This is a genomic window from Streptomyces sp. NPDC048275 (genome assembly GCF_040652275.1).
Classification (GTDB): Bacteria; Actinomycetota; Actinomycetes; order Streptomycetales; family Streptomycetaceae; genus Streptomyces.
In genome coordinates this window covers 57,672-106,520 of sequence record NZ_JBEZLR010000024.1, presented here as the reverse complement: position 1 = coordinate 106,520, position 48,849 = coordinate 57,672, and the positions used below count along the sequence as shown (strand labels likewise).

The 48,849-nt window shown below is 71.2% G+C and carries 41 protein-coding genes and 1 pseudogene (1 of these 42 cut by a window edge); 19 read left to right on the top strand and 23 right to left on the bottom strand.

What is annotated here, in order from left to right; translation table 11 throughout:
* The first annotated feature begins 246 nt into the window (after positions 1–246).
* Positions 247–708, top strand: coding sequence for a helix-turn-helix domain-containing protein (locus AB0D57_RS17225; RefSeq protein WP_362072594.1), 462 nt, complete (start codon positions 247–249; stop codon positions 706–708).
* Between the two features lie 86 nt (positions 709–794).
* Positions 795–1,262, top strand: coding sequence for a PIN domain-containing protein (locus AB0D57_RS17220; RefSeq protein ID WP_362072591.1), 468 nt, complete (start codon positions 795–797; stop codon positions 1,260–1,262).
* 9 nt (positions 1,263–1,271) lie between these two features.
* Here the strand turns inward: AB0D57_RS17220 and AB0D57_RS17215 are convergent, their stop codons facing one another.
* Positions 1,272–2,876, bottom strand: a complete 1,605-nt coding sequence (locus AB0D57_RS17215; RefSeq protein ID WP_362072588.1) for a FadD3 family acyl-CoA ligase — start codon at positions 2,874–2,876, stop codon at positions 1,272–1,274.
* 99 nt (positions 2,877–2,975) lie between these two features.
* Here AB0D57_RS17215 and AB0D57_RS17210 point away from each other — a divergent pair, with 99 nt between their 5' ends.
* The 3 genes from AB0D57_RS17210 to AB0D57_RS17200 are packed head-to-tail and all read left to right on the top strand — an operon-like array spanning position 2,976 to position 5,347.
* The gene (locus AB0D57_RS17210; protein WP_362072585.1) at positions 2,976–4,124 is read left to right on the top strand and encodes a lipid-transfer protein; all 1,149 of its coding nucleotides are present in this window, start codon (positions 2,976–2,978) and stop codon (positions 4,122–4,124) included.
* A 9-nt stretch (positions 4,125–4,133) separates the two neighbouring features.
* Entirely contained in the window at positions 4,134–4,571 is a 438-nt protein-coding gene (locus tag AB0D57_RS17205) for an OB-fold domain-containing protein (protein WP_362072582.1), read from the top strand.
* Positions 4,568–5,347 carry an enoyl-CoA hydratase/isomerase family protein gene (locus AB0D57_RS17200; RefSeq protein ID WP_362072579.1) on the top strand — a complete coding sequence of 260 codons (780 nt, stop codon included), beginning with the start codon at positions 4,568–4,570 and terminating at the stop codon, positions 5,345–5,347. Before AB0D57_RS17205 ends, AB0D57_RS17200 begins: the two co-directional genes overlap by 4 nt.
* Positions 5,348–5,627: 280 nt before the next feature.
* On the opposite strand, the gene AB0D57_RS17195 is transcribed toward AB0D57_RS17200, so the two are convergent.
* Both AB0D57_RS17195 and AB0D57_RS17190 read right to left on the bottom strand, forming a co-directional pair.
* The gene (locus AB0D57_RS17195; protein WP_362072576.1) at positions 5,628–7,970 is read right to left on the bottom strand and encodes a serine/threonine-protein kinase; all 2,343 of its coding nucleotides are present in this window, start codon (positions 7,968–7,970) and stop codon (positions 5,628–5,630) included.
* A gap of 234 nt (positions 7,971–8,204) precedes the next feature.
* Positions 8,205–8,951, bottom strand: coding sequence for a VOC family protein (locus tag AB0D57_RS17190; protein WP_362072573.1), 747 nt, complete (start codon positions 8,949–8,951; stop codon positions 8,205–8,207).
* 198 nt (positions 8,952–9,149) lie between these two features.
* Here AB0D57_RS17190 and AB0D57_RS17185 point away from each other — a divergent pair, with 198 nt between their 5' ends.
* The gene (locus AB0D57_RS17185; RefSeq protein WP_362072570.1) at positions 9,150–9,797 is read left to right on the top strand and encodes a TetR family transcriptional regulator; all 648 of its coding nucleotides are present in this window, start codon (positions 9,150–9,152) and stop codon (positions 9,795–9,797) included.
* A gap of 296 nt (positions 9,798–10,093) precedes the next feature.
* Here AB0D57_RS17185 and AB0D57_RS17180 read toward each other — a convergent pair whose 3' ends face one another.
* Entirely contained in the window at positions 10,094–10,612 is a 519-nt protein-coding gene (locus AB0D57_RS17180; protein ID WP_362072567.1) for a nitroreductase family deazaflavin-dependent oxidoreductase, read from the bottom strand.
* Entirely contained in the window at positions 10,612–11,805 is a 1,194-nt protein-coding gene (locus tag AB0D57_RS17175; RefSeq protein ID WP_362072564.1) for an acyl-CoA dehydrogenase family protein, read from the bottom strand. Before AB0D57_RS17175 ends, AB0D57_RS17180 begins: the two co-directional genes overlap by 1 nt.
* Before the next feature lie 122 nt (positions 11,806–11,927).
* Here AB0D57_RS17175 and AB0D57_RS17170 point away from each other — a divergent pair, with 122 nt between their 5' ends.
* The 3 genes from AB0D57_RS17170 (at position 11,928) to AB0D57_RS17160 (ending at position 16,786) form a co-directional block, all read left to right on the top strand.
* Positions 11,928–13,097 carry an acetyl-CoA acetyltransferase gene (locus tag AB0D57_RS17170; protein WP_362072561.1) on the top strand — a complete coding sequence of 390 codons (1,170 nt, stop codon included), beginning with the start codon at positions 11,928–11,930 and terminating at the stop codon, positions 13,095–13,097.
* A 178-nt stretch (positions 13,098–13,275) separates the two neighbouring features.
* Positions 13,276–16,077 (top strand): ABC transporter substrate-binding protein, encoded by a 2,802-nt coding sequence (locus tag AB0D57_RS17165; protein WP_362072558.1) that lies wholly within the window; start codon positions 13,276–13,278, stop codon positions 16,075–16,077.
* A gap of 43 nt (positions 16,078–16,120) precedes the next feature.
* Positions 16,121–16,786, top strand: a complete 666-nt coding sequence (locus AB0D57_RS17160) for a pyridoxal 5'-phosphate synthase (RefSeq protein ID WP_362072555.1) — start codon at positions 16,121–16,123, stop codon at positions 16,784–16,786.
* 68 nt (positions 16,787–16,854) lie between these two features.
* On the opposite strand, the gene AB0D57_RS17155 is transcribed toward AB0D57_RS17160, so the two are convergent.
* The 3 genes from AB0D57_RS17155 to AB0D57_RS17145 form a co-directional block, all read right to left on the bottom strand.
* Complete coding sequence (locus AB0D57_RS17155; protein WP_362072552.1) at positions 16,855–17,493, bottom strand: GNAT family N-acetyltransferase; 639 nt, start codon at positions 17,491–17,493, stop codon at positions 16,855–16,857.
* A gap of 70 nt (positions 17,494–17,563) precedes the next feature.
* A complete protein-coding gene (locus AB0D57_RS17150) occupies positions 17,564–18,007 on the bottom strand; it encodes a Zn-ribbon domain-containing OB-fold protein (RefSeq protein ID WP_362072549.1) in 444 nt (147 codons plus the stop codon).
* A 49-nt stretch (positions 18,008–18,056) separates the two neighbouring features.
* Positions 18,057–18,509 carry a DoxX family protein gene (locus AB0D57_RS17145; RefSeq protein ID WP_362072609.1) on the bottom strand — a complete coding sequence of 151 codons (453 nt, stop codon included), beginning with the start codon at positions 18,507–18,509 and terminating at the stop codon, positions 18,057–18,059.
* A 222-nt stretch (positions 18,510–18,731) separates the two neighbouring features.
* On the opposite strand from AB0D57_RS17145, the gene AB0D57_RS17140 reads away from it, so the two are divergent.
* From AB0D57_RS17140 to AB0D57_RS17125, 4 genes are all read left to right on the top strand, one after another.
* Positions 18,732–19,937 (top strand): NAD(P)/FAD-dependent oxidoreductase, encoded by a 1,206-nt coding sequence (locus tag AB0D57_RS17140; RefSeq protein ID WP_362072546.1) that lies wholly within the window; start codon positions 18,732–18,734, stop codon positions 19,935–19,937.
* A gap of 389 nt (positions 19,938–20,326) precedes the next feature.
* On the top strand, positions 20,327–22,552 hold the full coding sequence (locus AB0D57_RS17135; RefSeq protein WP_362072543.1) for an acetate--CoA ligase family protein: 2,226 nt from the start codon (positions 20,327–20,329) through the stop codon (positions 22,550–22,552).
* 58 nt (positions 22,553–22,610) lie between these two features.
* A complete protein-coding gene (locus tag AB0D57_RS17130) occupies positions 22,611–23,444 on the top strand; it encodes an enoyl-CoA hydratase-related protein (RefSeq protein WP_362072540.1) in 834 nt (277 codons plus the stop codon).
* Positions 23,445–23,546: 102 nt separating this feature from the next.
* Entirely contained in the window at positions 23,547–24,167 is a 621-nt protein-coding gene (locus AB0D57_RS17125) for a flavin reductase family protein (RefSeq protein WP_362072537.1), read from the top strand.
* Between the two features lie 118 nt (positions 24,168–24,285).
* On the opposite strand, the gene AB0D57_RS17120 is transcribed toward AB0D57_RS17125, so the two are convergent.
* Positions 24,286–25,614, bottom strand: coding sequence for an MFS transporter (locus tag AB0D57_RS17120; protein WP_362072534.1), 1,329 nt, complete (start codon positions 25,612–25,614; stop codon positions 24,286–24,288).
* Between the two features lie 71 nt (positions 25,615–25,685).
* Between AB0D57_RS17120 and AB0D57_RS17115 the strand changes: the two genes are divergently transcribed.
* Positions 25,686–26,867, top strand: a complete 1,182-nt coding sequence (locus tag AB0D57_RS17115) for a helix-turn-helix domain-containing protein (RefSeq protein ID WP_362072531.1) — start codon at positions 25,686–25,688, stop codon at positions 26,865–26,867.
* A 33-nt stretch (positions 26,868–26,900) separates the two neighbouring features.
* On the opposite strand, the pseudogene AB0D57_RS17110 reads toward AB0D57_RS17115, so the two are convergent.
* The 4 genes and pseudogenes from AB0D57_RS17110 to AB0D57_RS17095 all read right to left on the bottom strand — a co-directional run.
* Positions 26,901–28,046: pseudogene (locus AB0D57_RS17110) on the bottom strand (MFS transporter); the annotation flags it as partial.
* A gap of 376 nt (positions 28,047–28,422) precedes the next feature.
* Entirely contained in the window at positions 28,423–29,472 is a 1,050-nt protein-coding gene (locus AB0D57_RS17105; RefSeq protein WP_362072606.1) for a Zn-dependent alcohol dehydrogenase, read from the bottom strand.
* 44 nt (positions 29,473–29,516) lie between these two features.
* Positions 29,517–30,662 (bottom strand): acyl-CoA dehydrogenase family protein, encoded by a 1,146-nt coding sequence (locus AB0D57_RS17100; RefSeq protein ID WP_362072528.1) that lies wholly within the window; start codon positions 30,660–30,662, stop codon positions 29,517–29,519.
* 37 nt (positions 30,663–30,699) lie between these two features.
* The gene (locus AB0D57_RS17095) at positions 30,700–31,611 is read right to left on the bottom strand and encodes an SDR family oxidoreductase (protein WP_362072525.1); all 912 of its coding nucleotides are present in this window, start codon (positions 31,609–31,611) and stop codon (positions 30,700–30,702) included.
* A 100-nt stretch (positions 31,612–31,711) separates the two neighbouring features.
* Between AB0D57_RS17095 and AB0D57_RS17090 the strand changes: the two genes are divergently transcribed.
* A complete protein-coding gene (locus AB0D57_RS17090; RefSeq protein WP_362072522.1) occupies positions 31,712–32,647 on the top strand; it encodes a cyclase family protein in 936 nt (311 codons plus the stop codon).
* A gap of 410 nt (positions 32,648–33,057) precedes the next feature.
* Here AB0D57_RS17090 and AB0D57_RS17085 read toward each other — a convergent pair whose 3' ends face one another.
* From AB0D57_RS17085 to AB0D57_RS17070, 4 genes are all read right to left on the bottom strand, one after another.
* Complete coding sequence (locus tag AB0D57_RS17085; RefSeq protein ID WP_362072519.1) at positions 33,058–33,540, bottom strand: ATP-binding protein; 483 nt, start codon at positions 33,538–33,540, stop codon at positions 33,058–33,060.
* 476 nt (positions 33,541–34,016) lie between these two features.
* Complete coding sequence (locus tag AB0D57_RS17080; protein ID WP_362072516.1) at positions 34,017–35,018, bottom strand: acyl-CoA dehydrogenase family protein; 1,002 nt, start codon at positions 35,016–35,018, stop codon at positions 34,017–34,019.
* Positions 35,019–35,028: 10 nt separating this feature from the next.
* Entirely contained in the window at positions 35,029–36,183 is a 1,155-nt protein-coding gene (locus tag AB0D57_RS17075) for an acyl-CoA dehydrogenase (protein ID WP_362072513.1), read from the bottom strand.
* Positions 36,183–37,382, bottom strand: a complete 1,200-nt coding sequence (locus AB0D57_RS17070; protein ID WP_362072511.1) for an amidohydrolase family protein — start codon at positions 37,380–37,382, stop codon at positions 36,183–36,185. The genes AB0D57_RS17075 and AB0D57_RS17070 overlap by 1 nt, the downstream gene beginning before the upstream one ends.
* A 178-nt stretch (positions 37,383–37,560) precedes the next feature.
* Here AB0D57_RS17070 and AB0D57_RS17065 point away from each other — a divergent pair, with 178 nt between their 5' ends.
* Positions 37,561–39,105 (top strand): AMP-binding protein, encoded by a 1,545-nt coding sequence (locus AB0D57_RS17065; RefSeq protein WP_362072509.1) that lies wholly within the window; start codon positions 37,561–37,563, stop codon positions 39,103–39,105.
* A gap of 363 nt (positions 39,106–39,468) precedes the next feature.
* On the opposite strand, the gene AB0D57_RS17060 is transcribed toward AB0D57_RS17065, so the two are convergent.
* Both AB0D57_RS17060 and AB0D57_RS17055 read right to left on the bottom strand, forming a co-directional pair.
* Positions 39,469–39,981 carry an EF-hand domain-containing protein gene (locus tag AB0D57_RS17060; protein WP_362072507.1) on the bottom strand — a complete coding sequence of 171 codons (513 nt, stop codon included), beginning with the start codon at positions 39,979–39,981 and terminating at the stop codon, positions 39,469–39,471.
* Between the two features lie 166 nt (positions 39,982–40,147).
* Positions 40,148–40,528, bottom strand: a complete 381-nt coding sequence (locus AB0D57_RS17055) for an STAS domain-containing protein (RefSeq protein WP_362072504.1) — start codon at positions 40,526–40,528, stop codon at positions 40,148–40,150.
* 380 nt (positions 40,529–40,908) lie between these two features.
* On the opposite strand from AB0D57_RS17055, the gene AB0D57_RS17050 reads away from it, so the two are divergent.
* Entirely contained in the window at positions 40,909–41,490 is a 582-nt protein-coding gene (locus AB0D57_RS17050; RefSeq protein WP_362072501.1) for a sigma-70 family RNA polymerase sigma factor, read from the top strand.
* Complete coding sequence (locus AB0D57_RS17045) at positions 41,487–42,935, top strand: maleylpyruvate isomerase N-terminal domain-containing protein (protein ID WP_362072498.1); 1,449 nt, start codon at positions 41,487–41,489, stop codon at positions 42,933–42,935. Before AB0D57_RS17050 ends, AB0D57_RS17045 begins: the two co-directional genes overlap by 4 nt.
* A 96-nt stretch (positions 42,936–43,031) precedes the next feature.
* Here AB0D57_RS17045 and purU read toward each other — a convergent pair whose 3' ends face one another.
* Entirely contained in the window at positions 43,032–43,913 is an 882-nt protein-coding gene (purU, locus tag AB0D57_RS17040) for a formyltetrahydrofolate deformylase (RefSeq protein WP_362072495.1), read from the bottom strand.
* Positions 43,914–44,063: 150 nt separating this feature from the next.
* Positions 44,064–44,597, bottom strand: coding sequence for a hypothetical protein (locus AB0D57_RS17035; RefSeq protein ID WP_362072492.1), 534 nt, complete (start codon positions 44,595–44,597; stop codon positions 44,064–44,066).
* Between the two features lie 85 nt (positions 44,598–44,682).
* On the opposite strand from AB0D57_RS17035, the gene AB0D57_RS17030 reads away from it, so the two are divergent.
* A complete protein-coding gene (locus AB0D57_RS17030; RefSeq protein WP_362072489.1) occupies positions 44,683–45,981 on the top strand; it encodes an ABC transporter substrate-binding protein in 1,299 nt (432 codons plus the stop codon).
* A 43-nt stretch (positions 45,982–46,024) separates the two neighbouring features.
* On the opposite strand, the gene AB0D57_RS17025 is transcribed toward AB0D57_RS17030, so the two are convergent.
* Both AB0D57_RS17025 and AB0D57_RS17020 read right to left on the bottom strand, forming a co-directional pair.
* Positions 46,025–47,995, bottom strand: coding sequence for a hypothetical protein (locus AB0D57_RS17025; RefSeq protein WP_362072487.1), 1,971 nt, complete (start codon positions 47,993–47,995; stop codon positions 46,025–46,027).
* 254 nt (positions 47,996–48,249) lie between these two features.
* Positions 48,250–48,849: the 3' end of a transcriptional regulator gene (locus tag AB0D57_RS17020; protein WP_362072485.1), read on the bottom strand. Its footprint extends 786 nt past the window's final position; only the last 600 of its 1,386 coding nucleotides appear in the window; the start codon falls outside the window, past its right edge — the gene reads right to left on this strand; it ends in the stop codon at positions 48,250–48,252.

Below are 48,849 nucleotides of genomic sequence, written 5' to 3'. Positions count from 1 at the left end.
GGAGCAGGGGCCCCGCACGCTGACGCCGTACCCGGTGTCCCAGGTCGCACGATCACGTTAGCCCGATCAGCCCAGGGCACCGCAAGCCCGCAAGCCCGCAAGCCCGCAAGCGGACGATCACACGATCGAGCTAATTCGACCTTGTGCGCACTCCATGGTGAGCAGTTCCAGCCCTCATCCTGTTGCGTTCGCTTCGCTTGTTTCGGATACTTCGATTATGGGGTCAGCTGTCAAGGAGGTGCCCGCATGTCAACGCCCACCGTTCACCGGCACGGGCCGGACGGCCTCGAAGAGGCGGAAGCCGCTGCCCGCGCACTGCGCCATGTGAAGAAGTACCTCGCCGAGCACGAAGGCGAAGACATGATCACTGCGACGGCCGAGGGCGGAGAGAAGGAAGAGCTGCTCCTGCCCCGCGGTGCCGTCGAGCTCCTCGCCACCGTGCTCGCGCACATGGCGGCAGGTCGCGCCGTGTCCGTGGTCCCGGCGCACGCGGAACTCACCACCCAGCAGGCAGCCGACCTGCTGAACGTGTCGCGCCCCTTCCTGATCGGCCTTCTGAACTCGGGAGAGATCGAGTACCGGACCGTCGGGACACATCGACGGGTCCGGGCCGAGTCTCTCCTGGACTACCGCCGCCGTGACGATCAGGCACGGCGGGAAGCCGCTGACGAACTCACGGCGCTCAACCAGGAGATGGGGCTGATCTGACACATGGCCTTCGTGGTGGTCTACGACGCGTGTGTTCTGTATCCGAGCACTCTGCGCGACCTGTTGATCCGCATAGCCAGAGCGGAATGGTGCAGGCCAAGTGGACCGACCAGATCCTTGATGAGGTCTTCGTCAATCTGAAGACCAATCGCCCCGACCTCGACTCGGCGCGTCTCGACAGGACGCGCCAGCTAATGAAGCGAGCCATCAGGGACGGCCTGGTGGTCGGCCACGAACCACTCATTGAGGCCGTCAGCCTCCCCGACCCCGACGACCGCCACATCCTGGCCGCGGCCATCAAGTCCCGCGCGCAGGTCGTGGTCACCAGAAACCTCACGGACTTTCCGGCCGAGGCTCTTGAGCCGTGGTGCATCGCGGCCAAACACCCCGACGACTTCGTGATGGACCAGATCGGACTGGACCGCCAGACCGTCTTCGCCGCGGTCCAGCAGATCGCCGACTCATGGCGCAACCCACCGGGTTCCCCGGAGGACGTCCTGGCCCGCCTTGAGAAGGACGGCCTGGTGGAGTCGGCGGCGGCGCTGCGCTCGTAAAAGCTCAGTTCAGGAAGCCTGCGACCGCAACTCCCCCTTCACCACCTTCCCACTCGCGTTCCGAGGCAGCTCGCCCACGAACTCCACCACCCTGGGCACCTTGTAGTTCGCCATCTCGCGACGCGACCAGGCGATCAGGTCGTCGCCGGTGACCACGGACCCCGGCCGGCGGACCACGTACGCCTTGCCGACCTCGCCGAGGCGTCCGTCCGGTACGCCGATCACCGCGACGTCGGCCACATCCGGATGCAGGCCGAGCAGCTGCTCGATCTCGGCGGGGTAGGCGTTGAAGCCCCCGACGATGAACATGTCCTTGATGCGGTCGGTGATACGGAGGTTCCCGGCCGCGTCCAGCACCCCCACATCTCCCGTCCGCAGCCAGCCGTCCGCTCCCAGGACGGCGGCCGTCGCCTCCGCGTCCTCGAAATAGCCCTGCATGACGTTGTAGCCGCGGACCAGGATCTCCCCGGGGGAGCCGGCCTCGACCGGGACTCCCGAGGGCCCCACCACCCGTACCTCCGTGTCCGGGATCGCCCGCCCCGACGTCGAGGCGATCACCGTCGGGGCGTCTCCCCGGCGGCACATCGTGACGATGCCGCTCGCCTCCGACAGCCCGTACGCCGTCAGGACCGTTTCGATCTTCAGCTCCGACTTCAGGCGTTCCACGAGGCGGAGGGGGACCACGGCCGCGCCCGTCACGACGAGCCGCAGCGCGGAGAGGTCGTGCGCGTCCCGGGAGGGGTGGTCCAGCAGGGACTGGTGGAGGGTGGGCGGGCCCGGGAGGACCGATATCCGTTCCGAGGCCACGTTCGCGAGGACCGTGTCGACGTTGAACACCGGTTGCGGGACCATCGTCGCGCCGCGCATCAGGCAGGCCACGATGCCCGCCTTGTAGCCGAAGGTGTGGAAGAAGGGGTTCACGATCAGGTAGCGGTCGCCCTCGCGCAGGCCCGCGAGCTCGCTCCAGATCGCGTAGCCGCGCAGGGTCTGCGCGTGGGTGATCACCGCGCCCTTGGGGCGGCCCGTCGTCCCGGACGTGAAGACGATGTCGGAGGGGGAGGCCCCGGAGAGGGCGGCCTCCCGCTCCCGTACCTCGGCCGCTCCCACCCCCTCCCCGCCCGCCAGGAAGTCCTTCCAGGTACGGAAGTCGGCGGGGGCGTCGTCCGAGAGCACGACCACCTGGTCGAGGTGCGGGAGGCCGGGGAGAGGGCCCGCGCCGCCCCCCTCCCCCGCGGCCCGCCGCAGCGACGCCACGTACGACGTGCCCAGGAAGGTGCCCGTCACGAACAGCAGCCGAGCCCGGCTGCGGGCCAGTACGTACGCCGCTTCCGTCCCCTTGAAGCGCGTGTTCAGCGGGACCAGGACCGCCCCCGCCGACACCGCGCCCAGGGCGGAGACGATCCAGTCCAGCGTGTTCGGGGCCCAGATGGCGACCCGGTCGCCCAGCCGTACCCCGCTGGCGATGGTGGCCGCCGCCGCGCGTTCCACTCGGGCACCCAACTCGCCGTACGAGATGCGCGTACGGCCCTCGACGACCGCCTCGTGGTCCGCGAAGCGCGTCGCTGCCGCCCGTACCAGTCCCGGGATGCTGCCCCATTCCAGGTCTCCGCGCATCGCCCGCCTCCCGCCGAAGGACGCCTACCTGACTGACCGTCAGATTAGCTGTAGCCTGACGACCTGTCAGCAGTAGGGGACTTGTGCGGAGGTGGACCCATGCCGGGGATCAAGGACGCGACCGCCATCGTCGGCATCGGACAGACCCCCTTCGCCAAGCAACTCCCCGAGCCCGAGAAGACCTTGGCCTGTCGGGCGATCCTCGCCGCCCTCGACGACGCCGGAATAGCGCCCGCGGAGGTCGACGGGCTCGCCTCCTTCACCATGGAGGAGACGGACGAGGTGGAGGTGGCGAAGGCCGTCGGGTTCGGCGACCTCAGCTTCTTCAGCAAAGTGGGGTACGGAGGGGGCGGTTCGTGCGCCACCGTCGCGCACCTCGCCGCGGCCATCGCCGCCGGACAGGCGACGGTGGGCGTGGCCTGGCGGTCACGGAAAAGGGGGTCCGGGCCACGGCCGTGGAAGAACACCGCCGCCCAACTCCCCACCCCGGCCCAGTGGACCCGCCCGTTCGGACTCCTCAGACCGGCCGACGAGATCGGCATGCTGGCCCGCCGCTACATGCACGAGTACGGCGCGACACGGGATCACCTCTTCAACGTCGCCCTCGCCTGCCGGAACAGGGCCAACCAGAACCCCGCCGCGATGATGTACGAGCGGCCGCTGACCCGCGAGATGTACATGACCTCCCGCTGGATCAGCGAACCTCTCTGCCTCTTCGACAACTGCCTCGAGACGGACGGGGCGTTGGCGTGCGTCGTCGTGTCGGCCGAGCGGGCGCGGGACTGCCGGCGGCGGCCCGTGTACGTCCACTCCGCCGCCCAGGGTCTGCCCGCCCAGCACCACGGCATGGTCAACTACTGGAACGACGACCCCCTCACCGGCCCCGCGTGGGCCGCCGCCCGACACCTCTGGAAGCACGCCGACTTCACGCCGGAGGACGTGGACGTGGCGCAGATCTACGACGCGTTCACGCCCCTCATACCGCTCTCGCTGGAGGGGTACGGCTTCTGCGGGCGCGGGGAAGGTGCCGCCTTCACGGAGGGCGGCACACTGGAGATCGGGGGGCGGCTGCCCCTCAATACGGGGGGCGGCGGGCTCAGCGAGGCGTACGTGCACGGCTTCAACCTCATCACCGAGGGCGTGAAGCAGTTGCGGGGCACGAGTACCGCCCAGGTCCCGGGGGCCGCCACCTGCCTGGTCACGGCGGGGGAGGGAGTCCCCACCTCCGCGATCCTGCTCAGGAGTTGAGGAACTGACATGCCGCAATCCCCGGAAACCCTTCTCTCCCCGCTCGTCGACGACGACGGCGCACCCTTCTGGGGGTACGCCGCCCAGGGCGAGCTCAGAATCCAGGCGTGCGCCGACTGCGGCGAACTCCGCTTCCCGCCCCGCCCCTGCTGTCCCCACTGCCAGTCCTTCAGCTGCGAATGGCGGCTGATGAGCGGCCAGGGCCGCGTCTGGTCGTACGTCGTCCCGCACCCGCCGCTCCTGCCGGCCTACGCGGCGCTGGCGCCGTACAACGCGGTCGTCGTCGAACTGGCCGAGGCCCCGCACATCCGTCTCGTCGGCAACCTGGTCACCGGGCCGGACGCGCCGCTGAACTCGCTTCCGGTGGACCGGATTCGCATCGGCGGTCGGGTGCGGGTCGTGTTCAGCGCCGAGGGGCTGCCGCAGTGGGTCCTGGAGCGATCATGAGCGAGGGTTTGCGGATCGCCTCCGACAAGGACACCGGTGTCGCCGTCCTCACCCTCGACCGGCCCGAAAAGCTCAACGCGATCGATGTCGGACTGGCGGCTGAACTCGCCGCTGCCTGGCGGGCGTTCAGGTTTGACGACTCCGTACGGGCCGTGGTCGTCACCGGGGCGGGCGAGCGGGCCTTCTGCACCGGGCTCGACCGCGGCGTCGAGGTTGCGCAGCCCGCCTCCCCCTACATGGTGGACGATCCGCTCCTCGGCATCGGCCCGAAGGCCAACGACCTCTGGAAGCCCGTCATCGCCGCCGTGCACGGGATGGCCTGCGGAGGCGCCTTCTATCTGCTGGGAGAGGCGGAGTTCATCGTCGCCGACGAGACCGCCACCTTCTTCGATCCGCACACGACGTACGGCATGGTCAGCGCGTACGAGTCCGTCTACACGGCGCACCGGATGCCGTACGGGGAGGCGGCGCGGATGGCTCTCATGGGGACCGCCGAGCGGATCTCCGCGCGGCGTGCCTACGACATCGGGCTGGTGTCCGAACTCACGCCGCGTGGGGGTGCGTTGGATGCGGCCGTGCGGTCTGCCACCGTGATCGCGGCTTGTCCGCCGGAGGGTGTGCAGGGGACCGTGCGAGCGCTGTGGACGGCGCACGAGGGGGCGCGGGCGCATGCCTTCGCGCAGGCGGCGCAGCTCATCTCGCTCGGCAATCTGCCGTTGGAACGGCAGGCGGAACTGTTCGCGACGCGGCGGTCGAACGGGTTTCGAGTGCGGTGAGCCCACCCGGGCCGGCAGGTGTTCTCGCCCCCGCCGCCCCTACCCATTCCCGTCCCCTGGGGGCTGCCGCCCCCAGACCCCCGCTTCGGCCTGAACGGCCTCGTCCTCAAACGCCGGACGGGCTGAGATACCCAGGGGCGCGGGGCTGTGACATTGTGCGGCTCCGCCGCGTGGGCGCGCCCAGCCCCCACCGCCCGGCAGCAAAACAACAACCTGCCGGGGGTCCGGGGGCGGAGCCCCCGGGGACGGGACGGGTAGGGGCGGCGGGGGCGAGAAACCCTTACGTCGTCCGGGCCGTCCCCGTTCCCTTCTCCGCGTCCAGCGCGTACACGCATCGGTCCTTGCTGCACGCGTACACCACACCGTCCTTGACGACCGGCGCCCCGGTGATCTCACCGCCGGTGGCCAGCTTCCACCGCAGGCGGCCGTCGTCCGCCTTGAGGGTGTAAAGGAGATGGTCGGTGGAGCCGAAGTGGATCCGGCCCTCGGCGACGACGGGAGCGCCGACGAGGTCGCCGCCCGCCTGGAAGCGCCACTTGGGCGTGCCGGTCACGGCGTCGAGCGTGTAGAGACCCTTGCCGCTGCCGACATGGACGTGCCCGGCGGCGACAAGGACGGGGTCGATCGAGGCACGGGACTCGGTGGCGATGCGCCAGCGGTCGCGCCCGTCCGTCGCGTCGAGGGCGTACACCGTGCCGAGGTAGTCGGCGAGGTACACGCCGCCGCCCGTGACCGCGGGCCCCGGTACGAACGTCGGCGGGCTGAGGAAGACCGCCGGCGCCTCGAAGTGCCAGCGGACCTGCCCGCTCGCGACATCGATGGCGAGGACCCGGGTGCCCGCGGAGACGTACACGCATCCGTCGGCCGCCTGAGCGATCCGCACCGGCACGCCGCCGCACGACGCCGCGTCGCCGATCGGATACGACCAGCGCTCATCCCCCGTACGGGCCTCCAGGGCGCTCAGCCGGGCGTCCTTCCAGATGAACACCGTGCCGTCGTGGAGGGCGGGCCCTGCCTCCGGGGACTCGAAGTCGGTCTGGGCGCCGGTGATCTCCCAGAGCTTCTGACCGGTGGAGGCCTCCCAGGTCTGGACGCCGCCACCGCGCGTGCCGGTGACCACCGTCCCGCGGTCTGCCTTGAGGGAGTACACCCAGGCATCCGTGGAAAGGCGCCAGAGGTCGCCGCCCTCCCGGGCGTCCAGCGCGAAGAGCGTAGGCCCGTCGGAGGCGTGGATACGTCCGTCCGCCACCGTCATCGACCAGGCCACGTCCCGCGTCTTGAAGCGGCGCCGGCCGGTGGCCACGTCCAGCGCGTGGACCTCGAAGGAGGTGACGTAGACGAGGTCGCCCGCGACGGAGGCCTTCCCCCAGACGTCGTTCGACATGCGGAAACGCCACGGCCGCCAGCCGGACGGCGATTCCGGGGCGGGGGTGGGCGGCACGACGCCGGTCGCGGAATCGGCGCCGTTGACGCCGGCGCGCGGCCGGGACCAGGAGGCAGTGAGGCCCGCCTCCGGAGGAGGTGCCTTGACGGCGGCGGCGCGGGCGTTGGCGACGCGCGGCCCGGGGCCGATGGGCACCTGGGCAGTGGCCAGCCGCACCGGACCCGCGTCGGGCGGCCCGACGGGCGCGGGGGCGTGCGGGGGAGGGGGGGCGTGCGGGGGAGGGGGAGGCACGACCGCGCGCCCCCCACCACTCCGACCCCCGGTCTGCGGCATCACCGGCGGACGGCTCCCACGGCGCGACTCGATCAGGCCCACCGCCCGCTCGGGCAGCCACGCCGAAGCCGTACCGCTGTCGTCGGAGCCGGAGCCGAAGAGGTGGGGGGCCAGCTGGGCCTGGAGGTCGGCGGGGTTGGGGCGGCCGGTCGCCTCCATCTGCATACAGGACTCGATCAGCGGCCTCAGCTCGTCGGGGAGTCCCTCGAGGTCCGGGCCCTCCCTGAGCAGCATGAAGACCGTCTCGACCGGGTTGGCCCCGTGGAAGGGGGCGTGCCCGGTGGCGGCGAAGACCAGCATGGAGCCCAGCGAGAACACGTCGCTCGCGCCGGTCACGCTGCGCGAGTCCTTCGCCTGTTCGGGCGACATGTAGGCGGGCGTACCGACGGCGACGTTCGTCATCGTCAGACGGGTGTTCGATACGCCGGACGCGATACCGAAGTCGATGACCCGCGGCCCGTCCTCGACGACGAGGACGTTCGAGGGTTTCAGGTCACGGTGGACCAGGCCCGCGCCGTGGATGGACTGCAGCGCCTCGGCGACGCCCGCCGCGAGCCAGCGGACCGCCTGGGCCGGCATCGGCCCGCACTCGGTCACTATTTCCTCGAGCGAGGGCGCCGGCACGTACGCGGTGGCGAGCCACGGCACCGCCGCGCGCGGGTCGGCGTCGACGACCGCGGCCGTGTAGAAGCCGGAGACGGCCCGGGCCGCCTCCACCTCCCGCGTGAAGCGGACCCGGAACAGCTGGTCCTCGGCGAGCTCCGTCCTGACCGTCTTGATCGCCACCCGCCGGCCTGAAGCCGAGCGCGCGAGATAGACCAGCCCCATGCCGCCGGCACCCAGCCGTCCCAGCACCTCGAACGGCCCGATCCGCCGCGGATCGTGCTGCGTCAGCTGATCCACCACTTGCCTGCCACCTCCCCGTACGAGCCACGTCATCCACGTATGAACGCGGCCCCGTGCAGCGTCTCACCACCGCACCGCCATGGCGGCACGCACCCCGATTCTTCCTGTCCGAGCCACCGGTTGCGAACCCGGGGGCGGATCGGGGTGTCACGGGATATAACGACGCCCCCGACGACACCCCCGACAACCCGCCGACGACGCCCCCGACGTCATCCCCTCACCGGCTACGACGACTCACCGCTGAAGCACGGCGAACGACGCCCCTTGATTGTCCGTGACAACAGCCGCTCTTCCGTACGAGGTGTCGAAGGGAGGCACCTGGACCCGGCCGCCGAGCCGGTTCACCGTACCGAGTACCGCGTCACAGTCCTCGACACCGAAGTGGACGACGAAATGCGGCGGCATCTCGGCCGGGAAGACCCCGGAGACCGTTGCGCGGCCGAAGTCGGGGGAGGCTTCGGGACCGAAGAGGACGTCGTGGAAGAGGGTGCCGTAGAACTGGTCGACGGCCGCCGTGTCCCGGGCGTACAGCTCCGCCCAGCAGAAGGAGCCCGGCTCGTGCCGCTTGCCGAAGCCGGGGTGCGTACCGGCCTGCCAGAGGCCGAAGACGGCGCCCTCGGGGTCCGCCGCGAGGACCGTCGTACCGAAGGAGCCGACCTGGGTGGGCGCAGTGATCACCTGTCCGCCCGCCACCCGGATCGCGCGCGCCAGTGCGGCGGCGTCCGGGGTCGCGAAATACACCGTCCAGACAGTGGGCATCCGACCGTCCCGCTTGGGGACGAGTGCGGCGACGGGCTCACCGTGATGACGCGCCCATACGGACGGTCCGTACCCCTCGTCGGCGCCGGTCTCCTCGCCGGACCCCGCGCAGAAGGTCCAGCCGAAGAGCTCACCGTAGAAGCGCCTGCCCGCGGCAACGTCGGACAGCTGCGCCTCGACCCAGCAGGGAACACCTTCGCGGAAAACGGCTGAATCGGCCATGCGGCCAAGTTAACGGTCCCGCACGCATCCCGCAGAGCAGCCGCATCGCCCACACCACTCGCCGTGGCGCTGCCGCACCACTCCCCGTAGGACGCCTCGCACCCCCGTAGCACGCCTCGCAACCCCCGCCGTGCAGCCGCGCACCCCATTTGCAGTCGGCCGAATCGCGCTCCGATCACCCCTCGGTAAGCTGACGGCATGACAGGACAAGTGCGTACCGTCGACGGCCGCGTGGCCGGACGGCGTGGGCAGGCGACCAGGCAGAAGCTGCTCGACTGCCTCAGCGAGATGCTCAGCTCCTCGCCTTACCGGGACGTCAAAGTCATTGATGTCGCCCGGAAGGCGGGCACTTCACCGGCGACTTTTTACCAGTACTTTCCGGACGTCGAGGGCGCCGTCCTGGAGATCGCCGAGCAAATGGCCGCGGAGGGCGCCGGGTTGACCCAGTTGCTCGAAGGGCGCTCATGGGTCGGCAAGGCCGGCTGGCAGACCGCGCAGGAACTCGTCGACGGATTCCTCGAGTTCTGGCGGAAGAACGACGCGATCCTCCGCGTCGTGGACCTGGGCGCCGCCGAGGGCGACAAGCGGTTCTACAAGATCCGCATGAAGATCCTGAACTCGGTGAACAACTCCCTTACGAACACGGTCACCGAGCTCCAGGCCAAGGGGAAGATCGACAAGGACGTGAACCCCGCTGCGATGGCCGGTTCCCTCGTCGCGATGCTCGCGGCGGTGGCCTCGCACCAGAAGGGCTTCCAGACCTGGGGCGTCAAGCAGGCTGAACTCAAGCCGAATCTGGCCCTGTTGGTCCACCTCGGCGTGACCGGCAAGAAGCCGACGAAGTAGCGCGCGCTTATTTCTCCTGCCCCAGCCTCTTACCCCAACTCCTGTCATGCGCACGGCAGTCCACCGGTGTGGACTGCCGCGCGCTGCGCCAGGGCCTGTCTGACAATTCCCGTCGTCCGCCCGCAGGGCGGGCCGCGCGGCGTCTGGTGCGTGCGATCGCAAGGCGCCGGAGCGCCCTCGTGGCGGAGTCACGTGGGCGCTTCGGCAACGCGGCTGGGGGCACCTCCCACGCCCTTAAGGCAGTGGGGGAGTGCGTGCCAGACGCCGCGCGGCAGGCGGGAATTGTCAGACAGGCCCTACGCGGGCCGGCGGCGTCGCACGATCCGGAACAGCCGGATCTCCCGGTCGATCCGCGCCTGGTACGTGGCGTACGGCGGCCAGAACGCCAGCACCGCCTTCCACGCCGCGTCCCGCTCCTCCCCTTCCAGAAGATGAGCGGTTACGGCGATGTCCTCGCCCTTCCAGCTGACCTCGGCGTCCGGATGCGCGAGGAGATTGGCGGTCCAGGCCGGGTGATCGGCGCGGCCGAAGTTGGAGCCGACGAGGATCCAGCTCACCACCGCCGCGTCACCGGACTCCCCCGGGCTCTCGGGCATGCAGGCCAGCGGAGTACGCCGCGCCAGCCCGCTGCGGGCGCCGCGTGCGGTGAGGACCACCCCCGGCAGCATCTGTGCGCTGAGCAGTACCTTTCCGCGGGTCAGCCGGTGCACGACGCGATCGAGGGCGGGGATGAGATGCGGGGCGATCCGTGCGAAGGTCCGGGTGGAGGACACCTTCTGCACCAGCCGGACTCCGGGGACCTTTCCTCGGGCCATCAGACCGCCACCTCCTCAGCGCCGGTGTCGAAGAGCCGCGCCGCGTCGGCCGCGTACGCCCGCAGCCGGTGCACCGGCCCGAAGAGCAGTTCGTCGCCGGCCGCCCGCTTGAAGTACAGATGGGCCTCGTGTTCCCAGGTGAAGCCGATGCCGCCGTGCAGCTGGATGCCCTCGGAAGCGGCCGTACGCAGCGCCTCCAGGGCCTGGGCGAGCGCGAGCCCGCCCACTCGCTCGCCGCCCGTACCGCACGCCCACGCCGCGTAGTACGCCGCCGAGCGCGCCGCCTGCACGCCCACATACACATCCGCCAGCCGATGCTTCACCGCCTGGAAGGATCCGATCGCCCGCCCGAACTGCTCCCGCTGCCGTACGTATTCGACGGTCCGCTCCAGCGCGCGGTCGGCGGCGCCCACGGCCTCCGTGGCGAGTACGGCGGCGGCCGTGTCCCCGACGGAGGCGAGCGCGCCGAGCACGTCACCGTCCTCCCGTCCCAGCAACTCGGCTCTGACATTCCGTAGTTGAACCCGTGCCTGCGTGCGCGTCTCGTCCAACGACGTCTGCCGCGCCCGTACGAGACCCGCGGCGCCCTCCGTCACGAGGAACAGCAGCGTCCGCGACCGGGTGAAGCCGCCCGTGTGCGCCGCCACCACGAGCAGCCCCGCGCCGTGTCCGTCGAGCACCTGCTCCACCTGCCCGTACAACCGCCACCCGTCCCCGTCCCGCCTGGCCTGTACGCCGCCGGCGCGACCGCCGCCCGCCCAGTCGCCGTGGTTGTCGCCGACCAGGCCGAGGGCGGTGGCGAGCCCGGCGCCGGGGACGGCGAGGGCCGCGGTCAGGGCACCGGAGGCGATCCGGGGCAGCAGGTCGGCGCGCTGGGTGTCGGTGCCGAGGGCGAGGAGCAGCGGGGCGGCGAGTACCGCCGTGGAGAGGAGAGGCGAGGGGGCGAGGAAGCGTCCCGACTCCTCGCAGGCGAGGGCGAGTTCGGTGGTCGAGCAGCCGACTCCGCCGTACGTCTCGGGGAGGGCGATCCCCGGCAGTCCGAGCTGGTGCGCGAGCGCGTCCCACAGTCCCGGATCATGTCCGGTGGGGGTCCGTGCGGCGGCCCGCAACTCCTCCGGACCGCAGCGCTTGAGCAGCAACTCCCGCAAGGTGCGGCGGATCTCGTCCTGTTCGGCGGTGAGGCGGGCGTCCATGGGCGGGGCTCCTCCCGATCTGACGGTCCGTCATATTAGAGCGCGCGAAGGAGCAGATGCCCAGGGCGGCGCACAGGACGTTCACGCATCCCGTTCGCTTCATCTGATGTACCGTCAGATTCATGACTCCAGGGAGCCGGAAAGTCGCCGTGGTCGGCATATCCCTCTCCGACTGCGGCCGGGTGGACGACGCGACCCCCTACGCCCTGCACGCCCAGGCCGCCCGCCGCGCACTGGCGGACGCCGGACTCGACCGATCGCTGGTCGACGGCTTCGCTTCGGCGGGCCTCGGCACGCTGCCCCCGGTCGAGGTGGCCGAGTACCTGGGCCTGCGCCCCACCTGGGTCGACTCCACCTCGGTCGGCGGCGCCACCTGGGAGGTCATGACGGCCCACGCGGCGGACGCGATCGCGGCCGGCCGCGCGAACGCCGTACTGCTCGTATACGGCTCGACGGCCCGCGCGGACATCAAGGCGGGCCGCCGCACCGGCAACCTGTCCTTCGGCGCCCGGGGGCCGCTCCAGTTCGAGGTCCCGTACGGTCACACGCTGATCGCCAAGTACGCGATGGCCGCGCGCCGCCACATGCACCAGTACGGCACGACGCTCGAGCAGCTCGCCTCGGTCGCGGTCCAGGCCCGCGCGAACGCCGGAGCGAACCCGGACGCGATGTTCCGCGACCCGATCACGGTCGACGACGTCCTGTCCGGCCCGATGATCGCCGACCCCTTCACCAAGCTGCACTGCTGCATCCGCTCCGACGGCGGCGCGGCGGTCCTGCTGGCGGCCGAGGAGTACGTACGGGACTGCCGGACCGCCCCCGTCTGGGTCCTCGGCACCGGAGAGCACGTCTCCCACGCCACCATGTCCGAGTGGCACGACTTCACGGTGTCCCCGGCGGCGGTCAGCGGACGGATCGCCTTCGAGCGGGCGGGGGTGCGGCCGGACGACATCGACATCGCCGAGATCTATGACGCCTTCACCTACATGACGCTGGTGACGCTGGAGGATCTGGGCTTCTGCGCGAAGGGTGAGGGCGGAGCATTCGTGGAGAAGGGGCGGCTGCTGGTGGGCGGGGAGCTGCCGGTGAACACCGACGGCGGCGGCCTTTCGGCCCAGCACCCGGGCATGCGGGGACTGTTCCTTCTCGTGGAAGCGGTTCGGCAGCTGCGCGGGGAGGCGGGCGAGCGGCAGGTACGCAGGTCCGACGGCGCCCTGCCCGCGCTCGCCGTGGCCTCCGGTACGGGGGGCTGGTTCTGCTCGTCGGGAACGGTGATCCTGGGGCGCGGGTAGGAGCCCCCCGTACCGCGGCCCCGTCGTGATCGACCCGCGCGCTCGGATTGCGGAAGATTCGGCTACGCCCGGCAAGTGCGCGCCTTTCCCAGAGCATCCCCAATTCCCCTGTGCTGCGGGTAAATTGACGGCCGCTTGGGGAGGGACGCAGGACGGCACGGGGGCGGGTGGGGGTGGAATGCGCGGCACGGTTCTGGACGATCGGTACACACTCACGGAGCGCATCGGCGCAGGCGGCATGGGGGTGGTCTGGCGGGCTCGTGACGCTCGCCTCGACCGGCAGGTGGCGGTGAAGCTGCTGAGCCTGCCGCCGGGCACCGGGGGCGCCGAGCAGGAGCGGCTGCTCGCCATGTTCGTGCGGGAGGCGCGGGCGGCCGCGGCCCTCGACAGTTCGTACATCGTGCCGGTCTTCGACCACGGAACGGATGGCGATGTCCCGTACATCGTCATGCCCCTGCTGTCCGGCCGGACGGTGCTCGACCTGATCGCCGAGGCCGGACAGCTGCCGCCCGGACGCGCCGCGCAGATCTCCGCGCAGGTGTGCCGTGCACTGGAGACGGCGCACGGCGCGGGCATCGTCCACCGCGACGTGAAACCGGCGAACGTGATGGTGACGGAGGAAGGCCTGGTGAAGGTCCTCGACTTCGGCATCGCGAAGTTCCTGGACGCGACGACCGGCGCCGGATATCTGACGCGGACGTCGGACTCGCCCGTGGGCACGTTGCACTACATGGCGCCGGAGCGTTTCCGTCGTGTCGCGGACGACAGCGCGTGCGACCTGTACTCGCTGGGATGCATGATCCACGAAATGCTCACCGGCGCACCGCCGTTCGATGCCCCGTCGGCCGCCGCCCTCATGCACTGCCATGTGTACGAGACGCCGGACAAGCCGTCGGTCCGCCGCCCGGGACTCGCGCCACGGTGGGACGAACTGGTCGGCCTGCTGCTGGCGAAGACACCCGAGACCCGGCCGACCGCCCACCAGGCGCGAGCGGCGCTGGAGGAGCTGGCGCGGTCAACAGGCCACCCCGCGCCGCGGCCCGACACGGAATCGGCCGAGGTGACTTCGTACCGGCTGGCCCCTCCGAAGCCTGTGGCCCCGCCCGCGTCGTGGCAGCCGCCGCGGTCCCAGCCCGCGGGGACAGCGGAGGGGACGGGCGCGGGGGCGGGGGCGGGGGCGGCAGGACAGGGCGACTCCGGCCGCGGCCGACCGCGTCGTACCTGGTGGATCAGCGGCGCCGCGGCCGTTTCCGTCGCCGCGCTGATCACCGCGTTCACCCTTGTCGATCCGTTCGGAGTCGGCAAGGACGACGACAGCGGCTCGAACACCGGTGGCTCCACCGGCACTTCGGTCGGCGGGAAGCCCGGATCGGTCGCCGAGGTCGCCCGGACCCAGACGCTGTCCCTGGGCAGCGCCACGGATTCCAAGGGCCCGGCGCCCGCCGTCACCGGTGCACGCAAGGGCGGCACGGTCACCGTCCTCGAACCCGATGGCTTGACCACCATCGACCCCGGCGAGATGTGGTCGGGCACCGAGCGTCTCGTCTCCCGCCTGGTGTACCGCAGCATGACCGGTCTCAAGACGATGCCCGACGGCACGGTGAAGCTCGTCGGCGATCTGGCCACGGACACCGGACGCGTCTCGTCGAGTGGACTGACCTGGACCTTCACCCTCAAGCCCGGCCTCACCTACAACGACGGAACTCCCGTGCGCGCCCAGGACTTCGTCCACGCCGTCGAGCGCACCGTGGACCCGGATTTCGTCGTCGGTGACGGGACCCTGCGCTCCTGGATCCTCGGCACCGAGCAGGCCGCGGGCATCGAGGACGAGCCGGTCTTCACTCCGGGCACCATCGAGGCGCCCGACAACCGCACCGTCGTCTACCACCTCAGGGACGTCCATCCCGACTTCAACGTCGCGCTGGCCGGCCCCACCGGCGCCCCCGTCCCCGAGCGGGTCGAGGGCGTCACCGACGGCTCGCAGACCATGCCGTCGACCGGCCCGTACCAGGTCGCCGACTACGCGGGAGCCCAGGACCTCACCCTCACCCGCAACCCCCAGTGGAAGGCGGACGCGGATCCGCTGCGCACCGCGTACCCCGACACGTACCGCATAGAGGGCAACGTCACCCTCGACGAGATCAAGTCACGTACGCAGCAGGCGGGTTCGGACGATGCGGTCATGTCGTTCACCGGCACCCTCGACAAGGACGGCCTGGGCCGGGCACCGGGGACGGGCCGGCTGTCCGCCCCCGCCGCGTTCGTCCACGCGTACATCATCAACACCGCCCGGGTGAAGGACCTCAAGGTCCGCCGTGCCATCGCCACGGCGTTGCCCACCGCGGACGTCCTCGCGGCGAGCGGCGAGGACGGCACCGTCGCGACCCATCTGATGGCCCCGGGCCTCAGCGGCTCCCGCACCTTCGACCTGTACCGGCCGGGCGCGCACGGGGACCCCGCCAAGGCCCGCGCCCTCCTGAAGGAGGCAGGCAAGACCGGATTCCGGATCACTCTCGCGTACGCCTCGACGGCGGACGGCAAACGGGCGGCGGTCGTCAAGTCGGCCCTGGAGGAGGCCGGTTTCCGAGTACAGACCGTGAATCCCGACACCTCGGACTACTACGACAAGGCGGGTTCCGGGGAGTACGACCTGTTCCGCTTCCCGGTCGGCAGCGGCCTGCCCGTCGCCTCCACCTATCTGCCGAACTACTTCGACGGCCGCTACACCTACCCCACCTCACAGAACTACTCCCGCCTCAAGAGCGACAAGGTCGACGCCGCCATCGACGAGGCCGACGCCGCGCAGAACCTCAGCGACGCCGGCGAGCTGTGGGCCACGGTCGATCACCTCGTGATGGAGCAGGCGGCCGCCGTCCCCCTCTACGTGCCGCTGCGTACGTTCCTGTACTCCACGGCGCTGCACGGGCTCCAGGTCGACCTGGACGGTGTGTCGCCGCTCAACGCGTACGTGGCGGAGTGAGCGGGGACGGTGCGTCCACCGTCTCCCGAGCGATACTCGGCCCATGGAACCGGATCTTCATGAGCTGCTCAGGTCGCTGCGTGTGTGGGACCCCGACGTCACGGAACTGCCGCCCTTCGAGCCGGACGAGGCGCCCGAGGAGCCGCTGACGCTCTTCGTGCGCTGGTTCGCGGAGGTGGTGGCGGCCGGGCAGACCGAGCCGCACACGGTGGCGCTGGCGACGACGGACGAGGACGGGCTCCCGGACGTCCGGACGGTGATGCTGCACGGTGCCGACGCCAACGGCTGGTCGTTCGCGTCGCACGCCACGAGCCGCAAAGGAAGGCAACTGGGCGCCCGCCCGTACGCGGCCCTCGGCTTCTACTGGCCCGCGCAGGGCCGCCAGATCCGCCTCCGCGGCCCCGTCACCGTCGCGTCGGCAGCTCAGAGCCAGGCCGACCTGCACGCCCGTTCCACGGGCGCGCTCGCCGCCGCCCTGGTGGGCCACCAAAGCGACGTCCTGCCCTCGTACGAGGAGTTGGAGCGCGCGTCGGACGCGGCGTGGGACCGGGCTCGGCGGGAGCCGGACGCCCAGGCCCCGACCTGGACCCTGTACCGACTCCGCCCGGAAGAGGTCGAGTTCTTCCAGGGAGACGCACGGCGCCGGCACGTTCGCCTCACCTACCGGCGTGTGGACGACGACTGGATCAAGGAGCTGCTGTGGCCGTGACGCCGCCCGCGAGGTCGTACGTCGCGAAGCCGTACGTCGCGAAGTCGGCGACCGGGCGGTAATCGAGACTACGGCTGGACGTCGCCCTCGGTTTCCTTCGCCGGTGTCGGAAACGTCGGCGCCGGATCCGTGGCGAGCCGTGCGTGCAGATGCACGTCCCGGAACGCGTCCTGCCGCCCCGCCTCGAACATCGCCCCCCGCAGCGTCCCCTCGTACCGGAACCCGCAGCGTTCGGCGATCCGGCAGGACGCGTCGTGGCCGAGGGCGTGACCGAGTTCGAGCCGGTGCAGCCGGACGGCGCCGAAGGCGTAGCGGGCGGCCAGAGCGAGGGCGCGGGCGGCCACCTGGCGGCCGCGGGCCTCGGGCAGAACCCAGTAGCCGACGCGGGCGACGCGCATGACGTGGTCGATCTCCTGGATGCCTATGTGGCCGAGCGTCGCGCCACTGGCCGCGTCCGTGACGCAGAGGAAGACGCCGGTGCCGTCGGCGACGTTCTCGGCGCGCGAGCGGAGTGACTCGCGGGCGCCGTCGATGTCCCGGACGATCCGGAGTGGGGTGTTCCAGCGCTGGAACTCCGGGTCGGACACCCCGCGCAGCCACGCCTCGACGTCGGCGTCGGACTCCGCGTCCCAGAGACGCAGCCGCAGGCCGTGCCCGTGCAGTTCGGGGAAGGGGTGGGAGAGGGGCTGTTCGTCGACGTCGGCCATCCAGCCATTGAAACCTGCCCGCACACCGGCATCACACCCGGGGCTCCTGAGCTTCCCGGGTCTCCTGGGGTCACGGGGAAGCAGCTTGCGGGGAGGCGGCCCGGAGCTGGGGCTGGGGCTGGGGCTGGGGCCGGAAAACCGGTACTCCGGCACGGAAGGCGGCCTCCAGTTCCCTCCCGATCCGCAGCTCGCTCTCCGCACACTCCACCACCTCGGTCATCATTCGCGGCCCCTCCGCGAGGTCGACGACCGCGGCGACGTACGGCACCCGCTCGCCGAACGGCGGGAGGTCGTTGCGGTGGACGACGGACCAGGTGTAGAGCGTGGCGTGACCGCTCGCGGGACGCCAGCTCACGTCCTCGCTCCAGCAGTGGGGGCAGAACTCGCGGGGGTAGTGGTGGGACCGCCCGCAGGCCGCGCAGTGACGCAGCAGCAGCCGCCCCGCCGCGGCCGCGTCCCAGTACGGCCGGGTGAAGGCGTCCACCTCGGGCACGTCGAACCGCGCACCGCTCACGAGACCAGCCCCTTCACTCGAACGACCCCCTCACGCGAACAGCCCCCCCTCATGAGAACCATCCGATCGCGCTGTCCAGCGACCACGTCTGCCACGCCATCCCGAACAGCGCGACGGCCGAGATCAGCGCCATCATCGCGTTCTGCCCCTGCTCGGCCCAGTCGTGGATCATGAGGACGAGGTAGAGAAGATTGAGCAGCAGCCCGCCCACCAGGGCAACCGGGGTCAACAGGCCGACCACCAGCCCCAGCCCCACCGCCAGCTCCGCGTACACGACGACATATGCCATCGCCCGCGGGCGCGGCGCGACGACCGCGTCGAAACCGGACCGCACCGCGTTCCACCGGTGTTTGGCCGCGACGTCCGCCGCCCACGCGATCCCGGTTCCCCGCTCGAACCAGCCCTTCTTGTCCTTGTGCCGCCAGCTCTCCAGCCACCACAGCCCGAGCCCGATCCGGAGCACGGCCAGCCATTCCGCCCCGCCGAGCCAGATCGTGTCCATGCGCTCCATGCACTCCCCTGCCGTCGCCGGGATCTGACGGTATGTCAGTTCAGCGTACGGAGAAGGCCGGCGCAAGAGGCGTGCATCCCCACACCCCTCCACCACAATCGAGTGACCTACGTCACCGACCCCACCCAATCCCCCTACAGCCGTGATCCGTTCGCAACCGATTCCGGTCTTGACCGAGACCTATCAAGCGAGGACGTGATTACGCTCGCGCTCATGGCCGACTCGACTGCTCCCTCGACGCCCCGCCCGGTGCCGTCCCACGAAGACCGCCCCGTGTACGTGATCGGCGGCGGCCCCGGCGGCCTCGCGGCGGCGTACGCACTGCGCGCCCAGGGCGTACGGGCCGTCGTACTGGAGAAGTCCGACCAGGTCGGGGCATCCTGGCGCCGCCACTACGACCGACTGCACCTGCACACCACCCGGCGGCTGTCCGCCCTCCCGGGCCTCGCGATGCCGCGCTCCTTCGGCCGCTGGGTATCGCGGGACAACGTGGTGCGCTATCTGGAGAAGTACGCCGAGCACCACCAGCTGGAGATCGTGACCGGCGTGGAGGTCTCGCGCATCGAGCCCGCCCCGGGCGGCGACGGCTGGCTGCTGCGTGCCAGCGGCGGCCGGGAGCTGACCGGCAGCGCGGTGGTCGTCGCCACCGGCTTCAACCACACGCCCCACCTCCCCGACTGGGCCGACCGCGACACGTTCACAGGTGAACTCCTGCACGCCGCCCATTACCGCAACCCCGCCCCCTACGCCGGCCGCGACGTCCTCGTCGTCGGCGTCGGCAACACGGGAGCCGAAATCGCCGTGGACCTGATCGAGGGCGGCGCCGCGCGCGTGCGCCTCGCGGTCCGCACGGCGCCGCACATCGTGCGCCGCTCGACGGCGGGCTGGCCCGCCCAGCTCACCGGCATCCTGTGCCGCAGACTGCCGGTCGGCCTCGTTGACCGACTGGCCGGGCCGATGGCCAAGCTGAGCGTGCCGGACCTCTCGGCGCAGGGGCTGCCCCGCCCCGACACCGGCCTCTACTCCCGCGTCAACGAGGGCTCGATTCCCGTCCAGGACGTCGGCCTCATCGACGCCGTCCACAAGGGGCGGGTCGAGATCGTGGCCGCGGTGGACGGTTTCGAGGAGGGCAAGATCGTCCTCGCCGACGGGAAGCGGATCGGGCCGGACGTCGTGATCGCCGCGACGGGGTACCGGCGCGCCCTGGAGGGCCTCGTCGGGCACCTCGACGTCCTCGACGGCCGGGGGCGCCCGGTCGTGCACGGCGCCCGCACCCCGAAAAAGGCACCCGACCTCTACTTCACCGGCTTCACCAACCCCATCAGCGGCATGTTCCGCGAACTCGCCCTCGACGCCGAGAAAATCGCAAAGGCGGTCGCCCGCTCCACGCCGCGCAAACCCTCCCCGAACGCCCACTGAACCAGCCACACACACCTCCCCACCCACCTCTCGGACCCACGAGGCACGCCGTGAGGCACGCCCCCGAGGCACTCCGACGTGTCCGGTCCGACGTGTCCCGGCCCGATATCCGATACACCTCCCGGTCCGATACACGCGTCCCAGTCCGACACGCGCCCCGGCCCGACACGCGTTCCGGTCCGACACCTGGCGGGTACGAACCAGGTGCCCGCCACGCGCCTCGCGCGCCCGACCGTCCGGCGAATCCCCCTCCGGACGCGCGGCCACGGTCGCTCGCACGCCTGATTGCTTGCACAACAATGCCTGCACGACGGTTCCTGACGGCGCGTCAGTTAAGTAATCTGACACTGCGTCAGTTAATTGGCTGTCACACAGGAGCGGGCGGACCGATGCTTGGATCAACCCACGGCACCCTCACCACCGACTCCCGCCGGGCCCGGGTCATCGCCTGCGGCGAGCAGCCCTCACCGGTCGTGCACGGCAGGCCGGCCGAGGTGGACGACCTGGACGTCAGCGGCCGTCCGCTGTACGCCGGCGTACCTGACCTGGACCGACTCTTCCGCCCCGAGTCCGTGGCTGTCATCGGCGCCTCGGACGCCGAGGGGCGGCCGAACACCGGCATCACCCGGCAGCTGATCGCCTGGGCCGAACGCGTCGGTGCCCGGCTGCACCCGGTTCACCCCAGCCGTCAGTCCGTCTTCGGCATCCCCTGCTCCCCTTCCGTCGCGGACCTGCCCGAGCAGGTCGACCTCGCCGTGCTCCTCGTCGGCGACCCCCTCCCCCTGATCGGGGAACTGGCCGAGGCCAAGGTGAAGTTCGCCGTCGCCTTCGCCTCCGGGTTCGCCGAGACCGGTACCGAGGGCGCGGCCGCGCAGGCCCGGCTCGCCACCGCCGTCCGCCGCTCCGGCCTCCGGCTGCTCGGCCCCAACACCAACCTCAACGCCTTCGAGAAGTTCCGCGACGATCTCGACGGCCCCGCGATCGCCCTCATCACCCAGTCCGGGCACCAGGGACGTCCGGTGTTCGCGATGCAGGAGCTCGGCGTGCGGCTCTCCCACTGGGCGCCCACCGGCAACGAGGCCGACCTCGAGACCGCCGACTTCATCTCCTACTTCTCCGAGCGTCCCGAGGTCGGCGCCATCGCCTGCTACGTCGAAGGCCTCAAGGACGGCCGCTCCTTTCTGCTCGCCGCCGACCGCGCCGCCCGCCGCGGGGTACCCGTCGTCGCCGTCAAGGTCGGCCGCACCGAGACCGGCGCCCGCACCGCCGCCTCACACACCGGCAAACTGACCGGCGCCGACACGGTGGTGGACGCCGCGATGCGGCAGTACGGCGTGATCCGCGTCGACGGGCTGGACGAACTCCAGGACACCTCCGCCCTGTTGGCCCGAGCCCGACCCCCTCGGGCCGACGGGGTCGTCGTCTATTCGATCTCGGGCGGCACGGGCGCGCACTTCTCGGACCTGGCGACCGAGGCGGGGCTGTCCCTGCCCGCTCTGTCCGCCGCCAAGCAGGACGAGCTGCATCAGTGGATACCCCCGTACCTGAGCGTGGCCAATCCCGTCGACAACGGCGGGCACCCGGTCGGCGACTGGCGCGGCCGGAAGATCATCGACGCGCTCCTCGCCGACCCGGAGGTCGGGGTGCTGATCTGCCCGATCACCGGGCCCTTCCCGCCCATGAGCGACAAGCTCGCGCAGGATCTGGTGAACGCGGCGGAGCAGACGGACAAGCTGGTGTGCGTGGTGTGGGGATCTCCGGTCGGCACGGAGGCCGCGTACCGCGAGACGCTGCTCGGGTCGTCGCGGGTCGCCACCTTCCGTACGTTCGCCAACTGCATCACGGCTGTGCGTGCCTACCTGGAGCACCATCGGTTCGTCGCCGCCTACCGCTCGCCCTTCGACGAGGCGCCGCGCACCCCCTCGCCGTCCTTCCGCAAGGCGCAGGCGCTGATGCGGCCCGGGCAGCAGCTGAGCGAGCACGCGGCGAAGCAGCTGCTGCGGGCGTACGGGATCCGGGTGCCGCGCGAGCAGTTGGTGACCAGCGCGGCGGCCTCCGTGCGCGCGGCCGGTCTCGTCGGCTACCCGGTGGTCATGAAGGCCTCCGGCGCCCAGATCGCCCACAAGACCGAACTCGGCCTGGTGAAGATCGGGCTGACCTCCGCCAGCCAGGTCAGGGACGCCTATCGGGAGCTGACCGACATCGCACGCTACGAGGGGATCTCGCTCGACGGGGTGCTGGTGTGCCAGATGGTCGAGCGGGGTGTCGAGATGGTCGTGGGTGTCACGCACGACGAGCTCTTCGGGCCGACCGTGACCGTGGGGCTCGGCGGCGTCCTCGTCGAAGTACTGCGGGACGCGGCCGTCCGCGTGCCGCCCTTCGGAGAGGACCAGGCGCGGGGGATGCTCCGCGAGCTGCGGGGGCGGGCGCTCCTCGACGGCGTGCGCGGGGCTCCGCCCGTGGACGTGGACGCGCTGGTCGAGGTCGTGCTCCGGGTGCAGCGGATGGCGCTCGAACTCGGGGACGACATCGCGGAGCTCGACATCAATCCGCTGATGGTGCTGCCCAGGGGGCAGGGGGCGGTGGCGCTGGACGCGCTGGTGGTGTGCCACTGAGCAGCCAGGCCTCCTCCGCAAGGCGCTCAGCCATCCCCGTACGAAACGGAGTACCCCCATGTCCGACTCCCCCCGTGAACCACACACATCTGCCGAAAATTCCCTCGACTCATTGATACTTCACGCCACTGACAATGCCGTCTCGTGGATCACCCTCAACCGGCCCGAGACCTTGAACGCCCTCACCTGGGACCAGCGGGAACGCGTGATCACGCTGCTCGCGGACGCGTCCGCGGACCCCGCCGTACGGGCCGTCGTGATCACGGCGACGGGCCGCGGCTTCTGCGCGGGCGCGGACCTGCGCGGCGGGCCGCCGGTCGGAGAACGGCTGCCCGGCGACGTCGCCCGCACCATCCGCCGTGGCGCCCAGCGCCTGATCGCCGCCGTCCTCGACTGCGAGAAACCGGTGATCGCGGCGGTCAACGGCACGGCGGCCGGGATCGGCGCGCACCTCGCCTTCGCCTGCGACCTCGTACTGGCCGCCGAACCGGCAAGGTTCATCGAGGTGTTCGTGCGCCGCGGTCTCGTCCCGGACGGCGGCGGGGCCTATCTGCTCCCCCGTCTCGTCGGCCCTCAGCGCGCCAAGGAGCTGATGTTCTTCGGCGACGCCCTGACGGCCGCCGACGCGGAGCGGATCGGGCTCGTCAACAGGGTCGTATCGCCACAGGAGTTGGACAAGACCGCCCGCGAATGGGCCGAGCGCCTGGCCACCGGCCCGACCCGCGCCCTCGCCCTCACCAAGCAGCTGGTCAACGCCTCCCTCGATGCCGACCGCGCCACCGCCTTCGCCGCCGAGGCGGCCGCGCAGGAGATCAACATGACGACGGCGGACGCCACCGAGGGCGTCACAAGCTTCACCGAGCGGCGGAGCCCCCTGTACCGGGGCCGCTGAGCCCGCACCTGCACCGGGGCCGCCGAGTCCGCACCTGCGCCGATTCGTACCGGCCCCCACCCCTTCCTATCTGACACTCCGTCAGCTTCAATGGTCGATGTGATGGGACACGCAGGGATGGCGGCCGCCGCCGTCCGTTATCTCAGGTCGGCCGGGGCCCCCACCGTCGGGGGGCCCGTCGAGGCGTTGCCGCGCCCGGAGCTGCGCGCGGTCGGTGACGACGAGCGGGCGCCGGTCGATCAGGCCGAATTCCGGCGGGTACTGGGGAACTTCGCGACCGGCGTGACCGTGGTCACCGCTCCTGCCGCCGAGGCCGCCGACGGCCCGGCCGGCTTCGCCTGTCAGTCCTTCGCCTCCCTCTCGCTCGACCCCCCGCTGGTCTGCTTCATGGTCGGCCGTACGTCGACGACCTGGCCGCGGATCGCCCGCGCGGGCGTCTTCTGCGTCAACATCCTGGGGGCGCACCAGGGCGAGCTGTGCCGCGGGTTCGCGGTGAGCGGGGCGGACAAGTTCGCCGGGGTCGGGTACGACGCGGCGCCCGTCTCCGGCTCCCCCCGCCTCGCGGGCGCCGCCGCCTGGATCGACTGCACGATCCATGCGGTGCACACGGGCGGCGACCATCTGATCGTGGTCGGCCGGGTGGACGCGCTCGGTGCGAGCGACGCCGATGTGGCGCCGCTGCTGTTCCACAAGGGGCGGTTCGCCCAGGGGAGCCGGCAGTAGGCGGTCGACCAGTAGTCCGGGTCCTGATACGGATACGGGTCCCGATACGGGTCCCGATACGGGTCCCGATACGGGTCCCGATACGGGTCCCGATGCGGATACCGATACGGATCCGCCCTCAGACGACCGCCGTCGGCACCGGCGCCGGCAGTGCCCGAACCGGCCGTCGCCGGATCACCAGCGCCATCAGCGCCGCCGCCGCGCACAGCGCGCCCGAGGCGTACCAGACCACGTCGTACGAGCCGAACGTGTCCCGCGCGACGCCACCGAGGAACGCGACGAGCGCGGCGCCGACCTGGTGGGAGGCGAGGACCCAGCCGAAGACGATCGCGCTGTCCTCGCCGTACTGCTCACGGCACAGGGCCAGCGTGGGCGGGACCGTGGCGACCCAGTCGAGGCCGTAGAAGACGATGAAGAAGATCATCGGGGGGTGCACGGTCGGGGCCAGAAGCATGGGGAGGAAGAGGAGCGAGATACCGCGCAGGGCGTAGTAGACCGCGAGCAGACGGCGCGGTTCGAAGCGGTCGGTGAACCAGCCGGAGGCGATCGTGCCGACGACGTCGAAGACGCCGATGACCGCGAGCAGCGAGGCCGCCGCCGTGATCGGCATCTCATGGTCGTGGGCCGCGGGCACGAAATGCGTCTGGATCAGACCGTTCGTCGAGGCGCCGCAGATCGCGAAGGTACCGGCCAGCAGCCAGAAGGGGCCGGTGCGGACCGCGGAGAGGAGGACGTTCACGGCACGCCGGGCCGCACCCGGCACCGGCGCGGGCTTCGCCACGAACTCCTCGGACCCGTACGGCTTCTGGCCCACGTCCGCCGGATGGTCCCGCAGCAGCAGCCATACGAAGGGGACGACCGCGAGCGCCGCGAGGGACACCGTCACCGCCGCCGGGCGCCAGTCGTGCTCCGTGACGATCCAGGAGAGCAGCGGCAGGAAGATCAGCTGGCCGGAGGCCGAGGCCGCCGTCAGGATGCCCGTGACCAGGCCCTTCCGTGCCGTGAACCAGCGGTTGGTGACCGTCGCCGCGAAGGCCAGGGCCATCGAACCGGAACCCAGGCCCACCAGCAGCCCCCAGCAGAGCAGCAACTGCCACACCGCCGTCATCCACACCGTCAGGCCCGAGCCGAGCGCGATCACCACGAGGGCGACCGCGACCACGCGCCGGATGCCGAACCGGTCCATCAACGCGGCCGCGAAGGGCGCCGTCAGTCCGTACAAGGCCAGGTTGATCGACACCGCCGCGCCGATCGTGCCGCGCGACCAGTGGAACTCCTGGTGCAGCGGGTCGATCAGCAGTCCCGGCAGCGAACGGAAGGCCGCCGCCCCGATGATCGTCACGAAGGTGACGGCGGCGACGAACCACGCGCGGTGGATGCGGTGAGCGGAGGGACGAGTGGGCCGGGGTTCCTGTGCGGCGGTGGCTGTTTCGGCTGTCTGGGTCACGACATAGAGCTTGCGGCCTGCTTTCTCCGCGAACGAGTGGCCCGAAGGACAGCATTCGTTAGAATCGGGCCATGGCCGCACAGCAGGCACAGCAGCAGGCACACCAACGGGCACAGCGACGGACACGGCAGCAGGCCCCCTCGCAGGGCGCACGCCCCAGGCATCGCGTCGTCGTCCTCGCCCTCGACGGGCTGATGCCGTTCGAGCTCGGCATCCCGCAGCGCATCTTCGGCAAGGCCCAGGACGCGGACGAACGGAAGCTCTACGACGTCGTCACCTGCTCGATCCGGCCACCGGGCCCCGTCGAGACGGACGCCGATTTCGCCGTCCTCGTGGCGAACGGACCGGAGGCCCTCGCCACCGCCGACACCGTCGTCATCCCCACCTCCTACGAGCTCGGACCGGTCTACGGCGACGGCATCCTGACCCCCGAACTGGACGCCGCCCTCGCCCGCATCCGCCCCGGCACCCGCCTCGTCTCCATCTGCACCGGCGGATACGTCCTCGCCGCCGCCGGATACCTCGACGGCCGCCGGGCCACCACGCACTGGATGCACGCGGAGCACTTCCAGCGGCTGTTCCCGAAGGTCGAGGTCGACGCCGATGTGCTCTTCGTCGACGACGGCGACGTGCTCACCTCGGCGGGCGTCGCCGCCGGGATCGACCTGTGCCTCCATCTCGTACGCCGCGATCACGGCACCGCCGTCGCCAACGAGGTGGCCCGCCGCACCGTCGTACCGCCGCACCGGGACGGCGGACAGGCCCAGTACATCCAGCGGCCCCTGCCACAGCCGCAGGCGGCGACCACGACCACCGCCCGTGCGTGGGCGCTGGGCCGCCTCGACAAGCCGATCCAGCTGCGCGACATGGCCGAACAGGAGTCCCTGTCCGTACGCACCTTCACGCGCCGCTTCCGCGAGGAGGTCGGCGTCAGCCCCGGGCAGTGGCTCACTCAGCAGCGCGTCGAACGGGCCCGGCACCTGCTGGAGTCCAGCGACCTGTCGATCGACCAGGTGGCGCGGGACGCCGGCTTCGGAACGGCCCAGTCGATGCGGCAGCACCTACAGGCGGCGGTCGGGGTCACCCCCACCGCATATCGACGCACCTTTCGGTCCGGGAACGTCGGCGGGATCGGTGACACCCGGCTCGACAGCTCTCCCCTCGACGACGCTCCCCTCGACAGCACTCCCGTCTACAACGTTCCTCTCGACAACGCTCCCCTCAGCAACGCCCCTCTCAACACCGCCAGTTGACTCCACCCCGCCCCCGGGCCTCGTTCCACCACCGCGCTCGCCCAGTGCGCCCACAAAAGTCAGCAGCAGGGTGAGTCCGACGCCGGCCAGGACCGCGGTCGAGGGCGCGACGAAGTGGAGCAGGGCGCCCGCGAGGGAGCCCGTCGCGGCGTAACCCGCGCCCACCGCCGCGTACATCACGGAGTACCCCGCCGCCAGCGCGCTCGGCGGGAGCATCTCGCGCAGCGACAGATTGCGGGTGAGCATCGCGCCCGCCTGCAGAATGCCCGCGACCACGAGCGCGGCCGCCATCCAGGCGAGGCCCGGTATCAGCGCGACCAGCGCCAGGCACGCCGCGGTGCCGCAGGTCAGCACCACGCTGCGGGTGCTCAGTCGCCCCGGCCAGGAGCGCAGCCCGTACAGGAACGCGCCGACCGCCGAGCCCAGCGACAGCCCCGTGAGCAGCGGGCCCGCCCAGCCGATGCCTATCGCACGCTGTTCGAGGAGGGCGGGCAGGACGAGTTCGGCCAGGGCGAGCAGCGAGAGACCGGCCGCGCCCATGACGTACGCCGGCCATGCCCTGGCCAGGATGCGCGGCATCGACTCGCCGGCCCGGTCCGCCTCGTCCGCGTGCCAGCCCGCGGGCAGCAGCCACAGGCCCGCGACGGACGACGCCATCAGGGCGGCGGCGAGCAGCAACGGGACCCTGGGGGCGACGCCGAGCGCCAGACCGGTGACCGCCGCCGGGGTCAGGGACCATATGCCGAAGGTCACCATCGACTCGATGGACAGCGCCTGGGCGACGGCCCGCTTCGGGACCAGGCTGGTGAGCAGGGCGCGGAGCCCTCCGGGGGCCGCCGCGGGGGCGGCGCCCGCCAGTGCGGCGAACGCCGCGAGGATCGCCGGGTGCGCCTGCGGTAACGCGCCCAGGCCCGCGAAGCCGACCGAGCCCGCCGCGAGGCCGACGGCCAGGTGGGGGCGGGCTCGGTCCGGGCGCAGGCGCGTGCCGAGGAGGGGGGCGCCCGCGATCTCGCCGATCACGTACGCCGCCGCCAGGGCCGCGCCCAGCGAGTAGCCGCCAGGGCGCTCGCGGACCAGGAAGATCAGGGCCAGGGGGGCCATGGCGACCGGCATGCGGGCGGCGATGGCTACGGTGGCCCAGGCCAGGACCTGTTTGGACGCGACGTCTCGGTAGCTCATGCGACGACGTTAGGGGACGCCGCCGACAGTGGCCCACGGGATTTCCTGGCCTGTGGATAATCCTGTGGATAACTTCGGGTGGCGGCGCGTATGCGGGTGCCGGGTGGGGGAATTTCGCCCCCGCCGCCCCTACCCGTCCCATCCGTTCCTGGGGGCTCCGCCCCCAGCCCCCCGCCAGGGGCGCTGCGCCCCCTGGACCCCCGCCTCTGCGACTCTGCCTCAGGCCCCCGCCTCGGGGACTCTGCCTCAGGCCCCCGCCTCGGGGACTCTGCCCCCGGCCCCCGACTCTGAACTCCACCCCCGACCCCCGGCTCTGGCTCCACCCCCGACCCCCGACTCCGGCTCCGCCCCCGCCCTGCATCGAGGAGTTGCCCCTCTAAAACGTCAGCACCGCCCTCGCCACCCTCCCCTCCCTCGCGTCCTGCACCGCCTTGTCGAAGTCCTCGATCAGGTACGTCTGCGTCACCAACTCGTCCAGCAGCAACCGTCCCTCCCGGTACAACTCCGCGTAGAGCGCGATGTCCCGCTGGGGGCGGGAGGAGCCGTAGCGGCAGCCCAGGATGGACTTGTCGAGGTACATCGACGAGACGAGGAAGGACGCCTCGGCGGTCGCCGGGGGTACGCCGAGGAGGACCGCTTGGCCGTGCCGTCCCAGCAGGTCGATGGCCTGGCGGATGAGTTCGACGCGGCCGACGCACTCGAAGGCGTGGTCCGCGCCCGCGGGGAGGATGTCCGGCACGGCCTCCGTGGAGGTGAGGAAGTGCGTCGCGCCGAACCTGCGGGCCATGGACTCCTTCGCGGGGTTGGAGTCGACCGCGACGATCTTCAGGGCGCCCGCGATCCGCGCGCCCTGGATGACGTTGAGCCCGATTCCGCCCGTGCCGATGACAAGGACGCTGTCACCCCGGTCCACGCGCGCGCGGTTCAGCACCGCCCCCACGCCCGTCAGCACTCCGCATCCGATCAGCGCGGCGGACGGCAGCGGGATGTCCTGGGGAATCGGGACCGCCTGGACGGCCTTCACCAACGTGCGTTCCGCGAAGGCTGAGTTGGACGCGAACTGGTACAGCGGTTGCCCGCCCCGCGCGAACGGCTGCTGCGGCATCCCGATCGCCTTTCGGCACATCGTCGGGCGTCCCCGGTCGCACTCGGCGCACGCACCGCAGTTGGCGAGCGTGGACAGCGACACATGGTCCCCGGGCCGGACGTGGGTGACGCCCGCACCCACCGCCTCGACGACCCCCGCGCCCTCATGGCCCAGCACCACGGGTACGGGGAAGGGTATGGTCCCGTCCACCACGGAGAGGTCACTGTGGCAGAGTCCGGCCGCGGAGATCGCGACCCGTACCTCGCCGGGTCCTGGATCCCGTATCTCCAGATCGTCCACGACCTGAGTCCGCTTCCCGTCGAAGATCACGCCCCGCATCACGCCCTGCAACGAGCCCTGCGTCACGCCACTCATCGCGTCACTCAGCCTTTCGGTTCTCTCGGCAGGCCGAGCACGCGCTCGGCGATGATGGTGCGCTGGATCTCGTCCGAGCCGCCATAGATGGTGTCGGCCCGGCTGAACAGGAACAGGTGCTGGAACGCGTCGAGTTCGTACGGCGCCGTCGGCGACCAGTCCACGGGCCCGGTCGCGGCTTCGGGACCCCGTATCTGCACCGCGAGTTCGCCGAGCCGTTGGTGCCAGCGGCCCCACAGCAGTTTGGCGACGCTGGGAGCGCCCGCGTCGCCACAACCACCCAGGGTCCGCAGGGCGTTCCAGCGCATCGCGCGGAGCTCGGCCCACTGGCGTACGAGGCGGTCACGTACGACGGGATCGGCGGCGGCGCCGTTCGCGACGGCCGTCTCCACCACCCGCCCCAGCTCCCTCGCGAACCCGATCTGTTGGGCCAGCGTGGAGACGCCGCGCTCGTAGCCGAGGAGGCTCATGGCCACGCGCCAGCCGTTTCCCTCGCCGCCGACGACGTGCTCCGCGCGCGCCTCGGCTCCGTCGAAGAAGACCTCGTTGAACTCGCTCGTACCGGTGAGCTGGCGGATCGGACGGACCTCGATACGGCCCGGCTGGTCCATCGGGAGGAGGAGAAAGGACAGGCCGTGGTGGCGGGTCGACTCCGGTCGCGTCCGGGCCAGGACGAAGCACCAGTGCGCCTCGTGGGCGAGGGAGGTCCAGATCTTCTGGCCGGTGACGCGGTACGTGTCTCCTTCCAGCAGCGCGGTGGTGCGCAGGCCCGCCAGGTCCGAGCCCGCGCCGGGCTCGCTGTAGCCCTGACACCACAGTTCCTCGCCGCGGGCGACGGGGGGCAGGAAGCGGGCCTTCTGCTCCGGTGTCCCGTGCGCGATGAGGGTGGGGGCCAACAGGTTCTCGCCGATGTGCCCCGAGCGGGCGGGCGCCTTCGAACGGGCGTACTCCTCGGCCCAGACGACCTGTTGGGTCAGGCTCGCCCGCCGGTTCCCGTACCCGTCCTCACCCCACCCGAGGCCGATCCAGCCGCCGCGGCCCAGCTCCCGCTCCCAGTCCTGCCGGGCCCCCGGGCCATCATCGAGATGCGCCGTCAGCCAGTCCCGCGCCGCTCGCCGGAAGACCTCGTCCTCGGCATCGAATCCGAACTCCACGCGATTCCCCTCCCGCCCCGCCCGCACCACGGCACCCTCACGCGTTCGGTCGCGACTTCTCCGCCGCCGCCCGCGCCATCGCCTCCACCTGCTCCAGCAACGGCATCGGATCCACCCCCACCGTCCCCGGCAGGAAGTCCGCGATCCGCTCCGGAGTCCAAGGGCCCTCCGCGTACCCCGCTCGCAGCTCCCGCGGCTGCGCCCACACCGCGATCTTCGGCCCGGCGATCGTGTAGACCTGCCCGGTGATCCGCTCCTTTCGGGCGCGGTCCGACAGCAGGTAGACCACCAGTGCGGCCACGTCCTCCGGTTCGCCGATCTCCTTGAGCTCCATGGGGACGTTCGCCGACATCCGCGTACGGGCGACCGGTGCCACCGCGTTCGCCGTCACCCCGTACTTGTGCAGCCCGAGCGCCGCGCTCCGCACCAGCGAGATGATCCCGCCCTTGGCGGCGCTGTAGTTGGCCTGCGCGACCGAGCCCTGGTGATTGCCGCTGGTGAAGCCGATCAGGGTGCCCGAACCCTGCTTGCGCATGACCGCCGAAGCCGCCCGGAAGACCGTGAACGTGCCCTTCAGGTGGGTCGCGACGACCGGGTCCCACTCCTGTTCGGACATGTTGAAGAGCATCCGCTCGCGCAGAATGCCGGCCACGCACACCACTCCGTCGATGCGCCCGTACGACGTCAGCGCCGCGTCGACGACCCGCTGCCCGCCCGCCATCGTCGAGATGTCGTCGGCCACCGCGACCGCTTCCCCGCCTGCCGCCTCGATCTCCTTGACCACGGCGTCGGCGATGGAACTCGTCGGCTCGGCACCCTCGACGGACACCCCGTAGTCGTTGACGACGACGCGCGCCCCCTGCGCCGCGGCGGCGAGGGCGACGGCGCGGCCGATTCCCCGGCCCGCCCCCGTCACGGCAATGACCTTGCCTGCCAAGAAGTTCCCCATGCCTGGCCCCTTCCCGCAGTTTCTGACGGTCCGTTAGATTCGATCCGACTCAGATTCTACGACCCGTCAGATGCCTGGAGACAAGCCCCGGGGAGGACTCATGTCACTGCCGACGCTCCGTCCGGAGTTCCACGACATCGCCAAGCGCGTGAACAACTGGGGGCGCTGGGGGGCCGATGACGAGATCGGGACCCTGAATCTCATCACCGACGAGGTCGTGCGCGAGGCGGCGGCGAGCGTGCGCACGGGCCGCCGCGTCCCCCTCGCGCTCCCTCTCCAGCAGGACGGGGTCCAGACCGGGATGATCCCCGGTCGGGTCAATCCGCTGCATGTCATGGTGCAGATCAACCAGGAGATCTTCGGACCCGGCACCGTCGCGTGCAGCGACGACGCGGTGACCCTGGGCCTCCAGGCGGCCACCCACTGGGACGCGCTCACCCATGTCTCGCACTCCGGGAAGCTCTACAACGGGCGCCCGGCCGACACGATCACCCCGCACGGCGGCGCCGAGTTCAGCGGAATCGACAAGCCCCGGCACATCGTCTCGCGGGGCGTACTGCTCGACGTCGCCCGCGCCCGTGGGGCCGACCGACTCGACGGCGGGTACGCCGTGACCCCCGAGGACCTGGACGCGGCGGAGGAGTTGGCGGGCACGCGCGTGCGCCCCGGGGACATCGTGCTCGTACGGACCGGGCAGATGCAGGTCTATCTGGCGGGCGACAAGCACGCGTACGCGTATCCGTCGCCCGGACTGTCGATCCGCACGCCCGAGTGGTTCCACGCGCGCGATGTCGCGGCCGTCGCGAACGACACCCTCACCTTTGAGGTCTTTCCTCCTGAAATCGAGAATCTGTGGCTGCCCGTGCACGCGCTCGATCTGGTCGAGATGGGGATGCTGCAGGGCCAGAACTGGAATCTCGAAGAGTTGTCCACAGCCTGTGGACAAGAGAAGCGCTACGCGTTCCTCCTGTCGGCGATGCCCGAACCCTTCGTGGGCGGCACGGGAACCCCCGTGGCGCCGGTCGCCATCCTCTGAGGCGAACCCCCCTCATCAGGTCGGCCGGCGGCGCGCCACTGCCCGCCCCGAGCACGGCACCGCGCACCACCGGCCGGTTCCGGCGCATCCACCCTGCTCCCTCTGACCCCGGTAGGAGCTGACGCCGAATCACGACCCGCATTCGCCGAGGATCCCCGTCACCGGAACCCTCGCCGTCCCCTCGCGGCGAATCGCTGAACACAAGCGTGATCAAACGGACACGCCACGTCAACACCCGTTCGGTGATTCATCACTTACGACCGATTTGTGAAGGCGCGCACAGAAGCACACCCCGGCGCACTCAGTCCTTCCCAAGGTCACGGAAACGGAATTCGTGCATAGATGCACGAACTCGAGAACAACTGCCGCGAACAAGAACCGGGAACAGGGACCTGGGCGGCCGCAAAAACCTAGACGGCCTCGTACGCCTCGTACGCGAAATCCCCGTACGTCGAGGTCGTATACACGGCCTCCGTCGTCGCACCCGGTGTACAGCGGTCCACCTCGCACCAGATGCTCTTGCCGGCACCCTCGAGGTTCCAGCCCCAGCGGTCCGCGAGGCCGTCGACCAGTTCCAGGCCGCGCCCGTTCGTCTCGTCGCCGTCGGCATGCCGGGGCGTCGGGGGGCAGGCGCTGGAGTCGGCCACCTCCAGGCGGACGGTGCCGACGGTCTCGCCGGGAACACCCGGCAGAGTCAGCCGCAGCACGGCCGGACAGCCGGTGTGCACCACGGCGTTGGTGACGAGTTCGGAGACGAGCAGGATCAGCGTCTCGGCGAGCGGTTCATCGGCTTCTATCCCGGACCCGGCGAGCCGTGAACGGGCCCATCGCCGGGCTCGCCCCACCTCCGCGGGGTCGGGCCGGATCTCCAGCTGCACTTGAAGCACCTGCACCGCTCACACCATCCGAACCGGCGGACACATCGCCTCGCGCCTCACGAGGGCCACGATTGTGGCCATGACCTGCATGACCAGAACCAGGGTCACGGAACGTGATTCCCTTGAGAGACAGCATGGTTGACGTACAGTCACCCCAACAAGCGCTTCGGGCATATTCCAGCGCGAAGAAGTACGCGTGCGGCATACTGTGCGACGCTCGCCATAGGGAGTCGAACAGGCGATCGCGGGAGCCCGCACCGCCTTGCGAGCGGCGCGCATCGCCGGATCCGGCGCGGCCTCAGAGGCAACACCGGGATGGCTCAGTCTCGGAACCACTCGCATCCCACACAAGGTACCGGAGCCCGACGCCGACTCCGGGCCGTGACAAGTCACGCCTAGGACACAACCCGATATCAACGCTCCGTAATTCCGGTATGCCACGATCCGCGACATTCATTTCGCCCGCTTCCGGACCGTGCCTGCACAGAGCCCTATTGGGCCGTTCCGGCCAACAGGTCGGCCGCCAACAAATCCTCACTCTCCGTGTTCGAACCTCCACGCTGGGTCCGCACCCACGCGCGCTTCAGATACAGATGGACATCGGACTCCCAGGTGAAGCCCATGCCGCCGTGCACCTGGAGGCAGTCGCGGGCGCCGCGCACGGCGGCCTCGTCGGCGAGCAGGCGGGCCGCCGCGACGTCCAGCGGGTCGGCGGTCACGGCGGCCGCGTAGACCGCGGCGCGTGCCACCTCCACCCGCACCAGCATCCGCGCGCACAGATGCTGCACCGCCTGGAAGGCCCCGATCGGCCGCCCGAACTGCTCGCGCGTCCGGGCGTGTTGCACCGCCGTCTCGCAGGTACGGGCAGCGGTACCGAGCTGTTCGGCGGCGGTGAGGAGGGAGGTGAGGAGTACGTCCGTGGGGGCGGCCGTGACGGAGACGGACTCCCTGTGCGGTGCGGCCACCGGCACCCGGTGCAGCGGCGTCAGCGGGTCGACCGACCGCAACGGCTCGGCACCGACCACATCTCCTCGTACGACACCCGCGTCTCGTACGACATCCCCGTCCCGTACGACACCCCCGTCCCGTACCTCACCCACCCCTCGTACGACATCCGCCTCCTGCAGCCACTCCACCAGCCCCCCGCCGTCGACGGCCGTCACCACGGCCTCCCCGGTCGCCGCCCCGGCCACCACGCCCGCGGCGAGATGAGTGGCGATGAGGGGACCGGGCAGCAGTACCCGCCCCGCCTCCTCGAAGGCCAACACCGCTTCCGGGAGGCCGAGTCCGACGCCGCCGTCCGCCTCCGGCAGCCGCAGCGCGAAGAACCCCGCCTCGCCGAGCTCGCGCCACAGCGCCCGGTCGACGCGCGGGCGCCCGTGATGCCCGTCGCGCACGGCGGCGCGCAGCTGTTCGGGGCCGAACCGCGCGGTCAGCAGCTCGCGCACGCCCGCCCGCAACGCCCGCTGGTCGTCATTGGGTTGGAAGTCCACGGAGAGAACGTCACCGCCCCTTCGGCAGGCCCAGGATCCGCTCGGCCACGATGTTGTGCTGGATCTGCGAGGTGCCGGCCGCGATGGTGTACGACAGGGAGCTGAGTCGGTCGAGGGTCCACTCCCGGCCGAGGTCGAGGGATTCGGGGCCGAGCACCTCGGCGGCGGCGTCGTACAGCTCCTGCCGCGCCTGCGAGTACCGGAGCTTGAAGACCGACCCGCCGACGCCCGGAACTCCCCCCGTCCGCTGCGACTCACTGACGTTCCACTGCGTGAGCCGCCACAGCGCGCGGAACTCGGCGTTGAGCCTGCCCAGCCACCGCCGTAGCGCCGCGTCGTCCCAGCGGCCGTTCCTCCGCGCCTCACGGGCGACCTCGCCCAGCACGCGTCGGCAGGCGACGACTTCGCCGACGAAGGCGGTACCGCGCTCGTACGACAAGGTCACCATCGTCACCCGCCAGCCGTCGTTCTCCGCGCCGACCCGGTGGGCGACCGGCACCCGCACCTCGTCGAGGAAGACCTCCGCGAACTCGGTCGAGCCCGCGAGCGTACGCAGCGGACGGACCGTGATCCCCGGCGCGTCCATGGGCATCGCGAGCCACGTGATGCCGCGGTGTTTCGGGGCGGCCGGGTCGGTGCGGACCAGCAGTTCGCACCAGTCGGCGACCTCGGCGTGGGAGGTCCAGATTTTGGACCCACTGACCACGTAGTGGTCGCCGTCCCGCCACGCGCGCGTGCGCAGTGCCGCGAGGTCCGAGCCGGCGTCCGGCTCGCTGAACCCCTGGCACCACACCTCCTCGCCGCGCAGCACGGGCGGCAGCCAGCGCGCCCGCTGTTCGGGGCTCCCCTCGGCGGCGATGGTCGGCCCGGCGTGCAGCAGCCCGACGAAATTGGCCCCTACGTAGGGGGCGCCCGCGTTTTCCGTCTCCTCCAGATAGATGAGGTGCTGGGTGGGGGTGGCTCCCCGGCCGCCCGCGTCGACGGGCCAGTGCAGCCCCGCGTACCCGGCGTCGTACAGCATCCGCTGCCACCCGAGGTCGTACGCCCGCCTGCCCGGCCAGTCGTCCGGGGTCGGCTTCGGGGGCAGCGAAGGGAGCACCTTGGCGAGCCACTCCCGCAGCCGCGCCCGGAACTCCTCCTCTTCAGGCGTGTACGCGAGGTCCACTACAGGTCACGGTCCAGATCCAGGTCCAGCATGCGGATGGCGTTGCCCCGCATCAGCTTGTGGATCGTCTCGTCGTCCAGGCCCTTCACATGGTCGAGGGCGACTTCCTTGGTGTGCGGGAAGGTCGAGTCGACGTGCGGGTAGTCGGTCTCGAAGGTCGCGTTGTCCCGTCCCACCACGTCCAGGGACGCGACGCCGTGCTTGTCGCGGAAGAAGCAGCAGAAGATCTGCCGGTAGTAGTACGTCGACGGGGGCTCGGGGATGAGGTCGCGCACCCCGCCCCAGGCGCGGTGCTCCTCCCAGACGTCGTCGGCGCGCTCCAGGGCGTACGGGATCCAGCCCATCTGTCCTTCGGAGTAGGCGAGTTTGAGGCGCGGGAACTTCACCAGGACACCGCTGAACAGGAAGTCCATCATCGAGGCCATCGCGTTGTTGAAGGACAGCGAGGCCTGGACGGCGGGCGGGGCGTCCGGGGAGGCGGCCGGCATCTGGGAGCTGCTGCCGATGTGCATGTTCACGACCGTGCCGGTCTCCTGGCAGATCGCGAAGAAGGGGTCCCAGTAGCCGGAGTGGATGGAGGGCAGCCCCAGGTAGGTGGGGATCTCCGAGAAGGTCACGGCCTTCACGCCCCGGGCCGCGTTGCGCCGGATCTCGGCGACCGCCAGGTCGATGTCCCACAGCGGGATCAGGCACAGCGGGATCAGCCGGCCGCCGCTGTCGCCGCACCACTCCTCGACCATCCAGTCGTTGTACGCGCGTACGCAGGCCAGAGCCACTTCCTTGTCGTGCGCCTCGGCGAAGGTCTGCCCGCAGAAGCGGGGGAAGGTCGGGAAGCAGAGGCTGGCCTCGACGTGGTTGAGGTCCATGTCCTTGAGGCGCTCGACGGGGTCCCAGCAGCCGCGCCGCATCTCCGCGCGCGTGATGCCCTCCAGCGTCATCTCGTCGCGGTCGAAGCCGACGGCGGCGATGTTGCGCTTGTACGGGAACTTGAGGTCCTCGTAGATCCACCAGTCGGTGGGCGGACCGTCCGGGTCCATCGTGATGCGGTACTTGCCGGCGACGTAGGCAAGCTCGCCGATCCCGGCCGTGAGGGGCTTCGGCCCACGGTCGCGGTACTTGCTCGGCAGCCAGGTGTCGAAGAGGTGCGCGGGCTCGATCACATGATCGTCGACGCTGACGATCCGCGGCAGTTCCGTCATGAGTGGCCTCCGCCTGGGCTGCGTATCCGCACGCGTGCCCGATCTGAATCTGATGACCCGTCAGAAAGGTGTCACAAAGGAGGCTAGCTCCGCACCCCTGGACCGACAAGGCGGTGCGGCCTACGCTCTGGCCAATATCTGACTGCCCGTCAGCTGAGGTTGACCACAGGGGGCCGCCGTGAAGGACACCGACACCGACACCGCCCACGCTCTGGGCGCATCACGCACCCTCTGGGAACTGGTCGCCCGCCGCGCCGACCTCACCCCCGACCGGCCCGTCCTCCTCCAGGACGACCGCTCCCTGACCTTCGGCGCGCTGCGCGAGCGCGCCGAGCGGGTGGCGGCCGGCCTGTACGACATGGGCGTACGCCCCGGCACGGTGGTCGCCTGGCAGCTGCCCACCCGCATCGAGACCGCGCTGCTGTCCTTCGCGCTGGCCCGCCTCGGGGCCGTGCAGTCGCCGGTCATCCCCTTCTACCGGGACCACGAAGTCGGATTCGCGGTCCGGGAGTCCAAGGCGGAGTACTTCGCCGTGCCGGGCGAGTGGCGGGGCTTCGACCACACGGCGATGGCCCGGCGGCTTGGTGCGAAGGGGGTGTTCGAGGCGTACGACGTCCTGCCGGACGGTGATCCCGCCGTACTCCCCGGTCCGCCCTCCGACGGCACCTCGGTCCGCTGGATCTACTGGACCTCGGGCACCACCTCCGACCCCAAGGGCGTCCTGCACACGGACCGCTCCCTCATCGCGGGCGGCTCGTGCCTCGCGCACGCGCTGCGGCTCTCGGCCGACGACGTGGGCTCGATCGCCTTCCCGTACGCGCACATCGGCGGGCCCGACTACCTGGTGATGCTGCTGCTGTACGGCTTCCCCGCGGTGATGTTCGAGCACTTCGCGCTGCCGGACGCGCTGGAGGGATACCGGAAGCACGGGGTGACGGTGGCGGGCGGTTCGACGGCCTTCTACTCGATGTTCCTCGCCGAGCAGCGCAAGCGGCCGCAGGAGCGGGTCATCCCCACGCTGCGGCTGCTGGCGGGGGGTGGCGCTCCCAAGCCGCCCGAGGTCTACCACTCCGTCGTACGCGAGATGGGCGTGCAGCTCACCCATGGGTACGGGATGACCGAGGTCCCGATGATCACGATGGGGGCGCCGGACGACACGGTCGAGAACCTGGCGACGACGGAGGGGCGGCCGCCGGAGGAGATGGAGATACGGATCGTGGACGGGGAGGTGCGGTTGCGCGGGGAAGCGGTCTGTCAGGGGTATCTGGATCCGGCGCAGACCGCCGAGGCCTTCGACGCGGACGGGTTCCTGATCACGGGTGATGTGGGACACCTGACGGAGAGCGGGCACCTCGTCCTCACCGGTCGCCTGAAGGACGTCATCATCCGCAAGGGCGAGAACATCTCGGCGAAGGAGATCGAGGATCTGCTGCACCGGCACCCGGCCGTCTCGGACGTCGCGGTGATCGGGCTGCCGGACGCCGAGCGCGGCGAGCGGGTCTGCGCGGTGGTCGAGCAGCCGCCGGACGCCGACGCGCTGACCCTGCCCGCCGTGACGTCCTACCTGCGCGCGGCAGGCCTCTCCGTACACAAACTGCCGGAACAGCTGGAGGTCTTGGACGCCCTCCCCCGCAACGAGACCTTACGGAAGGTACTCAAGTACAGGCTTAGGGAGCGGTTTTCGGGGGGTGCGGGGGGCGCGGGGCGCGAGGACGTCCGGTAGGCCCGGCGCCGGAAACGTCGGGAGGCCGCAAAGGGGCCGGGAAGCCCGGAGCCCGCGAGGCCGCGAGGCCGCGAGGCCGCGAGGCCGCGAGGCCAGGGAAGCCATACGGCTCGGGAGTTGCCCGTACTTCGGGGAGTCCGGGCACCCCCGAAAGCCCAAACACTGCGGAACCCGAGCCTTCCGAAGCTTCGGAAGGCCTGCGGAGCCCGGGGTGCGGGGAGCCTGGGTCGCGGAGGCCCCGGCAACCCAGGTCGCAGAGACCCCGGCAACCCAGGTCTCGGAAAGCCCGCGAACCCGGAGGACTCGAGAACCCGGAAAGCCCGGCGGGAGTAGAGGTTACGGGGGGGATCGGGGGCCGGGCCCCTACTCCGGGACCGTGAAGTAGCGGGCGAACGCGGCCACGATCTCCGCTTCGCCGATTCGGCCGTCGGCGTCCGTGTCGAGGGCCGCGGCCGCCGCGGCGGCGACGTCGTCGCGTACGCCCAGGGCCTCGAGTACGCGCACGGTCTCCTCGACGGTGGCCGCGCCGTCCCCGTCGGTGTCCGCGACGGCGAGGGCCGCGTGCAGGAAGGGGCGGGCGATCTCCCCGAAGCCGTCCGGGTTGTCGTGCAGCCGCTTCACGGCCCCGCTGACGAACTCCTCACGGGTGATCCGCTGGTCTCCGTCCCGGTCCGCTATCCCGGCCATGCCCTGCCAGAAGGCCTCCGCGCCGATGTACAGGGCCTGGCCCTTGTCCGACCGGGCGGTGGTACCGAATGCGGCGAGGACCGCCTTCGCCGCGGCGTTGAAGTCCTCCCGGTCGATGTAACCGTTGCCGTCCTGGTCGAAGCCGGCGAACCGCCTGGCGATCCTGCGTTCGTACTCGATGCTGACCATGTCTTTCGGGCCTGCCTTACGTCACGTGGGGTGCATCTGGCACGGAGCGTACGACGACCGGGGCCACCACGGAGCGGGAAAACGACGCTTGCGCCAAGACCGGAGGAATTCTGCGACAACGATGTGGCCGCGACGTGACGTTGCCCGGCCGCGGACGTGACGCCGATCACGCCGACAGAGGACTCGCCTCCTCGTCGACGGCCGAGGAGATGTCCGGATAGACGTCGAAGAGACGGCGGACGCCCAGGGCGGCGAGGACGCGGTTGACGTGGGAGGCGTCGGTGACGCTCTGGGCCGGCAGGATCAGCCGCAGGCGGCCCTGGCAGGAGCGGACCAGGCGGCGGGTGGCGATCAGGACGCCGACGCCGCTGGAGTCGCAGAAGAAGACCTCGGAGAGGTCGAGGACGAGACTGCGGCGGCCCTCCGCCACCGCGTCGTGCACCCGCTGGCGCAGCACGGGCGATGTCACCAGATCCATCTCGCCGGACACCTGGAGCACCGCCCACTCGCCCTCTTCGCCGTCGGTCACCTTGAGCGCCACTGCCACGCCTCTCGCTCGCCTTGCTCGCCGGAAACGGAAGGAGTTCCTACGCTTCCTTTCAGCGCGGCTGCCCCGCCGTCGTTCCATGAAACACCGGTTGGGGACCGATGAAACGTCGGTCTACGGTCGAAAATGCTGGACGAGCGAGCGATTTCGGTCGCTTACTGGTCACATGCGGAACGATTCGATCGAACCTAGGGGGGCAAGTGATGGGCTTCTACCACCAGCGCCCCGCCCAGGGGCGCACATTGACGTAAAGGGGCGTGCGCTCTCACACGTGCCGACTACATTCAAGACTGCAGTGCACACACGCTGAACAGGTACAGCCAGCGGTAGAAGAGGGACAGGCGCCGGGCACGAGCAGGGGTGAGGGGTGAGGGGGCCGCATGGCGAAGAAGGACGCACCGCCCCGCTGGGACCGCAAGATGCAGCAGCGGCTCGCACGCGGGGAGGCGGCGGCGCTCGGTGAGCTCTACGACCGGTTCGCCTCGCTCGTACACGGCCTCGCCCACCGCGTACTCGGCGACGAGCGCGCCGCCGACAGCATCACCCGCGAGGTGTTCGCCCACGTCTGGGAGAACCCGGAGTCGTACGACCCGAAGCAGGGCCCCCTGCGCTCCTGGGTCGCCACGCTGGCCCACCGGCTCGCCGTGCAGCGGCTGCGTGTGACCGAGACCGCCGCGCTCGCCCGGGACGGCGGAGGCACCACCGAGGAGTTGGAGCGCAAGGTGCGCAGCGCGTCCGTGGCCGCCCGCGCGGACTACATCGTCACGTCCATGCCCACCCCCCTGCGGGCCGCCCTGGAGCTGGCGTACTTCCAGCGCCGCGACTACCGACAGGCCGCCACCGACCTCGGCGTCACCGAGGACGAGGCCCGCCGTCGGCTCCGCCTCGGCCTCCAACTGCTGTCCACCGCCCACGACGCCGGGCCCACCGGAGCACCGCCCGAATACGGAGGTGCGCGGTGAAGGGAGGAGCGGACCGGTTCGAGGCGTTCGACGAGCACGAGGAGCCTCCCGAGAAGCACGAGAAGCACGAGAAGTACGAGGGGAAGGACGGGGACGACGAGGAGACGGGCGTCGACGAGAGTGACGTAGCCCCCAAGGGGTCCGGGGCTGCGCCCGAGGGAGGCTCGGGCCGTGGCCCCGGCGGGCCCGAGGGCGGAGGCGCCGGGGAGCCCGCCGATCCGGGGCGGCCGCCGCGCATACCCACGCCGCGCCTCTCCGTCGAGGACACCGGGCTGCCGCTGCCCGAACCGACCCCCGCCCCGGCCCCCGAACGCGCGCCGCTCGTCCTCGAGCACCGGGTACTGAAGGCACTGCTCGGCGCCTGGGCGCTGGCCGCCTGTTCGACGCAGGAGACCGCAGCGGTCGAGGAGCACCTCGGGGACTGCGGCTCCTGCGCGGACGAGGCGCTGCGGCTGCGCGAGGCGGTCGGACTGCTGCACCCGCCGGAGAGCCTCGATCTCGACCCGACGCTGCGCACCCGGGTCCTGGAGAGCTGCCTCGACCGGCGGCCGCCGCGGATCCCGGTGCCCGAGTGGGCAGCCGCCTACGACGCGGAGACCGCGCGGCTCGACGCGCTGCTGCAGGACATAGGCGATGCCGAGTGGCACGCGCCCGTGCGACTGCGCTGGTTCGAGGGCAACGAGCCCACCAGCCGTCGCACGACCGTCGCCGGGGTCATCGCGCATCTGCTCACCGTGGACGGGCTGGTCGGCGTCGCACTGGGCCTGGAGGACCCGCTCGGTGCCGCGGCCGCGAAGGACCCGACGCCGAAGGACGCGACCCCCTCGGGGCGCACCGAGGCCTACTGGCGTACCTCGCACTTCCCTCCCACCCGGGCTGTGCGCGGGCCCTGGCGGGAGCAGAGCCACCACATCATCCGGACGGTGTCGTTCGCGGGCGGAGGCTCCGGGCGGCTCGCCGTGTCGTACGGCGGCTTCGAGCTGCCGCTGCGTGACTCGATGCTGGACCGCGCCTTCGAGTGCTGGGTCCACGCGGGGGACATCGCGGACGCGGTGGACTATCCGTACGAGCCGCCGGCGCCGCGCCATCTGCACCGGATGATCGATCTGGCGGCGCGGATGCTGCCCGGCTCGCTCGCCGAGCGCCGCCGGGCAGGGCTGTCGGCTCCGCCGCCGCGTCGTCTCGTCGCGGCGGGCGCGCCGGGGCGCAGCCTGCGTCTGGAGATCGAGGGGTTCGGGGGAGGCGACTGGCTCATCCCGCTCGACGCTCCTGGCGCCGTCGCCTCCGCCGAGCACGAGGTCGCGCATGTCGCGCTGGACGGCGTGGAGTTCTGTCGCCTGGCGGCGGGACATGTGTCGCCCGAGGAGGCGGCCGCCGGGCAGGACGGGGACCGGGAGGCGATCAGGGATGTGCTGTTCGCCGCGGCGTCGTTGAGCCGGATGTAGGTTGCCGCCCGCCGATCCCGTTGCCCGGCGCGCGGGCGGGGCGGGAGCGGGCGGGCGCACCTGGGGGCGGAGCCCCCAGGGACATGACCGTCCTCGCTACGCGAAGATCACCGTGCGTCGCCCGTTCAGCAGGATGCGGCGCTCCGCGTGCCACTTCACCGCGCGCGCCAGCGCCTGGCACTCCACGTCGCGGCCGATGGCGACGAGCTGGTCGGGGGTGACGCCGTGGGCGACGCGCTCGACCTCCTGCTCGATGATCGGGCCCTCGTCGAGGTCGGCCGTGACGTAGTGGGCGGTGGCGCCGATGAGCTTGACGCCCCGGGCGTGCGCCTGGTGGTACGGCTTGGCGCCCTTGAAGCTCGGCAGGAAGGAGTGGTGGATGTTGATGATCCGGCCGCTGAGCTGCTTGCACAGGTCGTCGGAGAGCACCTGCATGTAGCGGGCCAGGACGACGAGTTCCACCTGCTCCGCGCGGACCAGCTCCAGGAGCTGCGCCTCGGCCTCGGCCTTCGTGTCCTTCGTCACCGGAATGTGGTGGAAGGGGATGTCGTACGACGCCACGAGCTCGGCGAATTCCGTGTGGTTGGACACCACGGCCGCGATCTCGACGGGCAGCGCTCCGGTCCGCGCGCGGAACAGCAGGTCGTTCAGGCAGTGGCCGAACTTGCTGACCATCAGCACGATCCGCATCTTGTCCTCGGCCCGGTGGATCTGCCAGTCCATGTGGAAGGAGTCACCGATCGCCGCGAAGCTCGCGCGCAGCTTGTCCAGGGTCACCGGCGCCTCCGCCGAGAAGTGGACGCGCATGAAGAACAGTCCCGTGTCGTGGTCGCCGAACTGCTGACTGTCCTCGATGTTGCAGCCGGTCATGAAGAGGTAGCTCGAGACGGCGTGCACGATTCCCTGCTTGTCCGGGCAGGAGAGCGTGAGGACGTACTGCTCGGCGGGCCCGGCGGCGCGGACGGACTGCTCATTCATGCAGGACAGGGTCCCATATCCGGGTCGCCCGACGGGTAGCCGTCCCGCCACACGGACCCCGGAATGGACACAGCCGACACAATGGACACCGCCGACACGGCCGACCTGTCCGAAGCGTCCGGCACACCCGCACCGACCCGCACGAGCCCCTTACGCGGACCGCGTCATGATCCGCAGCACGTCCAGCGTCCGCGGCGGTACGTCCGCATCGTCCCCGTCGCTCACGGCCAGACGTACATGCGCGTCCCGCGCCGCCCGTACCGCCTCCGGCCATGCCTCGTGGTTGAGGTACGCCGAGACGGGCGCGTCGGGCCCGACCTGGTGCATGATCCGCAGGACGCGCAGCACGGCGCTGTCGACGAGGGCCGCTTCCTGGGAGTCCCGGAATATCGTGCCGACGTATTTCTCGGCCGACCAGTTGTCCAGCCAGGTGTCCTCGACCAGACGGTACACGGCGTCGGTGACGTCGCCGTAGCCGTCGATTCCGGCGAGCCAGACGTCGCGCTGGAAGGCGGGGTCGGAAAGCATGTGCAGCGCGGAGCGCACATTGCTGCGCCAGCGCCACCACGGCATGTCATTCAGTGGCATGTCGCCCATGGTGGATGAGCGACGGCCGCGACGGGAAGAGTTCTCCGAACCTTGCACAGTCGTCGATCGTACGTTCCCTGTGAAAAAACAGATCATCACCCCCCGCAATTCACCTCTACGTCACCTCGCGTTGACCACGGGTCACTCCCGGGTTAGTGATGTGGGGGAATCGTGCGGGTCTATGACCGGCAGGCAACGCACCAGTAGCACCTTGTCCAAACTCTCCCCGCGTGTGAGGGCCGCGCTGCTGTCCGCGGGCGCGCTGGCCGCGTGTGCGTCGATCGCCGTCGGATGCGGTGTCATCCCTGGTGCCACGGGGGGCTCCGGGGACGACCCCATCACTGTGATGACCTGGGCGCCGCAGGGGACCGCGGCGACCAACAAGCCCGGCATGCCCGCCATGGCGCAGGCCTATGCGCGCTGGGTCAACACGCACGGCGGCCTCAACGGCCACAAGCTCAACGTCCTCATCTGCAACGACCGCAACGACACCGTGTTCGCCGCGAAGTGCGCCCGGCGCGCGGCCAGCGAGAACGTGGTCGCGGTGGTCGGCTCGTACAGCCAGCACGGCCGCTCGTTCCTCGCCCCGCTCGAGGCCGCCGGCATCCCGTACATCGGCGGCTACGGCGTCACCGAGGACGAGTTCACCAGCCCGCTCTCCTATCCGATCAACGGCGGCGACCCCGCCCTGCTGGCCGGTCTCGGGGAGCAGCTCGGCGGCAAGTGCGGCCCGGTGGCGCTCATCCGCCCCGACACCGTCGCCGGCGACCAGCTCCCGGTCCTGCTCGACTCCGGTCTGAAGGCGAAGGGCCACACGTCCGCCACGGACCAGCGGGCCGCCGAGGACGCCACCGAGTACTCCGGGCAGACGCAGCTGGCGCTCGACCGCGCGACCTCCGACACGCTGAACAAGGGCTGTGTGGTGCCGGCGCTCGGGGACCGCACGAGCACCTTCATGGACTCCTTCCGGCGCGCCCGCCAGGACTATCCGACGGTGGGTACGGGCACGGTGCTGGGCAGCATCGACCAGCCGCAGATCAATGCCAGCGGCGGCAAGTCGAGCCCGTACGAAGGCTCGTACGTCACCGGCTGGTACCCGGCGGCAAGCGACCCGAGCTGGGACCCGATGCGCGAGGTGATCAAGGAGAAGGCCTTCGGCGACAACCGGATCGACCCCGCGGACCCCGGCGTGCAGACCACCTGGATCGCGTACAACGTGCTCAAGGCGGTCGTCACGTCGATCGGAGACGGCGAGGTGACCGAGCTCACGATCCGCCAGGCCCTCGACGACGGTCTCAGGGTGAACACGGGCGGGCTCACGCCGACGCTCAGCTGGCGCTACGAGGACCTGATCGCGGCCGTCGACTTCCCGCGCCTGGTCAACGCCAACGTCACCTTCCAGGTCGTACGCCAGGGTCAACTGGTGGCGGCGCGACGAGGGTTCGTCAACGTGTCGAAGACACTGGAGAGCGCCGGCTGACGGCGCGGACCGGGGCCCAGGAGGGCCGCCGGACCGCGACGGCTCACAGCTGGATCGGCGTGCGCTGCGTCAGTCCGTACGTCGACGCGATGGAGTTCCACAGCTTCGCGGCCTTCGCCTTCTGCGTGCTCGCGATACCGCTCGCCGCGTTGCCCGCCTGGGTCTGGCCCGTGGTGCGGGCCTGGCCCTTCCTGCAGCCCTTCTTGCCGCTGGCCTGGTCGGCCCAGGCCGCGTAGTGGTTGTCCGCCGACGCGGACGCCTTCCAGGCGCTGGTCAGCGAGGTGGTCAGCGCGGCGTTGTCCGGGAGCTTGTCGACCGAGAGGGCGGCGAGCCGGGTCACCAGCTCGGTCCGCTGCTTGGCCGCGTCACGCAGATCGGTGGCCGCCTGGGCCAGGTTGTTGCACGCCTTCACGTTCGCCACGGCCTTGACCACCGAGTCGCGGCTGCTGTTGCTGTCCGCCAGGAGCTTGTCCAGCTCGACCGCCTGCGCCTTCGCCGGGTCGACGGACGCCGACGGGGAGTCGTCCGTGGTCGGGGCCGTCGCCGACACGGGCTTGCTGTTGTCGTCCGTGCTGTCGCCACCCCCGCCGCTGCTGAGCAGGGCGCCGGCACCGATGCCGAGCACGGCGATACCGACGCCGACGGCCGCGATCAACGGGACACGCGAGCCGCTGCGGCCACCGCGCCCGCCACCATGCCCGCCACCGTCACCGCTACCGCCGTCGGCCGCGCCACGCCGCGTGGCGGCCCGCCCGCCCGGTGCTCCGGGCATCCCCGGGGCCTGCGGGGACGGCTGCTCGAACCGCGGCAACTGCTGCGTGGACGCGGGCCCCTCCGGCTCGCCCGGCCCGCTGCGGAAGAGGCTGTCGAACTCCGCCGGCGGCTGCCGGTCCGCCGGCGCACCCGGGCGTATCCCGTACGGGGCGGCGCCCGGCTGCGCGGGCACGGGAGGGATGTACTGCGTGGCCTCGGCGTCGGAGTGCGCGGCGGGAGGCAGCGGTCCGGCACCGGTTCCCCCCTGGGGCGCGCGCCCCAGGAACTGCGTCGCGTCCGCGGGCACCTCGGGCGGCAGAGCACCCGGTCCCACCGGCGGTATGTACTGCGTGGCCCCCTCGGCGGGCGCCGCGGCGACGGGCGGCAGGAACTGGGTCGCGCCCTCGTCGGCGGCCGGGACGGGCGGAATGTACTGCGTGGCGCCCTCGTCGGCGGCGGGCGGCAGAGCACCCGGAGCTGCGGCGGGCAGGGAGGCCGCGGACCCTGCGGCGCCGTACGCGTCCGGTGTCTGCGGGAGGCCGTGCCTGGCGTGCCCGGGGCTCTGCGGGAGTGCGTGCCCGGACTGCGGAGGCTGCCCGGCCGCCTGGCCCGGGGCCGCGTACCCGTCGGCAGCGTGCGCGCCCTGCGCCTGCTGCGGAGCAGGGCCATCCTGGCCGCCGTACGAAGGGGCCTGCTGGTCGCCACCGTACGAAGGGGCGGCCTGCTGACCTCCGTATGAGGGGGTCTGCTGTCCCGCGCCGTACGACGGACCCTGCTGCCCCTCGTACGACTGCGGCGGCGCGCCCTCGGCCGGCAGTGGCCCGGCAGCGGGCGCATCCTGCGCACCGTACGTCGGCGGCGGGCCGAAGCCCTGCGGCGGCTGAACCGCGTGCGGGTCCTGCTGCTGGGCCGTGCCCCAGCCCTGTTCGGGGGCCGACGGCGTGGCCCAGCCCTGGGACGACGCGTCGGGGGTGCCCCAGCCCGGGGTGGGGGCGGTGGGCTGGGACGGTTCGGGCGCACCCCAGCTCTGGGTGCCGTTCATGGGCGGTCCCCAGCCGTCACCGGGCTGCGGGGCCGGCGCCGCCGACTGGTCGGGGCCCCACGGCCGGTCCCAGGCCTGGCCGTCCGCGGGGACCGCCGCCGGGACCGCGCGGTCACCCGTCGTGCCCGGCATCAGGGGCGCGCCGCCGTCCGAGGGCAGCACGATGCCTTCGCGCGCGGGGCGCGCCGAGGGCTGCTCGCCCTGTCCACTCTGCGTCACCGGGACTCCTACTAATGGGGGACCTTCGGAACCGTCGGCTCACGCTACCGGGTCCCCACAACCCGGTGCCACGCAGCACAGGACCTGACCTCTGTCCCCTGTGACAGGGGTAACGAATGGGCCCCTTCGTCCGCTGTATCAGCCTCCCCCCACGCCAGACCCCGCCGTTTCCCTCATGTTCACGCCGGCGCACGTCATACGTTCACACCCGCGCCCGCGCCCCTCTCACACCTCCACCGCGCTCCCGGCCGCGCTCACGCCGCCGTCTGCAGATCGAGTCGCGCTCCGAACTCCCGTACCACCGGCTCGTTCCGGTACGGCTCGAGTCGCTGCTGGAAGTCGTCCAGATACTCGGCGCCGCGGTTGGAGCGGAGCGTGCCGAGCAGTTCGACCGCCCGCAGGCCGGTGTGACAGGCCTGCTCCACCTCGCGCTGCTGGACCTGCGCGGTGGCGAGCAGCACATAGCCGATGGCCCGACGGCGGGCCCGCGACTCGGGATGCCCGGCGAGGGACTCCTCGGCACATCGCGCGGCCGCCTCCGCCTGCCCCAGGTCCCGGTGGCAGTGCGCCAGCTCGTCGGCGAGATACGCCTCGTCGAAGTGCGCGATCCACGTCGGGTCGTCCCCGGAGGCCGCGTCGGCGGACTCCAGCGCGGTGATCGCCCGCCCGGACGCCACCTGGGCGGCGTGCGCGTCGCCCAGCAGCGCATGCCCGCGCGCCTCCGCGGCGTGGAACATCGACTCCGCGCGCGGAGTGACCCGCCCACGCGCCCCCTCCTGCGCCGCGCGCGCCAACTGCGCGATCTCACGCGGGTTGCCGAGCTGCGCCGCCAAGTGGCTCATGGACGCGGCGAG

Coding starts and splice junctions, on each gene's coding strand:
- AB0D57_RS17220 (WP_362072591.1), top strand. CDS start 795: ATGGTGCAGGCCAAGTGGACCGACCAGATCCTTGATGAGGTCTTCGTC.
- AB0D57_RS17210 (WP_362072585.1), top strand. CDS start 2,976: ATGCCGGGGATCAAGGACGCGACCGCCATCGTCGGCATCGGACAGACC.
- AB0D57_RS17140 (WP_362072546.1), top strand. CDS start 18,732: ATGGCCGACTCGACTGCTCCCTCGACGCCCCGCCCGGTGCCGTCCCAC.
- AB0D57_RS17030 (WP_362072489.1), top strand. CDS start 44,683: ATGACCGGCAGGCAACGCACCAGTAGCACCTTGTCCAAACTCTCCCCG.
- AB0D57_RS17200 (WP_362072579.1), top strand. CDS start 4,568: ATGAGCGAGGGTTTGCGGATCGCCTCCGACAAGGACACCGGTGTCGCC.
- AB0D57_RS17205 (WP_362072582.1), top strand. CDS start 4,134: ATGCCGCAATCCCCGGAAACCCTTCTCTCCCCGCTCGTCGACGACGAC.
- AB0D57_RS17060 (WP_362072507.1), bottom strand. CDS start 39,981: ATGGTCAGCATCGAGTACGAACGCAGGATCGCCAGGCGGTTCGCCGGC.
- AB0D57_RS17090 (WP_362072522.1), top strand. CDS start 31,712: ATGTCACTGCCGACGCTCCGTCCGGAGTTCCACGACATCGCCAAGCGC.
- AB0D57_RS17130 (WP_362072540.1), top strand. CDS start 22,611: ATGTCCGACTCCCCCCGTGAACCACACACATCTGCCGAAAATTCCCTC.
- AB0D57_RS17180 (WP_362072567.1), bottom strand. CDS start 10,612: ATGGCCCGAGGAAAGGTCCCCGGAGTCCGGCTGGTGCAGAAGGTGTCC.
- AB0D57_RS17225 (WP_362072594.1), top strand. CDS start 247: ATGTCAACGCCCACCGTTCACCGGCACGGGCCGGACGGCCTCGAAGAG.
- AB0D57_RS17105 (WP_362072606.1), bottom strand. CDS start 29,472: ATGCGGGGCGTGATCTTCGACGGGAAGCGGACTCAGGTCGTGGACGAT.
- AB0D57_RS17160 (WP_362072555.1), top strand. CDS start 16,121: ATGGAACCGGATCTTCATGAGCTGCTCAGGTCGCTGCGTGTGTGGGAC.
- AB0D57_RS17185 (WP_362072570.1), top strand. CDS start 9,150: ATGACAGGACAAGTGCGTACCGTCGACGGCCGCGTGGCCGGACGGCGT.
- AB0D57_RS17170 (WP_362072561.1), top strand. CDS start 11,928: ATGACTCCAGGGAGCCGGAAAGTCGCCGTGGTCGGCATATCCCTCTCC.
- AB0D57_RS17155 (WP_362072552.1), bottom strand. CDS start 17,493: ATGGCCGACGTCGACGAACAGCCCCTCTCCCACCCCTTCCCCGAACTG.
- AB0D57_RS17215 (WP_362072588.1), bottom strand. CDS start 2,876: ATGCGCGGAGACCTGGAATGGGGCAGCATCCCGGGACTGGTACGGGCG.
- AB0D57_RS17115 (WP_362072531.1), top strand. CDS start 25,686: ATGGCCGCACAGCAGGCACAGCAGCAGGCACACCAACGGGCACAGCGA.
- AB0D57_RS17145 (WP_362072609.1), bottom strand. CDS start 18,509: ATGGACACGATCTGGCTCGGCGGGGCGGAATGGCTGGCCGTGCTCCGG.
- AB0D57_RS17190 (WP_362072573.1), bottom strand. CDS start 8,951: ATGGCCGATTCAGCCGTTTTCCGCGAAGGTGTTCCCTGCTGGGTCGAG.
- purU (WP_362072495.1), bottom strand. CDS start 43,913: ATGAATGAGCAGTCCGTCCGCGCCGCCGGGCCCGCCGAGCAGTACGTC.
- AB0D57_RS17070 (WP_362072511.1), bottom strand. CDS start 37,382: ATGACGGAACTGCCGCGGATCGTCAGCGTCGACGATCATGTGATCGAG.
- AB0D57_RS17135 (WP_362072543.1), top strand. CDS start 20,327: ATGCTTGGATCAACCCACGGCACCCTCACCACCGACTCCCGCCGGGCC.
- AB0D57_RS17175 (WP_362072564.1), bottom strand. CDS start 11,805: ATGGACGCCCGCCTCACCGCCGAACAGGACGAGATCCGCCGCACCTTG.
- AB0D57_RS17165 (WP_362072558.1), top strand. CDS start 13,276: ATGCGCGGCACGGTTCTGGACGATCGGTACACACTCACGGAGCGCATC.
- AB0D57_RS17125 (WP_362072537.1), top strand. CDS start 23,547: ATGGGACACGCAGGGATGGCGGCCGCCGCCGTCCGTTATCTCAGGTCG.
- AB0D57_RS17035 (WP_362072492.1), bottom strand. CDS start 44,597: ATGATCTGTTTTTTCACAGGGAACGTACGATCGACGACTGTGCAAGGT.
- AB0D57_RS17095 (WP_362072525.1), bottom strand. CDS start 31,611: ATGGGGAACTTCTTGGCAGGCAAGGTCATTGCCGTGACGGGGGCGGGC.
- AB0D57_RS17050 (WP_362072501.1), top strand. CDS start 40,909: ATGGCGAAGAAGGACGCACCGCCCCGCTGGGACCGCAAGATGCAGCAG.